The organism is Lacinutrix sp. MedPE-SW, from assembly GCF_001874145.1.
Classification (GTDB): Bacteria; Bacteroidota; Bacteroidia; order Flavobacteriales; family Flavobacteriaceae; genus Lacinutrix.
Map to the genome: position 1 here is coordinate 57,672 of NZ_MPCX01000002.1, position 57,671 is coordinate 115,342.

47 protein-coding genes and 1 tRNA gene (2 of these 48 cut by a window edge) are annotated in these 57,671 nt (G+C 29.8%); 28 read left to right on the top strand and 20 right to left on the bottom strand.

What is annotated here, in order from left to right; genetic code table 11:
- A protein-coding gene (gene dusB / locus BM549_RS02490; protein ID WP_290468819.1) for a tRNA dihydrouridine synthase DusB crosses the window boundary here: on the bottom strand, positions 1 to 947 show its 5' portion. Its footprint begins 49 nt before the window's first position; only the first 947 of its 996 coding nucleotides appear in the window; it begins with the start codon at positions 945 to 947; its stop codon lies beyond the left edge, outside the window.
- A 68-nt stretch (positions 948 to 1,015) separates the two neighbouring features.
- Between dusB and BM549_RS02495 the strand changes: the two genes are divergently transcribed.
- Positions 1,016 to 1,516 (top strand): hypothetical protein, encoded by a 501-nt coding sequence (locus BM549_RS02495; protein ID WP_290468820.1) that lies wholly within the window; start codon positions 1,016 to 1,018, stop codon positions 1,514 to 1,516.
- Between the two features lie 28 nt (positions 1,517 to 1,544).
- On the opposite strand, the gene BM549_RS02500 is transcribed toward BM549_RS02495, so the two are convergent.
- Positions 1,545 to 3,935, bottom strand: a complete 2,391-nt coding sequence (locus BM549_RS02500; RefSeq protein ID WP_290468821.1) for an outer membrane beta-barrel family protein — start codon at positions 3,933 to 3,935, stop codon at positions 1,545 to 1,547.
- Between the two features lie 159 nt (positions 3,936 to 4,094).
- On the opposite strand from BM549_RS02500, the gene lepA reads away from it, so the two are divergent.
- Entirely contained in the window at positions 4,095 to 5,891 is a 1,797-nt protein-coding gene (gene lepA / locus BM549_RS02505; protein ID WP_290468822.1) for a translation elongation factor 4, read from the top strand.
- Between the two features lie 95 nt (positions 5,892 to 5,986).
- Here the strand turns inward: lepA and BM549_RS02510 are convergent, their stop codons facing one another.
- Complete coding sequence (locus BM549_RS02510) at positions 5,987 to 7,831, bottom strand: sodium:proton antiporter (protein ID WP_290468823.1); 1,845 nt, start codon at positions 7,829 to 7,831, stop codon at positions 5,987 to 5,989.
- A gap of 699 nt (positions 7,832 to 8,530) precedes the next feature.
- Here BM549_RS02510 and BM549_RS02515 point away from each other — a divergent pair.
- The 4 genes from BM549_RS02515 to gltX all read left to right on the top strand — a co-directional run bounded on the left by BM549_RS02515 (position 8,531) and on the right by gltX (position 14,582).
- Positions 8,531 to 9,400 carry an MBL fold metallo-hydrolase gene (locus tag BM549_RS02515; RefSeq protein WP_290468824.1) on the top strand — a complete coding sequence of 290 codons (870 nt, stop codon included), beginning with the start codon at positions 8,531 to 8,533 and terminating at the stop codon, positions 9,398 to 9,400.
- 19 nt (positions 9,401 to 9,419) lie between these two features.
- Positions 9,420 to 11,039: a S8 family peptidase gene (locus BM549_RS02520; RefSeq protein WP_290468825.1), complete on the top strand. Its 1,620-nt coding sequence runs from the start codon at positions 9,420 to 9,422 to the stop codon at positions 11,037 to 11,039.
- Positions 11,040 to 11,105: 66 nt separating this feature from the next.
- Positions 11,106 to 12,956 carry a M1 family metallopeptidase gene (locus BM549_RS02525; RefSeq protein ID WP_290468826.1) on the top strand — a complete coding sequence of 617 codons (1,851 nt, stop codon included), beginning with the start codon at positions 11,106 to 11,108 and terminating at the stop codon, positions 12,954 to 12,956.
- A 117-nt stretch (positions 12,957 to 13,073) separates the two neighbouring features.
- On the top strand, positions 13,074 to 14,582 hold the full coding sequence (gene gltX / locus BM549_RS02530) for a glutamate--tRNA ligase (protein ID WP_290468827.1): 1,509 nt from the start codon (positions 13,074 to 13,076) through the stop codon (positions 14,580 to 14,582).
- Between the two features lie 71 nt (positions 14,583 to 14,653).
- Here gltX and BM549_RS02535 read toward each other — a convergent pair whose 3' ends face one another.
- A complete protein-coding gene (locus tag BM549_RS02535; protein ID WP_290468828.1) occupies positions 14,654 to 16,483 on the bottom strand; it encodes a T9SS type A sorting domain-containing protein in 1,830 nt (609 codons plus the stop codon).
- Between the two features lie 64 nt (positions 16,484 to 16,547).
- On the bottom strand, positions 16,548 to 17,231 hold the full coding sequence (locus BM549_RS02540) for a hypothetical protein (RefSeq protein WP_290468829.1): 684 nt from the start codon (positions 17,229 to 17,231) through the stop codon (positions 16,548 to 16,550).
- A gap of 74 nt (positions 17,232 to 17,305) precedes the next feature.
- Here BM549_RS02540 and BM549_RS02545 point away from each other — a divergent pair, with 74 nt between their 5' ends.
- Positions 17,306 to 18,235, top strand: coding sequence for an SPFH domain-containing protein (locus BM549_RS02545; protein WP_013869617.1), 930 nt, complete (start codon positions 17,306 to 17,308; stop codon positions 18,233 to 18,235).
- A gap of 55 nt (positions 18,236 to 18,290) precedes the next feature.
- Here the strand turns inward: BM549_RS02545 and BM549_RS02550 are convergent, their stop codons facing one another.
- The 3 genes from BM549_RS02550 to BM549_RS02560 all read right to left on the bottom strand — a co-directional run bounded on the left by BM549_RS02550 (position 18,291) and on the right by BM549_RS02560 (position 21,805).
- Complete coding sequence (locus BM549_RS02550) at positions 18,291 to 18,491, bottom strand: hypothetical protein (protein ID WP_013869618.1); 201 nt, start codon at positions 18,489 to 18,491, stop codon at positions 18,291 to 18,293.
- A gap of 78 nt (positions 18,492 to 18,569) precedes the next feature.
- Entirely contained in the window at positions 18,570 to 19,727 is a 1,158-nt protein-coding gene (locus tag BM549_RS02555; RefSeq protein ID WP_290468830.1) for a GNAT family N-acetyltransferase, read from the bottom strand.
- A gap of 74 nt (positions 19,728 to 19,801) precedes the next feature.
- Positions 19,802 to 21,805, bottom strand: coding sequence for a glutamine--tRNA ligase/YqeY domain fusion protein (locus BM549_RS02560; RefSeq protein WP_290468831.1), 2,004 nt, complete (start codon positions 21,803 to 21,805; stop codon positions 19,802 to 19,804).
- A 137-nt stretch (positions 21,806 to 21,942) separates the two neighbouring features.
- On the opposite strand from BM549_RS02560, the gene BM549_RS02565 reads away from it, so the two are divergent.
- The 3 genes from BM549_RS02565 (at position 21,943) to BM549_RS02575 (ending at position 22,726) form a co-directional block, all read left to right on the top strand.
- A complete protein-coding gene (locus BM549_RS02565) occupies positions 21,943 to 22,143 on the top strand; it encodes a zinc ribbon domain-containing protein (protein WP_290468832.1) in 201 nt (66 codons plus the stop codon).
- A 66-nt stretch (positions 22,144 to 22,209) separates the two neighbouring features.
- On the top strand, positions 22,210 to 22,581 hold the full coding sequence (gene folB, locus BM549_RS02570) for a dihydroneopterin aldolase (RefSeq protein ID WP_290468833.1): 372 nt from the start codon (positions 22,210 to 22,212) through the stop codon (positions 22,579 to 22,581).
- Positions 22,582 to 22,655: 74 nt separating this feature from the next.
- Positions 22,656 to 22,726 (top strand) — tRNA-Cys (locus BM549_RS02575).
- Between the two features lie 172 nt (positions 22,727 to 22,898).
- Here the strand turns inward: BM549_RS02575 and BM549_RS02580 are convergent.
- The 5 genes from BM549_RS02580 to rnr form a co-directional block, all read right to left on the bottom strand.
- Positions 22,899 to 23,249, bottom strand: a complete 351-nt coding sequence (locus BM549_RS02580; RefSeq protein WP_290468834.1) for a ribose-5-phosphate isomerase — start codon at positions 23,247 to 23,249, stop codon at positions 22,899 to 22,901.
- 6 nt (positions 23,250 to 23,255) lie between these two features.
- Complete coding sequence (locus BM549_RS02585; RefSeq protein ID WP_013869625.1) at positions 23,256 to 23,936, bottom strand: LysE family transporter; 681 nt, start codon at positions 23,934 to 23,936, stop codon at positions 23,256 to 23,258.
- A 132-nt stretch (positions 23,937 to 24,068) separates the two neighbouring features.
- Entirely contained in the window at positions 24,069 to 24,746 is a 678-nt protein-coding gene (locus BM549_RS02590) for a head GIN domain-containing protein (protein ID WP_290468835.1), read from the bottom strand.
- 58 nt (positions 24,747 to 24,804) lie between these two features.
- Positions 24,805 to 25,107: a heavy metal-binding domain-containing protein gene (locus BM549_RS02595; RefSeq protein WP_013869627.1), complete on the bottom strand. Its 303-nt coding sequence runs from the start codon at positions 25,105 to 25,107 to the stop codon at positions 24,805 to 24,807.
- Between the two features lie 47 nt (positions 25,108 to 25,154).
- On the bottom strand, positions 25,155 to 27,359 hold the full coding sequence (rnr, locus tag BM549_RS02600) for a ribonuclease R (RefSeq protein ID WP_290468836.1): 2,205 nt from the start codon (positions 27,357 to 27,359) through the stop codon (positions 25,155 to 25,157).
- 822 nt (positions 27,360 to 28,181) lie between these two features.
- On the opposite strand from rnr, the gene rpiB reads away from it, so the two are divergent.
- Genes rpiB through BM549_RS02615 form a run of 3 tightly spaced genes read left to right on the top strand, consistent with a single transcriptional unit; the run spans position 28,182 to position 29,978 of the window.
- Complete coding sequence (gene rpiB / locus BM549_RS02605; protein ID WP_290468837.1) at positions 28,182 to 28,610, top strand: ribose 5-phosphate isomerase B; 429 nt, start codon at positions 28,182 to 28,184, stop codon at positions 28,608 to 28,610.
- The gene (locus tag BM549_RS02610) at positions 28,611 to 29,528 is read left to right on the top strand and encodes a cation diffusion facilitator family transporter (protein WP_290468838.1); all 918 of its coding nucleotides are present in this window, start codon (positions 28,611 to 28,613) and stop codon (positions 29,526 to 29,528) included.
- Between the two features lie 3 nt (positions 29,529 to 29,531).
- On the top strand, positions 29,532 to 29,978 hold the full coding sequence (locus BM549_RS02615) for a GNAT family N-acetyltransferase (RefSeq protein ID WP_290468839.1): 447 nt from the start codon (positions 29,532 to 29,534) through the stop codon (positions 29,976 to 29,978).
- On the opposite strand, the gene BM549_RS02620 is transcribed toward BM549_RS02615, so the two are convergent.
- Genes BM549_RS02620 through BM549_RS02635 form a run of 4 tightly spaced genes read right to left on the bottom strand, consistent with a single transcriptional unit; the run spans position 29,975 to position 33,674 of the window.
- On the bottom strand, positions 29,975 to 30,841 hold the full coding sequence (locus tag BM549_RS02620) for an OmpA family protein (RefSeq protein WP_290468840.1): 867 nt from the start codon (positions 30,839 to 30,841) through the stop codon (positions 29,975 to 29,977). The genes BM549_RS02615 and BM549_RS02620 overlap by 4 nt on opposite strands.
- Positions 30,842 to 30,844: 3 nt before the next feature.
- Positions 30,845 to 32,491, bottom strand: a complete 1,647-nt coding sequence (locus BM549_RS02625; protein WP_290469023.1) for a S41 family peptidase — start codon at positions 32,489 to 32,491, stop codon at positions 30,845 to 30,847.
- Positions 32,491 to 32,862, bottom strand: coding sequence for a ribonuclease P protein component (rnpA, locus tag BM549_RS02630; RefSeq protein ID WP_290468841.1), 372 nt, complete (start codon positions 32,860 to 32,862; stop codon positions 32,491 to 32,493). The genes BM549_RS02625 and rnpA overlap by 1 nt, the downstream gene beginning before the upstream one ends.
- Positions 32,862 to 33,674 carry a LexA family transcriptional regulator gene (locus tag BM549_RS02635; RefSeq protein ID WP_013869635.1) on the bottom strand — a complete coding sequence of 271 codons (813 nt, stop codon included), beginning with the start codon at positions 33,672 to 33,674 and terminating at the stop codon, positions 32,862 to 32,864. Before BM549_RS02635 ends, rnpA begins: the two co-directional genes overlap by 1 nt.
- A gap of 198 nt (positions 33,675 to 33,872) precedes the next feature.
- On the opposite strand from BM549_RS02635, the gene BM549_RS02640 reads away from it, so the two are divergent.
- The 6 genes from BM549_RS02640 to BM549_RS02665 all read left to right on the top strand — a co-directional run bounded on the left by BM549_RS02640 (position 33,873) and on the right by BM549_RS02665 (position 43,573).
- A complete protein-coding gene (locus BM549_RS02640) occupies positions 33,873 to 37,436 on the top strand; it encodes a DUF4175 family protein (RefSeq protein WP_290468842.1) in 3,564 nt (1,187 codons plus the stop codon).
- A complete protein-coding gene (gene ybeY, locus BM549_RS02645; RefSeq protein ID WP_290468843.1) occupies positions 37,429 to 37,839 on the top strand; it encodes an rRNA maturation RNase YbeY in 411 nt (136 codons plus the stop codon). Before BM549_RS02640 ends, ybeY begins: the two co-directional genes overlap by 8 nt.
- Positions 37,840 to 38,047: 208 nt before the next feature.
- Entirely contained in the window at positions 38,048 to 39,919 is a 1,872-nt protein-coding gene (gene mnmG / locus BM549_RS02650) for a tRNA uridine-5-carboxymethylaminomethyl(34) synthesis enzyme MnmG (protein ID WP_290468844.1), read from the top strand.
- Positions 39,920 to 39,993: 74 nt separating this feature from the next.
- Complete coding sequence (locus tag BM549_RS02655; RefSeq protein WP_290468845.1) at positions 39,994 to 40,848, top strand: class I SAM-dependent methyltransferase; 855 nt, start codon at positions 39,994 to 39,996, stop codon at positions 40,846 to 40,848.
- Between the two features lie 228 nt (positions 40,849 to 41,076).
- Positions 41,077 to 41,589 (top strand): OmpH family outer membrane protein, encoded by a 513-nt coding sequence (locus BM549_RS02660; protein ID WP_290468846.1) that lies wholly within the window; start codon positions 41,077 to 41,079, stop codon positions 41,587 to 41,589.
- A 148-nt stretch (positions 41,590 to 41,737) separates the two neighbouring features.
- Positions 41,738 to 43,573, top strand: coding sequence for a hypothetical protein (locus BM549_RS02665; RefSeq protein WP_290468847.1), 1,836 nt, complete (start codon positions 41,738 to 41,740; stop codon positions 43,571 to 43,573).
- Here BM549_RS02665 and BM549_RS02670 read toward each other — a convergent pair whose 3' ends face one another.
- On the bottom strand, positions 43,574 to 44,494 hold the full coding sequence (locus BM549_RS02670; RefSeq protein ID WP_290468848.1) for a diacylglycerol kinase family protein: 921 nt from the start codon (positions 44,492 to 44,494) through the stop codon (positions 43,574 to 43,576).
- Positions 44,494 to 45,648, bottom strand: coding sequence for a DNA polymerase III subunit delta' (locus BM549_RS02675; RefSeq protein WP_290468849.1), 1,155 nt, complete (start codon positions 45,646 to 45,648; stop codon positions 44,494 to 44,496). The genes BM549_RS02670 and BM549_RS02675 overlap by 1 nt, the downstream gene beginning before the upstream one ends.
- Positions 45,649 to 45,856: 208 nt before the next feature.
- On the opposite strand from BM549_RS02675, the gene BM549_RS02680 reads away from it, so the two are divergent.
- From BM549_RS02680 to BM549_RS02695, 4 genes are all read left to right on the top strand, one after another.
- Positions 45,857 to 47,419 (top strand): hypothetical protein, encoded by a 1,563-nt coding sequence (locus BM549_RS02680; RefSeq protein ID WP_290468850.1) that lies wholly within the window; start codon positions 45,857 to 45,859, stop codon positions 47,417 to 47,419.
- A gap of 11 nt (positions 47,420 to 47,430) precedes the next feature.
- Complete coding sequence (gene pgk, locus BM549_RS02685) at positions 47,431 to 48,618, top strand: phosphoglycerate kinase (protein ID WP_290468851.1); 1,188 nt, start codon at positions 47,431 to 47,433, stop codon at positions 48,616 to 48,618.
- Positions 48,619 to 48,681: 63 nt separating this feature from the next.
- Positions 48,682 to 50,271, top strand: a complete 1,590-nt coding sequence (locus BM549_RS02690) for a lytic transglycosylase domain-containing protein (RefSeq protein WP_290468852.1) — start codon at positions 48,682 to 48,684, stop codon at positions 50,269 to 50,271.
- 22 nt (positions 50,272 to 50,293) lie between these two features.
- Positions 50,294 to 51,274, top strand: a complete 981-nt coding sequence (locus BM549_RS02695; RefSeq protein WP_290468853.1) for a DUF4837 family protein — start codon at positions 50,294 to 50,296, stop codon at positions 51,272 to 51,274.
- A 75-nt stretch (positions 51,275 to 51,349) separates the two neighbouring features.
- On the opposite strand, the gene BM549_RS02700 is transcribed toward BM549_RS02695, so the two are convergent.
- Positions 51,350 to 51,532: a twin-arginine translocase TatA/TatE family subunit gene (locus BM549_RS02700; protein ID WP_290468854.1), complete on the bottom strand. Its 183-nt coding sequence runs from the start codon at positions 51,530 to 51,532 to the stop codon at positions 51,350 to 51,352.
- A 127-nt stretch (positions 51,533 to 51,659) separates the two neighbouring features.
- On the opposite strand from BM549_RS02700, the gene BM549_RS02705 reads away from it, so the two are divergent.
- The 5 genes in view from BM549_RS02705 to BM549_RS02725 are tightly spaced (at most 28 nt apart) and all read left to right on the top strand, a layout consistent with a single transcriptional unit that may run on beyond the window.
- Positions 51,660 to 52,532, top strand: coding sequence for a M23 family metallopeptidase (locus BM549_RS02705; RefSeq protein WP_290468855.1), 873 nt, complete (start codon positions 51,660 to 51,662; stop codon positions 52,530 to 52,532).
- The gene (locus tag BM549_RS02710; protein ID WP_290468856.1) at positions 52,533 to 54,032 is read left to right on the top strand and encodes a GH3 auxin-responsive promoter family protein; all 1,500 of its coding nucleotides are present in this window, start codon (positions 52,533 to 52,535) and stop codon (positions 54,030 to 54,032) included. It begins immediately after the preceding gene.
- 28 nt (positions 54,033 to 54,060) lie between these two features.
- Positions 54,061 to 55,746 carry a hypothetical protein gene (locus tag BM549_RS02715; RefSeq protein WP_290468857.1) on the top strand — a complete coding sequence of 562 codons (1,686 nt, stop codon included), beginning with the start codon at positions 54,061 to 54,063 and terminating at the stop codon, positions 55,744 to 55,746.
- A 9-nt stretch (positions 55,747 to 55,755) separates the two neighbouring features.
- The gene (locus BM549_RS02720) at positions 55,756 to 56,811 is read left to right on the top strand and encodes a hypothetical protein (protein WP_290468858.1); all 1,056 of its coding nucleotides are present in this window, start codon (positions 55,756 to 55,758) and stop codon (positions 56,809 to 56,811) included.
- 25 nt (positions 56,812 to 56,836) lie between these two features.
- On the top strand, positions 56,837 to 57,671 hold the 5' portion of the coding sequence (locus tag BM549_RS02725) for a hypothetical protein (RefSeq protein WP_290468859.1). It continues 233 nt past the right edge of the window; 835 of the gene's 1,068 nt are visible here — the first part of the coding sequence; its start codon is at positions 56,837 to 56,839; its stop codon lies beyond the right edge, outside the window.

The window sequence follows — 57,671 nt, forward strand, 5'->3', positions numbered from 1 at the left end:
GCAGCAAATACGTCTTTAGAGTCGTCACTTGTTACCATTTTCATGCGATATTCTTTAAAATGCGGAATACCTTTAAAATAGTTAGTATAATGTCTTCTCGTTTCAAAAACGCCCAGCACTTCGCCTTTCCAATCTATAGACATTTGTAAATGTCTTCTAGCTGCTTCTACGCGTTCCTGCATAGTAATTGGTCTATAATGTTCTCCTGTTTCAAAAAAGTGTTTTACTTGCTTAAAAAACCAAGGGTTTCCAATTGTAGCTCTACCTATCATGCAACCATCTAAACCATAATCGTCACGCATTTCCATAGCACGTTCTGGAGAAGTAACATCTCCATTGCCAAATACAGGAATATGCATTCTCGGGTTATTTTTTACTTGAGCAATAGGTTTCCAATCGGCTTCACCTTTATACATTTGTGCTCTGGTTCTACCGTGAATAGCAATAGCTTTACAGCCAACATCTTGCAACCTTTCGGCAACCTCAACAATTTTTATAGAATCATGATCCCAACCTAATCGTGTTTTTACTGTAATTGGAATATTTGTTCGTTTAACCATTTCGGCAGTAAGTTGCTCCATTAAACAGATATCTTTTAAAATACCAGCACCGGCGCCTTTACTTACAACTTTTTTTACTGGACAACCAAAATTAATATCTATAATATCTGGTTTAGATGCAGAAACAATATCTATAGTTTCTAGCATACTGTCCATATTGGCTCCAAAAATTTGGATACCAACTGGTCTTTCTTTTTCGTAAATATCAAGTTTCATAACGCTTTTAGCAGCATTACGTATTAAACCTTCACTACTTACAAACTCGGTATAAACAACGTCTGCACCTTGTTCTTTGCATAATGCTCGAAATGGTGGATCGCTTACATCTTCCATAGGTGCTAAAAGCAATGGAAAATCAGGTAGTTCTATGTTGTCTATTTTTACCAAAATGATTTCTTTTTTGCAAAATTAATGTTTTTTGGGTAATTATAAATGAATGCTATAAATTAGTGACTATGAAAAAAATTATAGTACTCTCGTTTATTATTTTTTGTAGTTGTGCTTCAAAAAAAAACACATCCAACTTAAAAACCATTAGTAACAACCATTTTGAAATTACTTACCCTAAAAGTTGGGTGAAATTTGGAGCTATGGGATATGTATATTTAACTCCAAAAACATTAAGAAAAGCAAATCCAGAAGATGAATTAAATAACATATCTGTAAGTAGAAATGTATTAAATGTCGAAAAATTTATAGGTCTAGAAAACACTTTAAAAGAACACGCAAATACGCTAAGAAGAAACGAAAGCAATAAAGAATCTAAAATTATAAAAATGGAAGAAAATTCAAAGTTTGTTTATAAAATTGAATCTTTAGTGGAATATAAATCTGAAAAAAACAAATATAAGAGGTTAGAGTTTTTCTATATTAAAAATAACAGACTCGATTTTATTCGTTTTCAAATGAAGTACATTATTTTGGTATGTATTATAATGATGCGCTTAAAATTATAAACTCTTTTGTGCCAAAATAATAATAACTTTAATCTCTATTCTGTATTCTATTTCGCTCTTTATTATAACTATTTTTTTCGTTAGAACTTAATGTGCTATTTCCAAATTTATAACTAAAGCCAAGTTTTATATAACGGTTATCTAAGTTTGTAAATTGAGAATTTCGTTGATTAAAATAGTTTGTAACAGTATTATAATCTGCCTTATTAAATAAATCTGAAGCTATTAAAGACACCGTTCCTTTTTTATTCCAAATGGTTTTTGAAATTGCAATATCTGAAAAAAGTTGCCCTTTAGAAATTAAAAGTCCTTGTAGGTTTTTACTAGAATATGTTAGAGAAAATGATGTTGATAAGCTGTTGTCTTTTAAAAAGCTAATATCTCCTATTAAATAGGTGTAATTAGACCATTGGTCTAATTCTATCGCTTGATCTAATATTTGTGTTTTTTCTAAGGTATTATACACTTCTGTTCCAAAATAAAGCGATAATTTATCGAAAACAGTAAAATAGCTTTCATAACTAAAACCTAAGGCTGTTGTTTTTCCAATATTTGTTGGTGTATAAGTAATTATATTAGTCTCGTTATTTTGAATTGGTAACTCGTTAATATTATCTTCTGTACTTGTTAAAGTGATATAAATTTGGTGTCTGTCATTTATTATTGTACCAACATCCCATTTATTAATGAAAGAAGGTTGTAAGTTTGGATTACCAGAAACAATAACATTATCATTTAAGAAAAACTGAAAAGGATTTAAAGATTGATAACTTGGTCTAGAAATTGACCTTTTATATTTTGCATACAATACTGTAGACTCTGTTGTTTGGTGATTTACTATAATAGTTGGAAACAATTTTAAATAATCTTGCGTGTGTATGTTACCTAAAGATTTTCCTTCAAGGTTGGTTTGCTCTAAACGTAAACTTGTTGTTAAACTAAAATCACCAATAACTTTATCTAAACTAGCATAGGTAGCAAAAACATTTTCAGAATAATCAAAAATATTAGCACTATTTAATTCTGTTTGGTTATTTAAAGCATCTATTCGGGTTATATTACTTCCTGTGTTAACAAATGACCCTTTAATACCTAAAGATAAAGAAGTGTCATCATTAAAAGGAATGTAATAATCTGCTTTAGCCGAAACAATATCAATATCTTGATTTGAATCTGTATTAAAACCTGTTGCATAATCAAAATCACCATTACTTGTATAATATTGACTATTTACATTTTGCTCTCTAGAATATTCGTAATTTGTATAGTGAGCATTAATAGAGAGCTTACTATTATTATTAAAAGTACTAACATAATCTGCATCAAAACCTAAGTTGTGCTTATCGTCTCTAGATAACGTATTAGCGTTAAAACTTGATAATAGATTAGAGCTATCATCTGTAATTCTAGTTAGGTTTTGAGTTCTATATTTAAAATATGGTGTTAAAGAAATATTTGAAGATAAACTAAAGGTATTATTTTCATTTATAAAATAATCCAAATTAATATTAGCTGTATGTTTTTCAGACCAAGTGTTTCTATTTAATTTAGAATCCCATAACTCATCAAGGTTATTTTCTTCGTCTAGATAATTTATCTCACCATCATTAAACCTATTTATTTTATTTTTTGAATAACTATAATTAGCAGATAAGCTTATTGATTTGTTTTTAAAAAAATTAGAAATACCTCCATTATAACTAGGAAAAACACCTTGTTTATAACCACCAAATACACGACCTCTATATCCAGTAATTAAATTTTTATCCATTATAATATTTAACACAGTTCCGCTAGATGCATCATATTTTGCTCCTGGAGTCGTAATAGCCTCTATAGATTTCACACTATTTGCTGGAGAACTTTCTAAAAGTTGAATAATTTCTGTACCAGATAAATTTACTTTTTTATCGTTAATATAAATTGTAGGTGAAGAGCGTTTAATACTAATACTTTCACCAGAAACTAAAACAGAAGGTGTATTACGTAAGACATCTAACAAATTACCTTCGGTTAGTGCTGTGTTTTGAACATCAAATATTAAACGATCTGGCTGAACTTTAACTGATGGCTTTTTGTAGTTAACTGTAATCTCATCAAGCGACTCTGAAGAGGTTTTTAAAACTATTGTTCCAACATTTAAATCTTTATCTACATTAATTTTTTTGCTATAACTATCGTAACCAATAAATGAAAATTTCAATATATAATTATCCGGTTTTACTGCTTCAATAACAAAATTACCAGACTCATTAGTGGTCGATCCAGTTATAATTTTAACCTCATCTATTGTAGAAATAATACTGTTAACATAAGGTATTGGTTCATTGTTTTCATCAACAACATTTCCGGTTATATTAAATTCTTGAGCAGTAGCAATAGTAGTAAAAAAGAAAAATATGTAAAAAAACCCTTTCATTTGTTAATTATAAGAGTGCCAAGATAATAATAGTTTTTTACTTTTTAGTACGGTAAAAACCGTAAATCTCAACACTTTGTATTCCTAATAAAAACTTAAAAATCGCTAATATTTGCACTATATTTGCACTCTCTTTCATTTTTAAGAGTATTTTAGACTATGAAGAATATTAGAAATTTTTGCATTATTGCACATATTGACCACGGTAAAAGTACACTTGCAGATCGTTTGCTTGATGTTACTGGATCTGTAACAGCGCGTGAACAACAAGCACAACTTTTAGATAGTATGGATTTAGAACGCGAACGTGGTATTACCATTAAGTCGCATGCCATACAAATGGATTATATTTTTGAGGGTGAACAATATGTTTTAAACCTTATTGATACACCTGGGCACGTAGATTTCTCATACGAAGTTTCTAGATCTATTGCTGCTTGTGAAGGTGCTTTATTAATTGTAGATGCAGCTCAAAGTATTCAAGCACAAACTATATCTAATCTCTATTTAGCGCTAGAAAATGATTTAGAAATTATTCCAGTACTTAATAAAGTCGATTTACCAAGTGCTAATCCTGAAGAAGTAACAGATGATATTGTAGACCTTTTAGGTTGTGATCCAGAAGAAGTTATTCATGCCAGTGGAAAAACTGGTTTTGGTGTAGAAAATATTTTAAAAGCAATTATTGAGCGTATTCCAGCTCCAAAAGGTGATCCAGAAGCGCCTTTACAAGCCTTAATTTTTGATTCGGTTTACAATACTTTTAGAGGTATAGAAACGTACTTTAGAGTGTTTAATGGTGAAATTAAAAAAGGACAAAAAATTAAATTCGTAGCAACAGATAAAGAATATTTTGCAGACGAAGTTGGTACTCTAAAACTTAATCAAGTTGCAAAACAAAGTGTAAAAACTGGAGATGTTGGATACTTAATAACAGGTATTAAAGCGGCTAAAGAAGTAAAAGTAGGAGATACTATTACAGACTTTGCAAACCCAACTACAAATGTAATTGAAGGTTTTGAAGATGTAAAACCAATGGTTTTTGCTGGTATTTATCCAGTAGACACAGAAGATTATGAAGAGTTAAGAAACTCTATGGAAAAGCTACAATTAAATGATGCTTCATTGGTTTTCCAGCCAGAAAGCTCTGCGGCTTTAGGTTTTGGTTTCCGTTGTGGGTTTTTAGGTATGTTACACATGGAAATTATACAAGAACGTTTAGAGCGTGAGTTTGACATGACAGTTATTACTACGGTACCTAACGTATCATACTACGCATACACAAATAAAGAACCAGATGTGCCTTTAATTGTAAACAATCCTAGTGATTTACCAGAAACTACTATGATTAATAGGGTTGAAGAGCCTTATATTAAAGCAACAATAATCACAAAGTCAGATTTTGTAGGTAATGTAATGAGCCTGTGTATAGAAAAACGTGGTATGATTACTAATCAAACCTATTTAACACCAGAACGTGTTGAACTAACTTTCGATATGCCTTTAGCAGAAATTGTTTTCGATTTTTACGATAGATTAAAAACTGTTTCTAAAGGTTATGCTTCTTTCGATTATTCTCCAATAGGTATGAAAACATCAAAATTAGTACGTTTAGATGTGTTACTAAATGCACAACCAGTAGATGCGCTTTCTGCATTAATTCACGCAGATAATGCACACACTATTGGTAAAAAAATGACAGAAAAATTGAAGGAATTAATTCCACGTCAGCAATTCGATATTCCAATTCAAGCTGCTATTGGTGCAAAAATTATTGCTCGTGAAACTGTAAAAGCACTACGTAAAGATGTAACAGCAAAATGTTATGGTGGTGATATTTCACGTAAACGTAAACTGTTAGAAAAGCAGAAAAAAGGTAAAAAGCGTATGCGCCAAGTTGGTAATGTAGAAATACCTCAACAAGCGTTTATGGCTGTTTTAAAACTTAACGACTAGTAGTTTAATACATATTAAAAAAGCACTTTCTAAAAGTTAGAAAGTGCTTTTTTTATTGACTAAAAATTTTAGCCAAAAACTAAAAGTTTATTGTTTTAATTTGCTTCTACAACTTCAACATCAAAAGGTTTTCCTAAGTATACCAATTGAGAACCTTCATCAAATTTTTCTATATCTTTATTATACGATGAGATAATACTTAATTCGCCATCTCCATTTTTAATAAATAATGGGATTATTTCTTTATCGTTATTAGAAATCTCAATTAAACTATCGTAATGTTCTTTATCCTTCAATTCAATTTCTTGAATACTTGGGTATTTTCTGGTTACATTACTAAGTGTATTATAATCATCTGTATGACTAAAAAGCCCTTCTTTTGGGTTGTTTGACACATCTTTCATTTCATCTGTAGTCACTAACCTAAAAGACCCATTTTCACCAAATTGCTTACTAAATTTATTTATTGCATACTTATTTATATCTGAGCTTCCTGTTAATGCCATTAAATAGCCAACATCATTTAATTCTATGTTATCTAATAATGTGTCTGAATAAATGTTTGTAGAAATAGCTTCCAATCCTAAATCTTTAGCTTTAGCAATATTGCTTTGATTACTATCTATTAAAACAACATGTCTTCCGTTAGACTCTAAATAGTGGCCAAGTAATCGAGACACTTTAGAGGCTCCTACAATTAAAATACCATTAGATTGTGTTAAAAATACGCCTACAATTTTAGCAAATAATCTAGCGGTAGTAGCATTTAATAAAACAGTTCCTAGAACAATCATAAAAACTAACGGTGTAATATATTCTGCACCAACAACGCCTTCTTTTGCTAATTTTAAACCAAATAATGAAGCAATACCTGCTGCTACAATACCTCGAGGTCCAACCCAACTTATAAAAAGCTTTTCGTTAAATTTTAAACTAGAACCATAAGTGCTTAAAAATACACCTAATGGTCTAACAACAAATACAATTATAGCAAATAGTGCAACCGTTTTCCAGCTGTAAATTAAATACAACTCTTCCATATTAATATTTGCTGCCAATAATATAAATAAGATAGAAATTAATAATACACTTAAAGACTCTTTAAAATATAGAATATCTTTAAGGTGTGGTGATTTAGAGTTACCTAAAACCATTCCCATAACAACTACTGCTAATAACCCAGACTCGTGTGCAAATACATCAGACAATACAAAAACACCAAGGACAGTAGCAAGTGTAAACACATTCATTAAATAATGTGGTACTAATTTTTTATTTAAAATATAATTAAGCCCATGCGCAAAGGTGAAACCAAAAGTAGCACCAAAAAGTACAATTTTACCAAACTCTATAAATGCAGTTTTTGTAAATTCTCCACCAGCATCAACGCTAATAAATTCAAAAACCAAAACGGCAACTAAAGCACCTATTGGGTCTATTAAAATACCTTCCCATTTTAGTACTGCCGAGACGTCTTTTTTTAACGGGATATTTCTTAAAATTGGTGTTATAACAGTAGGACCAGTAACAATTATTAAAGCAGAAAATAAATAAGCAATTTTCCAGCTCAAATTAAAAATATAATGTGCTGCAACTGCTGCAGCAAAAAAGGTTACTATAGATCCTATAGAAATTAATTTGGTAATTACAGGACCAACATTTTTTATTTCTCCCATTTTTAAGGTCAATCCACCTTCAAAAAGAATAATACTTATGGCAAGAGATACAAAGTAAAAGAGACTTTGTCCAGGAAATAAACCTTCATCACCATTCCATATAGGTTCTATCCACTTTGTGCCATCTTCGCTTAAAAACTCTGCTGCAATTGGTCCAACTAAAAGCCCTATAAGTATAAGTGGTAAAATAGCTGGGATTTTAAATTTCCAAGCAACCCATTGTGCCAATATTCCTAAAATAATTATTCCTCCTAATTCTACCATATTATAATCTGTTGGTTTTTTAAAAATGTTAAAGTTAAATATAATAAAACAATTTTATGGTCAATTAACATTACTACAACGTTTGTAAGGTTATTTTAAAACAATATCTTCATTGTTTTAGAATAAAAACCCTAAGTGACTCATAAACCATTTAAAACAATTGGCATTTGCGTAGCCTTTACTTCAAACCTTAAAGCAAATTTATACGAAGCCACGTGATTAGCAGTGTTTTTTGAGGCTAAACTAATTTTAATTCATATTGGAATTGAATTTGAAGACAAAATAAAAACCTTAGAAATTATTCTAAATACGCTTAGAAAATACATTAAAACTACGAGGCAATTTTTAAAGCTTCAACAGAACAAAATAAATCTTTTAATAAATTGAAACCACCAAAAGAGAAAAGCTTTTTACTTATTATGTAGGTTCAAAATTAAACTCTGAAAAAATTAAGCAAATTGAAACAACAATAAAGGTTAATGTTAATAAAACACTTAGAAAAACACAAATTGTAAATGAAAGACTAATAAACCTTGAGCGGACAAGAATAGACAACATCATTGATAATATACCAAAAGCCTTTACTAAAATATTGTAATAAAAGCACTTTACGATTTTGGAAAACGCTTGCAAAAAGTGGTTTCTTAATAAAAACTTAACGTTTACCTTCAATCCTTACATTTTTCATAATTTGCAGCTATGAAATTATATCCTATAAACGCAGGTAATTTTAAACTCGATGGTGGCGCAATGTTTGGCGTTGTACCTAAGTCTTTATGGACAAGAACCAATCCTGCAGACTCCAATAACATGATAGATATTGCTGCGCGATGCCTATTAATTGAAGATGGTAATCGTCTAATATTAATAGACACAGGAATGGGTAACAAACAAAGTGAAAAGTTTTTTGGTTACTATCATCTTTGGGGAAACGATTCTATAGATAAATCTTTAGCAAAATATGGATTTCATCGTGATGATATTACAGATGTTTTTATGACTCATCTACATTTTGATCACTGTGGAGGTTCTATACAATACAATAAAGACAGAACACTTTTAGAACCTGCTTTTAAAAACGCACATTTTTGGAGTAATCAAAATCATTGGCAGTGGGCAACACAACCTAATCGCAGAGAAGTCGCATCGTTTTTAAAAGAAAATATTCTACCAATGGAAGAAAGCGGGCATTTAAAGTTCACTAAAATCCCAGAAAATCAAGAAGATATTTTAAAAAAATCGGCATTAGGATTCGATATTTTTTTTGCTAATGGACATACCGAAAAACAAATGATTCCAATGATTAATTACAAAGGAAAAACCATTTGTTTTATGGCAGATTTATTACCAACAGTTGGTCATTTACCAATACCATTTGTAATGGGTTACGATACTAGACCATTACTTACATTAGATGAAAAAGAAAAATTCCTCAATTTAGCGGCAGATAATAATTATTACTTATTTTTGGAACACGATGCACATAACGAACTTATTACTGTGCAACACACAGATAAAGGTGTGCGATTAAAAGAAACTTTCACAAGCAACGATATTTTTAACCTATAACAAACTAAATAATTTAAAAATGAAACTAATAAATAAAACTGTTTTATTCTCAGTATTTTCTGCAGCTATACTTTCTAGTTGTGGTGGTGGCGCACCAATTATTTCAACGCCAATTGAAAACATAGATACAACACCAATTAAAGAAGCGCCTTTAACAGAAGCCGAAGCTCAAAATTGGGGACACTTAGACCTAGTAAAAGATACTATTCCTGGTATGAGTGTAGATAAAGCTTACGCTGAAATTATAAAAGGTAACAAAGGACAAAAAATAATAGTAGCAGTTATAGATTCTGGTATTGATATTGAACACGAAGATTTAGATGGTGTACTTTGGACTAATAAAGGAGAAATTGCAGGAAATGGAATTGATGATGACAAAAACGGATATGTAGACGATATTCATGGCTGGAACTTTTTAGGAGATGCATACGATGAGCAATTAGAATACATTCGTTTAGTAGCTAGTGGTAACACAACAGCTCCTAGATACGATGAAGCTAAAGCTAAATACGATGCAGACTACAATAGTGCTCTTGCAGGAAAGGAACGTTACGAAGGTATTTACAATAGAGTAAATACTGCTCACCAAACACTTAAAACCCACTTTAAAAAAGATAATTATACTGCTAAAGAAGTAAACGCATTAGAAATTACAGATGCAGAGTCAGATTTAGGTAAAGCTGTAGAAACTGCTAAATTTATGTACGCTAATGGAATGTCTTCTTTACAAGATGGCTTAAAACAAATTAAAGCTGGAGTAGATTATTTTTCAGATCAAGTAAACTTTAATCTAAACAAAGATTTTAAAGGAAGAACTACAGGAGATAATCCAGACGATTTTAATGACAAACCAGGTTATGGTAACGCTAATGTAATGCCAGTAAAAAAATCTGAAAGTCATGGAACTCACGTTGCTGGAATTATTGCTGCAGAGCGTAACAATGGTTTAGGAGCAAATGGTGTTGCTAATAATGTTGAAATTATGAGTATTCGTGCAGTACCTAATGGTGATGAGTACGATAAAGATGTTGCAAAAGCGATACGCTATGCTGTAGATAATGGTGCAAAAGTAATTAATGGAAGTTTTGGTAAAAGCTTTTCTCCTCATGCTGATTGGGTAAGAGATGCTATTAAATATGCAAGTGATAATAATGTAATATTTGTTCACGCAGCAGGAAACTCAAGTGAAGATGTAGATACAGCTCCTAACTTTCCAGATGATAATGTAAATTACGTAGAAGTTGGTAACACATACATACGTGTTGGTGCATTAGCGCCTAGCTACGGTACAAAAATGGTAGCTAATTTTTCTAACTATGGTAAGAAAAATGTAGATGTTTTTGCTCCAGGTGCAAAAATATACTCTACTACACCAGAAAATGAGTACGATACTAAAGGTGGTACATCTATGGCTGCTCCTGCAGTTGCTGGTGTTGCTGCGTTAGTTTGGTCTCAATATCCAAAATTAACAGCTGCACAAGTAAAACAAATTATTTTAGATTCTGGATTAGCAGTAAATACTAAGGTAATTGTTGGTGGTAACGGTGAAGATATTAGAGATTTTAGTAGTTTAACAAAATCTGGTAAAATGGTTAATGCCTACAATGCATTAATTATGGCAGCTCAGTTGTCTAAGTAATTATACAAACCAAAAAAGCCTCAGTGATTTAAAATTACTGAGGCTTTTTTCTTTAAAATAAATAATATGAAAAAAAGTTTTTTTTTAAGTGTTGCAACTTCTTTATTTTTAATGGGTTGTGGTACTACAAAAAGTGTTTCTAACACTGCATCCACATCTCAAAACAGTCCAATGGCTGTAACTGCATCTTCAGCAAAATCTACCTATTGGCAACAACATGTAGACTATAAAATGGAGATTGACATGGATGTTAATAATTACCAATATCAAGGTAAACAAACACTAGTATACACAAATAACTCTCCAGATGTATTAAATAAAGTATTCTACCATTTATACTTTAATGCTTTTCAACCAGGAAGTGAAATGGACGCCAGATTACAGTCTATTAAAGATCCAGACGGAAGAATGATGGAAGAAGTAAATGGAGAAAAAGTAAGTAGAATAAGCAGTTTAAAACCTAACGAAATTGGTTACATAAAAGTTAATACTCTTAAGCAAAATGGAAAAAATGTAAAACATGAAACCGTTGGAACAATTTTAGAAGTTACACTAAACAATCCAATTCAACCAGGAGAAAGTGTAACATTCGATATGGATTTTAACGCACAAGTACCTGTACAAATTCGTCGTTCTGGTAGAAATAATAAAGAAGGTGTTGCATTATCAATGACGCAATGGTACCCAAAACTATCTGAGTATGATTTTGAAGGTTGGCATGCCTACCCATATATAGGAAGAGAATTTCATGGTGTTTGGGGAGATTTTGATTTAAAATTAACTATAGATAAAGATTATGTTGTTGGTGGTACGGGATACCTTCAGCCAAATCCTAAAATAAAAGGAAACAAAAAAACGCTTCACTTTAAAGCTCCAAATGTTCATGATTTTACTTGGGCAGCAGATCCAGACTATATTCATGATACAATGCAAGTCCCTAATGGACCAATGCTTCATTTTTACTATAAAAAAGATTTACCTGCAGAAAACTTACAATTCTGGAAAGATCTTCAGCCTAAAACAGTAGAAATGATGCAATATTTTAGTGAGCATATTGGTAAATATCCTTACGAGCAATACTCTGTTATTCAAGGTGGTGATGGCGGTATGGAATATGCTATGTGTACTTTAATAACAGGTAAACGTAAATTTGGTAGCTTAATGGGTGTAACCGCGCATGAGTTAGCACATACTTGGTTTCAGTTTTTATTAGCTACTAACGAAGGGAAACACGAATGGATGGACGAAGGTTTTACTAGTTACATAAGTGATCATGCAATGGATTATATAAACAAAAAAAATGCAGATAATCCTGCTGCAAGTGCATATAGAGGTTATACTTATTTAGCAACAAAAGAAGGCTTAGAAAAACCACAAACAACACATGCAGATCGTTACGAAACTAACACTGCTTATGGCATTACAGCTTATAATAAAGGTTCGGTTTTCTTATCTCAATTAGGTTATGTTATTGGAGAAAATAATTTAAAACAAACTTTAAAACAGTATTTTAACGATTGGGCTTTTAAACACCCAACACCAAACGATTTTATTCGCGTTGCCGAAAAAGTTTCTGGTTTAGAATTAGAATGGTATTTAACAGACTGGACACAAACAACTAACACAATAGATTATGGTGTAAAATCTGTAAACGGAAACACAGTAACATTAGAACGTATTGGTTTAATGCCAATGCCTATAGACCTTGAAGTAACTTATATAGATGGAAGTACAGAGGCTATTTACATTCCATTAGCCAGTATGCGTGGAGAAAAGCCAACAACAGCTACAACAATAAAAGATTGGGCCTGGGCATACCCAACCTATACTTTTGAAACCAAAAAAGCTGTAAAAACTATACAAATAGATCCAAAAAATCTAATGGCAGATATAGATAAAACTAACAATAAAAACTAAAGTATAGTTTTATAATACATTTAAACGGTGGCCTTGTGCTACCGTTTTTTTTATACTACAATTTATTTTGGGCTTCCCACTACTCTGCTCTATCTTTGCAGTCTTAAACTTAAAAAAATGTCAAAACAAGTTCGTGTGCGTTTTGCACCAAGTCCAACAGGACCTTTACATATAGGTGGTGTTCGTACTGCCCTATTTAATTATCTATTTGCTAAAAAACATAACGGTACTTTTGTACTTAGAATAGAAGATACAGACCAAAACCGTTATGTAGAAGGTGCTGAACAATATATAATAGATGCTTTAAATTGGTGTAATATTCCTTTTGATGAAGGACCAGGTAAAAACGAAAAATTTGGACCTTACAGACAAAGCGAACGCAAGCATTTATATAAAGATTATGCCGAGCAACTTATAGCATCTGGTAATGCATATTATGCTTTTGATACAGCCGATAGTTTAGATGCACACCGTAAAGATCACGAAGCTAATGGTAAAACATTTATTTACAACTGGCATAACCGTTTAAAATTAGATAATTCTTTAGCACTTTCTCAAGAAGAAGTACAAGCAAAATTAGATAATGGTGATGATTATGTTATTCGTTTTAAGTCGCCTCAAGACCAAACATTACATTTAAAAGATATTATTCGTGGAGATATAAAAATTGATACTAATATTTTAGATGATAAAGTATTATTTAAAAGTGATGGTATGCCAACCTACCATTTAGCAAATATTGTAGACGACCATTTAATGGAAATCTCTCATGTTATTCGTGGTGAAGAATGGTTACCATCTTTAGCATTACACATGCAATTATATACTGCTTTTGGTTGGGATGCACCAGAGTTTGCACATTTACCTTTAATTTTAAAACCTACTGGTAAAGGAAAATTAAGTAAACGTGATGGAGATAAATTAGGCTTTCCAGTGTTTCCTTTAGAGTATACATCGCCAAATGGTGACATTTCTAAAGGTTATAAAGAAGAAGGATATTTTGCAGATGCTGTTATTAATTTCCTGTCCTTTTTAGGTTGGAATCCAGGTACAGAACAAGAAATTTTTAGTTTAGAAGAGCTTATTGAAGCTTTCGATTTAAGTCGTGTAAATAAAGCAGGAGCGCGTTTTGATCCAGATAAAACAAAATGGTTTAACCACCATTACATGCAAGAACAAAATAATGATGAGTTAGCCGAAGCTTTTAAAAATAATCATGAAGCATTAAAAGATATCGATGTTAATTACATTGCTATGGTTGTTAACTTAGTTAAAGAACGTGCAACGTTTGTAAACGATTTTTGGGACTTAAGTAGCTTCTTCTTTGTAGCGCCAGAAAACTTTGATGAAAAAGCATCTAAAAAAGCTTTTAAAGAAGAAACCAAAGAACTTATGACAACGCTTGTTTCAATTATATCTAATATTGAATATTTTGAGGTAGAAACACTTCAAAAAGAAATAAAAGGTTGGATTACTAAAAATGAAATTGGTTTTGGTAAAATAATGATGCCTTTACGTTTAGCTCTTGTTGGAGCTTTAAAAGGACCAGACGTTTTTGATATTATGTATATGATTGGAAAAGCTGAAACTGTAAAACGTATTGAAAAGGTCATTTCGGTTTTATAAAAAAATAGATTAAATAGATTAAAAAAAGCGAGCCATCTGGCTCGCTTTTTATGTATAAAATAACTTACAAATTACTCTTTAATAAATTTCAACACAGCACCTACTCCATTAAATTTAATAAAGTATGTACCTGTTGCTAAGCTCGAAACATCTATTGAATTTGTTGTACTATTAACAGATTGGGTTTTTACTTTTTGTCCTAACATATTATAGATGGTCGCAACCTGTTCCTCTTTAAGGTTTTTAAAAGATATTAAACCATTTGTTGGGTTTGGATATATTGCAACCGTATTTAAATTAAACTCATCTACACTTAAATTACAGTTGTAAGCTGGCATATTATAGCCTTGAGCAGTAAACCTATTTGTCATGGCTTGAATATCTGCACAAGTATAACCATGAGCTGTTCCCATATCTATAGCAGCTTGTCTTACTGCTATTGCAGCGTTTTGTTGGTTTGTACCACTATTTGTCATGGCTAAACCTTCTAAAAAAGCTTTGTCTGTTTTTTCACGACCTATATCTTCCCAAATTTCCATTAAAGTTGTTGCCCACATTTGTCCATCTGTATGAATTTGACCAATTAAACCACTTGGATATTGTGCACCATAATTAGTTACTCTACCATTCCAGCAAGTATTATGGCCATCCCAACCAAAAACATAATAGTAAGACGCGTCTGTAGTATTCCATTGCCCTAAACTTCTTTTATAAGAGTTTGCCCAATAATCTCCACAACCTTCACTTAATCCATTTACTTGAGATAATCCACCGTTTGTTAACCAATCGTGCAAACCATGACCTAATTCGTGTAAAACCACATCTGCATCTTCTGCATCATCTACACAACCTTCTCCAAAAGACAAACTACCAGAACCACCTAAATAATGTGAATTATCGCTTCCGTTTAATCCAGAAGGATCTACTTTTACACCAGTAGTATATTGGTATGGCATTAAATTAATACCCAATGTTTCATTTATGTAACGCATACTTTTATCTATGTGGTAATAAACATTTACAGCTTCAAAGCCGTCTTGTTGTCTATTAAAATTAAATACACTTGAGGCTTGATTAAATAAGCCTTTACTTGGCGATTCGAAATCTACAACCTCAGCATAAGGTCCTTCTAAATAATATTGGCCACCTGTTTGTGTAATATCTAATAAAGTTACATTTGTTCTAGCCGCATCTAACGCTGCATTAGTCGCATCATTATTATCTACATATTGGCCACCATAAACATTATTTGTTGCTGTTAAAGGATCGGTTTCAAAAACAAAACCACTTCCATTTACTAACATCATCATGTTACTACTTTTTGCTTTTGGTTCTTCCTTTTTCTTGTTCTTGTCTTTATGGTTTAATGCTTTATTTTCAACATTAATAACTGTTCCTGTTTCTGCGTTTACAATTATTTCCCAACTACCAATGGGTGTTTGTTTAGGTTCTAATCTAACAATATATGCTAGTATTGTAGTTTCTCTTTTATTGTAGATAAATAGTTCTTCCTTTTTAAAAGCAATTTCTCCTGCATTAATTTCATTTTTGGCTATCTCGAAAGCTTCGTTTTGGGTGATTTGTGGTATTGTATTTATTGTTTCTACACTAGCATCGTAAGTACTAGCGTAATAAGTAACGACATTGTTATTTGAGACATGAATAGTAATTTCTGCATCAAAAACCTGAACACCATTTTGCATTTGGTAATATCTAAATGTCTCGCCAGATAGTCCAACTTTACTAAATAACATTTCCAATGTGTGAGCATCTTGTATTTGTAATATCTCACGATTTTGGATTAACCAATTTGTTGCTACAGTCTGTTTACTGTTTTGGGCTATTGCAAATTGAGAAGTTGCAAAACAAAATGCAATTATAAAAAGTAGATTGTGTTTCATAGTATTGGTATTTAGTAAACTAGCTAAAACCCAAATGTACAAATTACAATCTATTTATTTATTATTAAAACGTTACTTGCGCGGTTAAAACTACCATGGATTGATTTCCTTTAAAGTTAGTACGATTAAGCTCGTTAAAAGCCTCGTCGTTTAATTTATTTAAAGTATTTAAAAAACCGTAAATATATTGGGCTTTTAATTTAAAGTGACTAAATCCTGCACTTAAACCTACTGCTCCATTTACATTAAATCTAGAAATTGGGGTAATATCTTGTGCGGTTACAGTTTCAAAATTATTTATTAAATAATTCTCTTGATTTTCATCTTTTAATTCTAAATCTGCATTGTATTGTAACATTGGTCCAAGATCAAAAGTTACATAGCTTTCTATTAATTTAACGTGTAATAAAAAAGAAAGTTGTGCAGTAAGTAGCTTGTATTCTATATCTTCAGTCGTATTAAAAACGTTAGATTGTCTACCTTCAACACTAAAATTATTTTCTGCTAATTGCATACTGTAACTAACACCATACCATTTGTGAGGTAGCATTACAGAAGCTGTTAAACCTGCGGCCCAACCATTTCCTTTTTTTGTATTAAAGTTATCTGTTATAATATCATATTGAGTTAAGCCACCAGAAATACCTATACCGTTTTTTATATCGTAATTTCTTTTTTGCGAATAAGAAAGTGTAACAAAACCTATAGTAAATACTACTAATATAATGTGTTGAATATTTTTAATCATAAATTTGGGTATAAAAGCACAAATATAACCTAAATTAGTAATCATTAACTAACCATAAAAAACAGTTATCTATCATGGGACAATTTATTCTTATTCCGATTATATTTTTCGGACTTATTATTTTAATATCTGCTTTCTTCGTAGTAAAGCAACAAACCGCTGTTATTGTAGAGCGCTTTGGTAAATTTCATAGCATACGTCAATCTGGCTTACATTTAAAAATACCTTTAGTAGACCGTATTGCAGGACGTTTAAGTTTAAAAATACAACAATTAGATGTTATTATAGAGACAAAAACGTTAGATGATGTGTTTGTACGTTTAAAAGTTTCTGTACAGTATAAAGTAATAAAAGACAAAGTGTATGATGCGTTTTATAAACTAGATTACCCACATGATCAAATAACATCTTATGTATTTGATGTTGTACGTGCCGAAGTACCAAAAATGAAATTAGACGATGTTTTTGTTAGAAAAGATGATATTGCCTTAGCTGTAAAAGCAGAATTAAATGATGCTATGATGGATTACGGATTTGATATTATTAAAACCTTAGTTACAGATATCGATCCAGATGCACAGGTAAAAGCTGCCATGAACCGCATTAACGCATCTGAACGTGAAAAAACTGCTGCACAATATGAAGGTGATGCTGCACGTATTTTAATTGTAGAAAAAGCAAAAGCCGAAGCAGAAAGTAAACGTTTACAAGGTCAAGGTATTGCAGACCAACGTCGAGAAATTGCTCGTGGTCTTGAAGAAAGTGTAGAGGTTTTAAATAAAGTTGGTATTAATTCTCAAGAAGCATCTGCTTTAATTGTTGTGACACAGCATTACGATACTTTACAATCTATAGGTCAAGAAACAAACAGTAATTTAATTTTACTACCTAATTCACCACAAGCGGGAAGTAATATGTTAAACGATATGGTTGCTAGTTTTACTGCTAGTAATCAAATTGGAGAAGCTATGAAAAATGCAAAAAAGAAAAAGGAATTAGAATAACAAATTACTCTCAAATAAATAAAAAAGCCTCTAAAAATTAGAGGCTTTTTTTATGCTATTTTTTATAACGTTCTTTAAGTTCTACTAGCGTATTTCTATAATTCTCTAAAGACTCTTTGTCTAAAGTTGCTTCATCGCCATGAGGTAATGTGTCTCTGGTTTCTTTTAGATATTTTTGTAGTTCTGGATAATTTTCCTCAATATCTCTAGTAATTTGACTAATTTCTGTTAAAATTTGTTGTGCTTCTTTATCCATAATTTCTTGGTTTTACTCTAAAATTAATAGTAAAATTGAAGAAATTAAAATTTTTGATGCTAATTGATTGTTAAAAACCTACTTAAAAGGATGACGCTCAACCCAATCTCGTGCAGGATTTAAGTACTTAACAATAAATCTTAATAGCATATTTGAAGGAAACGTATTAGTATGTTTCATATAAACATCCATAGCTTTTGCTTTTGCTCCTATAGAACTTTTTATTTCCATTGCAGTACGTGCGTATATAATAGTATTAAAATTATTTTCTATACCAAAAACAGCCATATCATAAAGCATATTAAGATATATTTGATGCTTTTTCTGTAAACTATTATTATAGCCTAAAAAGTAAGTTTCTAGTTTTCTTTCGTTTATTATTAGACTAAAAAAACCTACTAATTCTTGATTTATAAAATAGCCAAAAACTTTAAAATTATCTTTTAGAGCTGTTTTTAAATCTATAAAATGACAAGAGTTTAATATAAATGAATTTACCCTAGCATTATCTGAAACATTCTTATAAAGCTGAAATATTTGTGGTTTTAATTTAATAAGTTCGTTTAAATCAAGCTCTTTTTTTTCAATTACCTTTCCTTTTTTTAATGCCGATTTATAACGGTCACGATATTTTTTATTTAAAGCACTACTATAATCCTGTTTTGTTTTCCACACTTCTGGAATTGTAAAAACCATATTGGGTTGTACTTGCACTTTATATAGTTTTTCTCTTTTAAAAATATGCCCATATTTGTGTATAGCATCAGCTTTAAAATAATCTTTAAAAGCTATAATTCTAACGTTTTTTTTATTTGTGTTTTTTATTTGTTGTGCAATGCTTTTTAAAGCTTTAAAAACTTCATTTAAAAATTGAGTATACTCAATTTCATGTCTATTAAAATACAAACCATGTTGTCCTGTATGCATTATATTACCTACAATTAAAGCATTACCTCTTACTATTTTTGAAATTACTTGTTTAGATTTTCTAATTAAATAGTTATCGTTTGTATTTCTAAAAATATCATCAAGATACATTTCTACACGTTGAACAATAGCTATTGCTACAAGTTTTTCAGCTTTAAAGACACCAATATAATATGGCGTAACATTATTTGGGCATGAATTTTCTAAGGCTTTAAGAAACTGTTGTTTTAAAAAAATATCATTATGATTTAAACAATCCCAAGATTTTGGGAGCGCGTTTGATGTATGATAAATTTTATAAGTAATCAATGTTTGTAAAAAAAGAAAAAGACTGAAACTATTATAATTTCAGCCTTTGTAAAGTTATGTTTTTAATTGGTTAATTACAAGGCTTTTGCCTCTGTTACTAACAATTGATTTTTATCGTCTAAAGCTTTAGTGATAAATGCATTTATAGCTTCGTTTTTTTCTAATCCATTTTTTAATAAAACACCTAAACTAATCATGGTAATTATTCGCGTTCCACTTTTTTTAACCGATGTGCCAAATAATGGTTCTAGATCTTCGTAAGTGATGCTTTTTGCTAATTCTTGAATCTCTGCTTTCGCTTTTGCTTGCTTATCTTCTGGCATACGATCGTACTTTTTACCATAAGATTTTATTTGCTCTATAGCTGGACGGTTATTTTGTTGTGGTTGTTTTTGTTGGTTGTTATTACTTGCTTTAGGTTTTGCTTTTGCCCAAGAGTCGCGTAATCCAACCGTTTTATTAAAAACTAAATTATTTGCAGTAGAATCGTTATCTACATTAAAATAACCTAAACGTTGAAACTGGAATTGTTCACCAACTTTAGCATTAGCTAAACTTGGTTCTACAAATGCTTCTATAACTTTTAAAGAGTTTGGGTTTATAAACTCCATAAAATCTTTTTCTGCATGGCTATCTGGCGCTTCGTTTGTAAATAATCTATCATATTCTCTAACTTCTGCTTTTAAAGCATGTTTTATAGATACCCAATGTAATGTTCCTTTTACTTTCTTTTCGGTATCTGTAGAATACGTACAATTTATTTGTATAACATTACCATTTGCATCCTTTTCTACATTTTCTGCCTTAATAATGTATGCATTTTTAAGTCTTACTTCTCCTCCTAATTTTAACCTAAAAAACTTGTTTCCAGCTTCTTCTTTAAAATCTTCTTTTTCAATGTATAATTCACGAGAAAATGGTACTTTTCTAAATCCTGCAGTTTTATCTTCCTGGTTATTTTCGGCTTCAAGCCATTCTTCTTTATCTTCAGGATAGTTTGTAATTACAACTTTTACAGGATCTAAAACAGCCATTACTCTATCGGCTTTTTTATTTAAATCTTCACGAATACAAAATTCTAAAAGTGATACATCTATAACATTTTCACGCTTTGCAACACCAACAGTTTCTACAAATTTTCTAATAGATTGTGGTGTATAACCGCGACGACGCAAACCAGAAATAGTTGGCATTCTTGGGTCATCCCAACCGTTTACAATACCTTCTTCTACTAATTTAAGTAACTTACGTTTACTCATAATTGTGTAGCTTAAGTTTAAACGTGCGAATTCTCGCTGTTTAGGCTGCATTGGGTACTTGTCTTTAGCAAAGTTATATACTTGCTCCTTAAACCAATTATAAAGCTCTCTATGCGGTTTAAATTCTAGTGAGCATAATGAATGTGATATTTGCTCTATGTAATCACTTTCACCGTGTGTCCAGTCGTACATTGGGTATATACACCAATTACTACCGGTACGGTGATGATCTTTTTTTAAAACACGATACATAATAGGATCTCGCATAAGCATATTAGGATGCTGCATGTCTATTTTTGCACGTAAAATATGCTCTCCTTCTTTGCAATCTCCAGCTTTCATTTTTGCAAAAAGTTCAAGATTTTCGTCTACAGTTCTATTTCTAAAAGGACCATCTACTCCTGGTTGTGTTGGTGTTCCTTTTTGTTCTGCCATGGCTTCACTAGATTGAGAATCTACGTAAGCTTTACCGCCTTTTATTAGTAAAATTGCCCAATCGTAAAGTTCTTGAAAATAGTCTGATGAGTAACACTCTTCTGCCCATTTATAGCCTAACCAAGATACATCTTCTTTAATAGCGTCTACATATTCCTGCTCTTCTTTAGCAGGATTTGTATCGTCAAAACGTAAGTTAACAGGTGCATTATATCTTTCTCCTAAACCAAAACTAATACCAATGGCTTTAGTGTGCCCAATGTGTAAATAGCCATTAGGTTCTGGCGGAAAACGAAAACGTAACTTATTTTTTTCTAATCCGTTTGCTAAATCTTCTTCTATAATATGCTCTAAAAAATTGAGCGATTTTGTTTCTGTAGACATACTTGTATTCTTGATTTTAATTGATTATTTGCTATTAAATCAACTTAAAAATAGTTTGTAAAATTAATGAAAATACGTAACAAAATAACCGTTTATTATACATATACTTTATAACATTAATTAAAACAATAAAACTTATGAGTTATAGCTGCCCAAAATGTAATAATACTACATACGAAACAGGACAAATGCGTGCTACTGGCGGTACATTATCTAAAATTTTTGATGTACAAAACAAAAAATTTACATCTGTAACTTGCAAAAATTGTACTTATACAGAGTTTTATAAAACTAAAACTAGTGCAATAAGTAATGTTTTTGATTTTTTTACAAGCTAAAATAGCTTTGAAAATTTATTTTAAAAATAATAGCTAAACTGAAAAAACTCGCATTACATTTGCGCTATGGGAATAATTAAAGTTGAAAACATACGTGTTTATGCACATCATGGTTGTTTAAAAGAAGAAACAGCAATAGGTAGTGATTATCGTGTAGATTTAAAGGTAAAAGCCGATTTACAAAAAAGTGCAAGTTCTGATGCTTTAAAAGATACTGTAGATTATGTACTTTTAAATAAAATTGTAGTTGAAGAAATGGCTACGCCAAGTGCACTTTTAGAACATGTTGCTAAGCGTATTTTAGATAGAATTTTTGCTGAAGATAAGCTAGTTACTGTTGTAACTGTTGCAGTAAGCAAAATAAATCCTCCAATTGGTGGTGATGTTGAGATGGTTACCATAGAAATAACCGAAAAAAGAAAAACAGGAAGTAAATAGTGTAAAAAGGGAATTATTTTTATATTTGCCTTCTCGTTATAATTAATGAGTCTCCTATTTTTTTAGGAAATTAGGGTGTCGTGGCCGAGTGGCTAGGCAGTGGTCTGCAACACCATCTACAGCGGTTCGAATCCGCTCGACACCTCGAAAAAAGCGTTACTTTTTAGTAGCGCTTTTTTTATTTTAAATTTTAAAAAAATTTATAGTAAGAGGTTTATAGCGGTTCTAATTCTGCTTAACACCTAAAAACAAGCATTACTCTTTTATTAGCGCTTCTCTTATTTTATTATTTAATTTAGTGACAGCTTATTTAAGCTTTAATTAAACCAAACAGCGTAACGCTTTTTACGTAACTGTAAAGCTAATGCTTTTTCCATTTTTAATGCTTCGGCTCTTGTTGCTAATGGTTTTATATGGTTATATAAACTTGGCCTTAAGTAAGACCCATATTTTTCTACAATGTTTGAAGATAACTTATAGCCTTTTGCATTTCTATATCCTGTTTTATGCTGTAGAAAACGCTCTTTTGGTGTCTTGCTTGTCATACCTACATATAAACATTCTAAAACGCCGTTAAATTGTGGATTTGCAGCTCTAAACTTAGCGTTTTCTGTAAATACCTTTTTACGTAATTCTATAACGTAAATATGGTATTGTGTTTTAGACATGTGTATTTAATTGGTTTGGTGTTCTATTTTATCAATTATTTGCTGCGGATTTAATTGATCTTTTGGTAAAAAGCCTTTTACTATTAATACAGTACCACAAACTACTAAAATTAAACCTAATAATCGCTTTATTTTTATAATTCTAGTTGGTGTTAGCTTACTTTTAAGTTGCTTGGCAAGTAGTATTTTTATAACATCGGTTACAAAGTAAGCACCAATCATGGCACCAAAAAATATAAAAAACCTATTGGTATCTCCATCTAAATTTGGTCCAACAACTATTATTATTCCTAACCAGAAAACTAAAACACCAATATTTATAAAGTTTAGAAAAAAGCCTTTTGCAAAAAGTGCTAAGTAATTTGTTTTAGGAGAGGCAATTTCGGCAGTGGTTTCTAATCCTTTTTTAGATTTTTTAAAGTAGATTATAAAACCGTATATGGTTAATATTGTACCACCAAAAACATATAATCCAGGATGGTTGCTTAAGTTTTCTAATAATTGAAAACTAGAAAAATAGGCAACAGCAATAAATAAAGCATCTGCTACTATTACACCTAAATCGAAGGCTACTGCTGCACGAAAACCTTTTAAAACACTGGTTTCTAACAATACAAAAAAAACAGGACCAATCATGAAAGCTAAAAAAAAGCCTAGTGGTATCGCTGCCTGAATGTCTTCTATCATATAGTATATTGTGTTTAATACAAAAGTAAAGAAATTATACTATTAAAGTAAAATAAAAGGTTTAAGCATTTTAATAAAAAAAAGCTTTAGCGCGGTTACTAAAGCTTTTTTAAAATATTATTTAAAGTGGTTTTAGTTGTTATGTACTTTAATTCTACCACCAAAAGTTTGTTTTTTATTTACAGTATTTGGGTTACCATAAATATCTATATCACCACCAGCAGTAATTCTAGCGTCTACAAATTCACTTGCGTTAACTTCTGCTTCTCCAGCAGCTCTAACTTTTACATTGGTGTTTTTAGTTAAAAATGTTCTGCCGTTATAAATACCACCTGTATTTAAGGTAATATCTTGATTTTTTGCTTTTCCTTTAGTTTCTACAATGCCTCCAGATACGGCTCTAACTTCTAGTTTTTTTACATCTAAACCTATTTTTAAAACAGCACCTTCTTGAGCTCTTAATTCTATATTGTCTTGAACAATGAGTTCGTTTCCTATAATTTTTGCTCCTTCATTACCATCAATTACATCTAAATTTTTATAGTGTACTGCTACAAAAGTTTTAGTACCATCAAAAATACGTTCAAATTTCATTTTCACTTTTAATGTTCCGTTTTTACTTATAACTTCTACATCTTGAGCATCTTCACCAGAAATAATAACTTTATTTTCGTTTGCTTTTACTAAGCTAATATGTATTAAATCGAAGACTTTAACGGTTGTAAAATCGTCAACTTTTTGTTCTATTGGGTTTTGAGAAAATAAAGAAATTGATATAAAAAATAAGAATACTGTTGCTAATTTTTTCATTGTAAATAGTGTTTCTTTAAAGAGTACTAAAAAATAAAAGTGTTACAGTTTTACAAATTTATTTTTCTGGAACTACATGTACTGCGGTTCCTATGGCATTTACAAAAAAAGAAGTACCGTTTACTGTTTCTAAATCTATTGATATGCCAACTACTGCATTTGCATTTAGATTTTTAGCATTTTCTTTTAATTTTTGAAAAGCGATTTCATTGGCTTCATCTAAAACATCATTTGTAATGGCTTTACTTTTTTCTACTTTAAAAGAGAATTTTGTTTTATACTCAAAACTACTGCCGGCTACAATGCCTTTATAATCTATTATTTTGAAACCTTCAATAGAGTTTGTTGTTGTTAAAATCATTAGTTATATAGTTTTTAATTGATTGTTATAACCATGAATTATAAAGTTTAAGCTTCAGTTTTAGCTTTTCCTATTAATTCAAAATCTAGGTGACGTTTTACTAAATCGGCTTGTTTTACTTTTACAATAACCTCGTCTCCAAGTTGATACATTATTTTTGTTTCGCGACCTATTAATGCAAATTGGTCTTGATCAAACTCATAATAATCGCCTTTTATATCTCTGGTTCTTACCATGCCTTCACATTTATTTGAAATAATTTCTACATAAATTCCCCAATCTGTTACGCCAGAAATTACACCTCTAAATTCTTCATCTTGATGGTCTTGCATGAAACGAATTTGCATGTATTTTATAGAATCTCTTTCGGCTTTTGTTGCTAGATATTCCATAGTACTAGAATGTTTACATTTTTCTTCGTAAACTTCTTCATTTGCCGATTTTTCTCCATCTAAATACCTTTGTAATAAACGGTGTGCCATGACATCTGGATAACGACGTATTGGCGAAGTGAAATGGCTATAATAGTCGAAAGCTAAACCATAATGTCCAATATTATGTGTTGTATACTCTGCTTTAGACATGGTTCTAATGGCTAAAGTATCTACTAAATTTTGCTCTTTTTTACCTTGTACATCAACCAATAATTTATTTAATGATTGCGATACATTGCCTTTATTAAAGTTTAATTTATGACCAAATTTTGCGACAACACCTTGTAATGCTGCTAGTTTACTTTCGTCTGGTTCATCGTGTACACGATATACAAATGTTTTTTCTGGTTTTTGTTTTCCAACAAATTCTGAAACTTTTCTATTTGCTAATAACATAAATTCTTCAATTAATTTATTAGCATCTTTACTGGTTTTAAAAAATACACCTACTGGATTTGCATCTTCGTCTAAATTAAATTTTACTTCAACTTTATCAAAAGAAATAGCTCCAGAACGCATACGTTTACTACGCATAATTTTTGCAAGTTCGTCCATTTTTAAAACAGCATCTGCAATGGCTTGATCTGTTTTATATTCTTTTCCTGTTAAAGAGACTTTGGCTAGAATGGTATTGTTTTTATTTTCTATAATGGCTTGTGCTTCTTCGTAAGCAAAACGCGCATCAGAGTAAGTTACTGTTCTACCAAACCACTCGTTTTTAATTTGTGCTTTATTATCTAATTCAAAAACAGCTGAGAATGTATATTTTTCTTCATGCGGACGTAATGAACATGCACCATTACTTAAAATTTCTGGTAACATTGGTACAACTCTATCTACTAAATAAACAGAGGTTGCACGCTCGTAAGCTTCATCGTCTAAAACGGTTCCTTCTTGTAAATAATGTGAAACGTCTGCAATATGTATTCCTATTTCGTAATTTCCGTTTTCTAAAACTGTAAAAGATAAAGCATCATCAAAATCTTTAGCATCTTTAGGGTCTATGGTAAAGGTTAAATCTTTACGCATATCTCGACGCTTTTTAATTTCTTCAGGTTGTATTTTTAAGTCTATATTATTTGCATAATCTTCAACTTCTTTAGGAAAATCGTATGGTAAACCATAATCTGCTAAAATGGCGTGAATTTCGGTATTATGTTCTCCAGCTTTACCTAAAACTTTTAAAACTTTTCCGTTAGGAGAATCGGCTTTTTCTGGCCAATCTTCTAGTGTTACTAATACTTTATCACCATCTTCGGCTTTTAATGTTTTGTTGATAGGTACAAAAATGTCTTTGTTCATTTTATTACCATCAACCACTACAAAAGCATAGTTATTTTTTGGGTGTATTTGTATTATACCAACGTAATCTGTTTTCGCACGCTCAATAATATTTGTTATTTCACCTTCAAGTTTACCGCGTTTCCTTCTTTTGTAAACATATAATTCTACTTCATCGCCGTTTAGCGCTTTGTTTACATTATTTGAAGCTATGTATATATCTTCATCAAAATCATCGCAAATAACGTATCCAGATCCTCTTGAAGAGGCATCAAAAATTCCTGTATGATATTCTGTATTGTTTATAATTTGAAATTTACCGCGATCTATCTCCTTTATTTCTTCTTTAGCTTTAAGTTGTGCTAATTTTTTTATTATCTGGTTACGGCTACTAGCATCGTTAACGCCTAGTTTAGCAGCAATTTGTTTATAATTAAAGGTTTTATTTCTATCTTTTTTTAAAATACTTAGAATTGTATTTGTTAGGTTGGAAATCTTGTTATGACTTGGTTTCCTTTTCTTTTTATTTTTTGTCATTTAATTTGTAATCTATTGAATTTCTAAGTTACGAAGTAAAAGTTTGAAATTCGGTTATTTTTTAACTTAATAGCGAGGAGTGAAGTAATTAAGTTTATACAAAGCTACGTTTTTATTATTAAATGTATGTGTCTTTAAGTTTAAGTTAACTAAAACAGTTATGCACATTTATATTATATACTATTATTCTTTCTTTTAAAATTTAAAAAAAAAATACTGATTATTATTGCTTGTTAATAGCGGTATAACTTTTTTATTATTTTGTTTGGTATGTTACTTTTCTGTTTCTACTAACAGGTTATAAACAATATAAAGTGTTGGTTTTTATTATATTTATATATTCTATTAACAACTGTTTATAACCAATGTTGACAGCTTATTTTTAATAAGTATTTTTATTTTTTGTGTTGGTATATGAAAATTTAATAGTGATAAATAAGCCAAAAATAATTGCTAACTTTTTTGGTAGTGTAGTTTTAATTCTTGTTTTAAAAATTTATTTAATAATCCTAATAAAAGTTTTCAAAAACTATGAGTAGATATTAACAAGTAGTTATAATTAATTTACCTAGTTGTTAACATCGTATAAATATTTTAAAAAAAACAGATTAATTTTATGTGTAAAGTAGCTTATTAAGTACAGTAAAAATAGGAGCTAAGCTATATTTTTAAATGGGCTAAATTTTAATTTTTTAAATGTAGTTTATTTGAATAAGTTAGTACTTATTACTTATTAATAGTTGCGAGCAATTATTAACTTTACACCTTTAATAAACAAACAACTATTTTTTCGCTTACGCGGAAATAAAAACTACTACTATAATGACTATATCAATTGGAAATGACCACGCTGGAACAGATTATAAATTTGAAATTGTAAAACATCTTGAAAATAAAGGATATACAGTTATAAACCATGGTACCGATACTTTAGAAAGTGTTGATTATCCAGATTTTGTACATCCTGTTGCTAAAGATGTAGAATATAATAAAGCCACATTTGGTATTTTAATATGTGGTAGTGCAAATGGTGTTGCAATGACTGCTAATAAGCATACCCATATTAGAGCAGGAATTTGTTGGACTAAAGAAATTACAGAGCTAACAAGACAACACAATAATGCTAACGTTATTTGTATTCCTGCACGTTATACTGCAGTACAACAAGCTATAGCGATGGTAGATACCTTTTTAGAAACTAAATTTGAAGGCGGAAGACACCAAAACCGTGTTGATAAAATACCTTGCTAATTGGCAAATGCTAGTTTACATAATCACTCCCACAACCATAACGACTTAAAAGGCCGTAACCTTTTAATATCTATTTTTTTAAATATTTTAATTACTGCTGCACAGGTTGTTGGTGGATTATTATCTGGAAGTTTAGCTTTATTAAGTGATGCTTTACATAATTTTAGCGATGTTATTTCATTAATAATTAGTTATATAGCTAATAAATTATCTAAAAAAGAGGCATCATTACAAAGAACATTTGGATATAAACGTGCAGAAATTTTAGCGGCTTTTATTAATGCTTCTACCTTAATTATTGTTGCAGTATTATTAATTATTGAAGCTGTAAAACGATTTCAAAATCCAGAAAATATAGAAAGTAAACTAGTAATATGGCTTTCTATAATAGCAATATTAGGTAATGGTTTTAGTGTTTTATTATTAAAAAAAGATAGTAATTATAATATGAATATGCGTAGTGCATATTTACATTTATTAACAGATTTAATGGCAAGTATTGCTGTTTTAATTGGTGGTTTATTAATGTATTATTACCAGTTTTTTTGGGTTGATAGTGCACTTACTTTTATAATTGCTTTATACTTAATCTGGATGGGTTTCGATTTGCTAAAAAGTTCTACAAAAGTACTTATGCTTTTTACTCCAGATACTATTCCTGTTGAAGAGATTGTAAAAGAAATTAATACCTTTAAAAGTATTAAAAATGTACACCATATTCATGTATGGCAATTAAATGAAGATGAAACACATTTTGAAGCTCATGTAGATTTTGAGCAAAATATTACATTAACCGAATTTGATGTTATTCTTTCTAAAATAGAAAAACTATTATTCGAAAAATTTAAAATAAATCATGTTAATATCCAGCCAGAATTTGGGAAAGATGATATAAAGGATGTGATTGTACAAGATTAGAGTATGTTAAAAATAAAAGTAAAAAAATTTAGTGAATTAAACATAGAAGAATTGTACCAATTATTACAACTACGTAGTGAAGTTTTTGTTGTAGAACAAGATTGTGTATATCAAGATATAGATGGTAAAGATAAAAACGCTTTACATGTAATAGGTTATAAACAAAATAGAGTAGTGGCTTATACTCGTATTTTTAAGCCTGGCGATTATTTTAATTTTGCTAGTATTGGTAGAGTAGTAGTTGCTAAAAACGAAAGACAATTTAAATATGGTTACGATATAATGAATGCTTCTATAAAAGCTATTGAAACTAATTATAACACTACAGAAATTAAAATATCTGCACAGTGTTATTTAAAGCGTTTTTATAATAATTTACAATTTTTTGAAGTAGGAGATGAGTACTTAGAAGATGGTATACCACATATTGGTATGCTTAGAAAAGTTTAATTTTCTTTACCCACATAGGTTACTAAAATTTCTACACGTCTATCGTATTTTGGGTCACCACCAAGTGGAAATTTTCTACGCATTCCAACATATTTCATTCGTTTTTTATCTACGCCTTTTCTAGCAAGATAATCGTAAATATATTTTGCTCTAGATACAGATAAGTTTCGTTTTTTCGTTTTTTTATCTACAGCATCTCTACTGTTTTGTGTACAGCATACATGACCTTGAATAGTGAAATATAAATTATCTTTTTCTACTAGTATTTTGGCTAATGCTTCTAGTGTTTTTTTAGAATCTGATGTTACGTAACTGTAACTGGTTTTAAAATAAATTTTATCTAATCTTATTTTATCTCCTTTTTTTACACTGCCAGATTTTATGTCTTCAGTTGTTTTTTCTTTATTATCGTCTGTATTTACAACTATAGTTTCTTTTTCTTTTTTAGTAGTTTTTTTAGGTGGTAATTGCTCGTTTACTATAATTTCTACTTTACGGTTTAGGCCACGAATTTGGTGTACTTCTTCTTCATTTAAAACTTTTAAAAGTATTTCGCCTTTGCCGTTTACATTGGTTATTAAATTGGGATCTACACCATATCCAGAAAATAACTCTTTTATAGTATTTGCTCTGTTTTGAGATAGCTCTAAATTATATTCGTTTGTACCACGATCGTCTGTAAAACCATAAATTGAAACTTTATCTATTTTTACAGAATCTAAGCTTGATATAAACAGTAATAATCTATTTTCTTCAGTTAATGGTACGTTATACTCATCGGTATCAAAATAAACATCGTGTGTGTAAGTATTTTGAGCAAAAATACTTGTTGAAATAATAAATAATAGAAGAAATGACTTCATAATTTAGTTAAGGTATTTTCTATATTTTGAAGGATTATTAAGTATTTCGGTAGCTTTTTTAATTTCTGCATTATGTATTTTGTAATAATCATATAGACCTTCTCTATACACATAACGCTTAATAATCTCGTCGCTTAATAGACTCATTAATTGCGATTTATTTTCATCTATTGCTTTTAATTTTGAATTATTTAAATTTTCAATTAAAGCATTGTAATCTCTTTTTATATCTTCATCTAAATTTTCGGTTTTAGCAATTTCTGCAGCTTTAGCGAAAGATTTTTCGGTTTCGGTTTCAAAAGAAAAACCTGTTTTCTTTAAATAGTTTTTAAAGTTTTCAAAATCTGAATCTGTAAATTTCCATTTGTTAATATCTTCAATATTTTGATGAGAGTAATAATATTTTGTAGCATAATCAAACACACTTTGGTTGTTTAATATAGCTGTTGTTATAGCAGAATTTTTAGAATATTCTAAAGCTTCGTCTGGTACAACGCCACCACCATCAAATACTTTTCTTCCATTTCTGGTTTTAAAGGCGTTATAGTCTTTTTGTTTTACTCTTACTGCATTTCCTTTTTCGTCTTTATTCCAGTAATCTAATGCTTGTATACAGCGCCCAGAAGGTGTATAGTATCTAGATATAGTAACTTTTAATTGTGTACCATAGGTTAGTTTTTTTGGGCGTTGTACTAAGCCTTTACCAAAACTTCTTGCTCCTACAATTACACCTCGATCTAAATCTTGTATAGTTCCAGATACAATTTCACTGGCCGATGCACTACGACCATTTATTAGCACAACAACAGGAATTTCTGTATCTATTGGATCTCTTTTTGTATAATATGTACGGTTGTATTTTTTTACTTTAGATTTTGTAGTTACTACTAATTGACCTTTTGGTACAAATAAGTTAACAACATTTACGGCTTCGCTTAATAAACCTCCAGGATTACTGCGTAAGTCTAAAATTATACTTTTTGCGCCTTGTGCTTTTAAGTCTTTTAAAGCATAACCAGTTTGTTGTGAGGCTTTTTCGTTGAATTTTTTTAATACAATATAACCTGTAGTTTCATTAACCATTGAAAAATGTGGTACTGCATCAATTTCTATTTCACTTCTTTTTAATGTAGTTGTTTTAGTTTTACCTTGTCTAACGTATGTAATTGTAGTGGATGAGTTTGGTGTACCTTTTAATAAATTTCCTGCATCGTCTTTATAATCTATAACAGTTTGTCCATCTACTTTAATTATTTCATCTCCTGCTTTTAATCCCGCTTTATCTGCTGGATAACCTTTATAAGGTTCTATAACTAATAGTTTATCTTTAAGTGTTTTTATTCTTGCACCAATACCAGTGTAATCTCCTGTACGCTTTATACGTTCTGCTTCAACATCTTGCTCATTATAAAATTGTGTATAAGGATCTAATTCATTTAGCATATTTTTAATGGCATTATCCATTAAATCTGCAGGATTAGTTTCATCTACATAATTCATATTTAACTCTTTAAAAAGCGTAGTAAATATTTCTATTTGCTTAGCAATTTCAAAAAAGTTATTGTTTGCTGTTTTAAAAGCTGTTCCTGTAAATAGTATAGCAATAGCAAATATTGGTATTAATATTTTGCGTTTTAAAATGGTCTTCATCATTCTTTTACTTTAGAATTTTGGTCATTAAATTTAGTAAAAAGCGTTTTAACTTTAGAGTTAATAAGGTTAAAATCTGGCATTTCCTTATTATTATATAATATCATAAACGAAAAACCTTCTATGTTGTTGTTTTTTAAAAATGGTTTGTTTAGCCTATAGGCTTCACGTAATAAGCGTTTAATTCTTATTCTATCTACGGCAAGTTTAAAATTTCTTTTACTTACAGATACGCCTACTTTATTTGTTTTTTCGTTTTTTAAATAAACCAAACGCAAAGGCCATGCCGAAACACTTTTTCCTTTAAGGAAAAGGGCTTCAATCTCTTTTTTACTTTTTAGTTTTTCGGTTTTATTATAAGTAAGCTTCATTAATTTTTATTAGCTTTATTAGTAACCGAAGTTTTTAATTCGTGTAATTGATTTTCTAAATCTTCTAAACGATTGTGAATATCTACTGGTTCTTGCATTTGTTTAGAGGCATACATGGTTACGTACCAAACCTCCATTATTTCTTCTGTATTTATATTATAATCTGGGTAATTTCCGTCTTTATTATCACTTTTTAAAACCAGTTTATTATCCTGTTTTATTTGTTTTAATATGCGTTTTAAAACTATACCATCATTTTTACTAACTATAACATAAACGTGACCATCTTTAATATCGTTTAGGTTTTCTACGTATTTACCAAAAACCAAATCACCATCATAAAAAGTACGTAACATAGAGTTACCTTGAACTTCAAAACATCTAAAAGTCCCGTTTGTAAGTTGTGGCATGTAGAACGAAGGTAATTTTTCTATATACTCTGTATCGCCATAGCCATCAAGATATCCGGCTCTTGCTTTTACAGGAACATATATTACATTTTCTTGGTCGTTATTATTAACCGCTATAACTTGTGGTACTCCAGTATATGTTTGAATTTTTGGTGTTTCACTTTTTAGCATAGTATGACTTTTACCAAATAAATAATCTGGATTTATGTCAAACTCGTCTATAATTGCTTTAAGCACATCGTACCCAGGTTTTGTTTTTTTACGTGAACCATCATTTTGCGGTCTGCCGTTAACAATACTATCTATAGTAGTTCCTGTAACACCTATGCGTTTTGAAAAAGCATAATTATTAAGATTAAAATGGTTAATTATAGCTGTTATTTTTTCAGCAATGTCAATCATAAAAATACTTTTGTAGAAAATAATAAGCTAATATATAAATTTAATTAACAATCAAACATTTGTTTTAATAAGAATAGCTTGAAATTAAACACCTTAGCTATTAATCATTATTAACATTTTGCAGTTAACTATAAATAAAATAAAACTGTATTTTAGTGAGTTATAAACGATAAGTAACAATTTATACCATTTTAAACTTTGAATAATTTTAAAACCATACAATCTAAACTCGAACAGTTTATTAGAAAATATTATACTAACGAGCTTATTAAAGGTGCTATTTTATTTTTTAGTATTGGTTTATTATACTTTTTAATAACACTTTTAATAGAACATTTTTTATGGTTAAACTCTACAGCTAGAACCATTTTATTTTGGTTATTTATTGCTGTAGAATTTGGTTTGTTTGTTAAATTTATAGTGCTACCATTAGCTAAATTATTTAAATTACAACAAGGCATTAACTATGAAAAAGCTTCAACTTTAATTGGTAATCATTTTCCAGAAGTAAGTGATAAATTACTTAATGTTTTACAGTTAAATGCGTCACAGTCTAATTCCGAATTACTTCTAGCCAGTATAAACCAAAAATCACAGGAGCTTACACCAATACCTTTTAAACTTGCTATAAATTTTAAAAAGAATATTAAATATTTAAAATATGCAGCTATACCAATAGCCATAATTGCTTTAGTAGCTATTTCTGGAAAATTAAACTGGTTTAGTGATAGCTACGAGCGCGTTGTAAATTATAAAACAGCTTACGAACCGCCAGCACCATTTCAATTTTTTGTTTTAAACTATAATCTTCAGGCAGTAGAAAATAAAAGTTTTAGATTAATTGTAAAAACCGCTGGAGACATGACTCCAGAAAATGCGCAAATTACTTATAATAACGAAACATACTTTTTACAACAACGTGGTCCAGGAGCTTTTGAGTATGTTTTCGAACAACCAAAAAACAATATAACTTTTAATTTACTAGCAAATAACGTAAACTCTAAACCCTATACTTTAAATGTAGCTCAAGTGCCATCACTATTAAGTTTTGATATGGTTTTAGACTATCCTTCCTATACAAAAAAGAAAGACGAAACTTTAAAAAGTACAGGTAATGCTGTTGTACCAATGGGTACAAATATTACATGGAAATTAAAAACCAAAGCAACAGAAGAAGTAAAGCTATACGCTAAAGACACTACCATTTTTACAAAAGAAAATAATGATAGTTTTTATACAACAAAACGCGTATATAATACATTAGATTATAACATAAGTACCAGCAACACTAAATTACAAGATTACGAGAATTTAGCTTTTAATATTCAGGTAGTTAGAGATCAATATCCAGAATTAAAAATCCAGAGTAAAGTAGACTCTCTCGACTTACAAACACTATACTTTTTTGGTCAAGCTACAGATGATTATGGTTTAAAAAAATTACAATTAGTATATTATCCTAGCGGAAAAGAAAACAATAAAAAGATTAAAAATATACCAATTTCTGGAAGTAATTATACCGAGTTTATTACTGCATTTCCTAATGCCTTAGAAATAACCGAAGGTATAAGCTACGATTTGTATTTTGAAGTAATAGATAACGATGCTGTAGCAAAAAATAAAAGCACAAAAAGTAATGTATTTACTTATAGAAAAAGAACACAAAATGAAGAAGAGCAAAAACAATTACAAGAGCAAAACGAAACCATTCAAGATTTAAACAAATCATTAGATAAGTTTGATGAGCAACAAAAAGAATTAGAAGAACTATCTAAAACACAAAAAGAAAAATCTCAATTAAATTTTAACGATAAAAAGAAATTTGAAAGTTTTATTAAACGCCAACAGCAGCAAGAAAAAATGATGGAAAAGTTTAATAAAAAACTTCAAGATAATTTAGAAGATTTTCAAAAAGAAAACAAAGATAAAGATCAATTTAAAGAAGATTTAAAAAAGCGTTTAAAACAAAACGAAGAACAACTTAAAAAAGATGAAAAATTACTCGAAGAACTTGAAAAGTTACGAGAGAAAATGAGTAAAGAAGAATTTTCAGAGAAAATAGACAAATTAGCCAAGCAAGCAAAAAGTCAAAAAAGAAGCTTAGAACAAATGTTAGAGCTTACCAAAAGATATTACATTTTTAAAAAAATGGAAAAAATTGGTAATGAGTTAGACAAGCTTGCTAAAAAACAAGACAGCTTAGCAAATAAAAAACCACAAGAAAACACTAAAGAAAAACAAGATGCTTTAAATAAAGAATTCGAAGATATTTTAAAAGATTTAGAAGCAATTGAAAAAGAAAACAAACAATTAAAGCAACCTTTAAAACTTCCTAGAAACGAAAATAAAGAAGAAAACGTAAAAGAGGATCAAGAAAAAGCATCTGATGAATTAAAGAAAAAAGAAGAAAGTCAATCTCAAGAAGAAAAACAATCACAAAATAGTAAAGCACAAAAAAAGCAAAAATCTGCAGCTCAAAAAATGAAACAAATGAGTATGCAAATGCAATCACAAATGCAACAATCTGGTCAAGAAGCTATGCAAGAAGACATAGAAATGTTGCGTCAAATTCTAGATAATTTAGTTTTATTTTCTTTTGATGAAGAAGCGTTAATGAATAAATTTGAAAGTATAGAAGTTAACCACAATGAGTATGCTACTTATTTAAAAAAACAAAAAAACTTACGTACACATTTTGAACATGTAGACGATAGTTTATTTGCATTATCCTTACGTCAACCCAAAATATCTGAAGACGTAAATAAAGAAATTTCCAATGTTTATTTTAGTATAGATAAAGCATTAGCACAATTAGCCGAAAATAATTTATATCAAGGTACAGCCGCACAACAATATACAGTTACCTCTGCAAATAATTTAGCTAATATGTTAAGCGATACCTTAGATAATTTACAAAATGCTATGGCTATGCCATCTCCAGGATCTGGTTCTGGAGAAGGCGGAATGCCACTTCCAGATATAATCATGAGTCAACAAGAACTTAATGAAATGATGAAAAAAGGAATGCAAAAAGGACAAGATGGTGAGCCACAAAGTGGAGAAGGTAATAAACCAGGAGAAAAGCCTGGAGAAAAACCAGGGCAAGGAAAAAAACCAGGTGAACAAGGAGAAAATGGAGAAGAAGGAGAAAATGGAAGTAAAGGAGATAAAGGCGGAAAAGGTGGAGAAAATGGAGATAGTGGAGCCAATGGTAATAATGGTAATTCTGGAAAAGGTAGTAAAGAAGGTAAAAATGGAAAAGATGGAGAAAATGGTGATGGAAACGGAAACGGAAAAAACGGAAAAAACGAAGGTTTAAATGGATTTAGTGAAGATGTAAATGGAGAATTATTTAAAATTTACCAACAACAACAGCAATTACGTCAAGCTTTAGAAGATAAATTATTACAAGATAAAATTAGCGGAAAAGGAGAAAGTGCACAAGCAAAGCAACTTGTAAAACAAATGGAAGATGTAGAAGATAATTTAATAAATAAAGGGTTTACAAATGAAACTTTAAATAAAATGATGAATATTCAACATCAATTATTAAAACTAGAAAAAGCAACATTACAACAAGGGCAAGATAATAAGCGTAAATCTCAAACTAATAAAAAAGAATTTAGCAATACTACAAGTAACCAAATACCAACAGCAAAAGAATATTTTAATACAACCGAAATATTGAATAAGCAAGCACTACCTTTGCAACCAGTTTACAAACAAAAAGTACAAGACTATTTTAAGCAAAATAATGATTAGTTTTAATTACGAAAATAACTTTAAGCTTCCTAATGAAGCAAAAATTAGCACATGGATTTCTTCTGTAATTTTACAAGAAAACTGTGTTGAAGAAGAAATAAATTATGTTTTTTGTGATGATGAATATCTTCATAAATTAAATGTAGAATTTTTAAATCACGACACTTTAACAGACATTATTAGCTTTGATTATTCAGTAGGAAAAAACCTACAAGGAGATATATTTATTTCAACGGAAAGAGTAGAGGATAACGCGAAAGATTTTAATGTTTCTTTTGAAACAGAATTACAGCGTGTACTCGTTCATGGTATTTTACACTATTGTGGTTATAAAGATAAATCTGATAGTGAAGCAAAACTAATGCGAGAAAAAGAAAACTTCTACCTTAATCTGCTTAAATAGAATTAACTAATTCGTTGTATATTTGCAAACTGAATTTTTTTAAAAGCAATTTGTTCCACGTGGAACAGTATGTTCAATATTGAATAAATTTGTTTTTTATGTGAAATGTTTTTAAATGTTTCACGTGGAACATGTAAAATAATTAATAAAAATCATTTAATCTATTAACTATATTGTAGATTAAATTTAATATAAAGTATTTAAAATTATGTTTAACGAAGTATACGATGTTATAGTAGTTGGAGCAGGACATGCAGGAAGTGAAGCTGCTGCTGCTGCTGCAAATATGGGTTCTAAAACATTGCTTATAACAATGAATTTACAAAACATTGCGCAAATGTCTTGTAATCCTGCTATGGGCGGAATTGCTAAAGGACAAATAGTTCGCGAGATTGATGCGCTTGGTGGATACTCTGGTATTGTAAGTGATACTTCTGCTATACAATTTAAAATGCTTAATAAATCTAAAGGTCCTGCAATGTGGTCACCAAGAGTACAAAGTGACCGTATGCGTTTTGCAGAAGATTGGAGATTGCTTTTAGAGCAAACTCAAAATCTTGATTTTTATCAAGAAATGGTATCTGGCTTGGTGGTTGAAAATGGTAAGGTTGTAGGTGTAAAAACCTCTTTAGGAATCACAGTAAAAGCTAAATCTGTAGTATTAACTAATGGTACTTTTTTAAATGGTTTAATACATATTGGAGATAAAAATTTTGGTGGAGGTAGAGCAGGAGAAAGAGCAGCTACAGGAATTACAGAACAACTTATAGAGTTAGGTTTTGAATCTGGTAGAATGAAAACAGGAACACCACCAAGAGTAGATGGTCGTTCTCTAGATTATTCTAAAATGATTGAACAACCTGGAGATTTAAATCCAGAAAAGTTTTCTTATTTAGATACTACAAAACCATTAGAGAATCAGCGTTCTTGTTTTATGACTTATACAAGCGAAAAAGTTCACGATTTATTACGTGAAGGTTTCGATCGCTCACCAATGTTTAATGGTAGAATTAAAAGTTTAGGACCAAGATATTGTCCTTCGATAGAAGATAAAATTAACCGTTTTGCAGATAAAGATAGACATCAATTGTTTGTAGAACCAGAAGGTTGGAATACTGTAGAAATGTATATAAATGGATTTTCAACTTCATTGCCAGAAGATGTTCAATTTAATGCATTACGATCTGTAGCAGGATTTGAGAATGTAAAATTCTTTAGACCTGGTTATGCGATAGAGTACGATTATTTTCCACCAACGCAATTAAAACATACTCTAGAAACTAAGTTAGTTGATGGTTTATATTTTGCAGGTCAAATTAATGGTACTACTGGTTATGAAGAAGCAGCTTCTCAAGGGTTAATGGCTGGTATAAATGCAGCTTTAAAAGTGCAAGAAAAAGATTCTTTTATATTACAACGTAATGAAGCTTATATAGGTGTTCTTATAGACGATTTAATTACTAAAGGTACAGAAGAACCTTATAGAATGTTTACTTCACGTGCAGAATATAGAACGCTTTTAAGGCAAGATAATGCAGATATTAGATTAACACCAAGAGGTTACGCTTTAGGTTTAGCTAGTGAAAAACGTTTAAAAAGAATGGAGGAGAAGCTTAATGCTTCAAATCAATTTGTACAGTTTTTTAAAGACACTAGTGTAACGGCTAATGATGCTAATGTGGTTTTAGAATCTAAAAATTCTGCATCAGTTAAACAGCAAGGTAAGATGTTTAAATTGTTTGCAAGGCCAAATATTGATATGGATGATATGCGTAAATTTGAAAAAGTTGAAACATATATTCAAGAAAATAATCTTGACAGAGAAGTTTTAGAACAAGCAGAAATTCAAGTTAAATATGCTGGTTATATTTCTAAAGAAAAAAACAATGCTGATAAATTAAACCGACTTGAGAATATTAAAATACCACCTAATTTTAATTACTCACAGTTAAAATCTATGAGTTTAGAAGCAAGAGAAAAATTAAATAAAATTCAACCAGTTACTATTTCTCAAGCATCAAGAATTAGTGGTGTATCACCTGCAGATATTTCTGTGCTTTTAGTTTTTATGGGAAGATAAATTTAAGTGTTCCACGTGGAACGTGTTTTAAATTTTAAATAAATTAAAGCGTAAAATCAATTCAATTTTAACTTGTGCAAAATTCAAAAAAAATAAACTTTAAAGTAAAAGATTATTCTGTTTCTGGAGAAACATTTACTTTAATACACAATAATGAATTCGATTATTTAGAAACCGTACCTAAACCGTCTTTAAACAAACTACCTGAATATTATAAAAGCGAAGATTATATTTCTCACACAAATGCTAAACGAAATTTGTTTGAAAATGTATACCATCAAGTAAGAGCATATTCCTTAAAGAAAAAAGTAAAACTTATAAACTCATTTAATACTGAGAGCAAAAATATTTTAGATTTTGGTTGTGGTACAGGTGCTTTTTTAAATGAAGCACAAAATCAAGGTTGGAATATTACAGGAATAGAACCAGATGAAAAAGCAAGAATTCTAGCCAATACTCAAACTAATAATGCTGTTTTACCTAGTCAAGATTTTAATACTTTACCAGAAAAAAGTTTTGATGTTATTACACTTTGGCATGTATTAGAACATATACCAGATTTACAAGAAAAAATATCTCAATTAAAAAAACTATTAAAAGAAAATGGTACTTTAATTATTGCTGTACCTAATTATAATAGTTTTGATGCAAAACACTATAAATCGTTTTGGGCTGCTTTTGATGTTCCTAGACATTTATGGCATTTTTCAAAAAAATCTATAACTACACTTTTTGCTAGAGAAAAAATGAAAGTTGTAAAAATAAAACCAATGCTATTTGATGCATTTTATGTAAGCTTACTTTCAGAAAAATATAAAACATCAAAAATGAATCCTATTAAATCTTTTTATACAGGATTGCTTTCAAATTTTAAAGCTATACGCTCTGGAGAGTATTCTTCTCTAATTTATGTAATAAAAAACATGTAAAATCTATTTTAGATTATTCTTTTGTGTTTTTATTAGCTGTTATGTAAATATACCTAAGGATTTTGTAAAAGTGTCTTAAAACGGCTTATTTGAAGCTGTTTTTTATAAAAGTCATCTATTTATTCTATAGTTTCTATAAATTTTCTATATACTGTGTTTTTTACCATAAAAAATATAAATGCTACATATTTCTTTTTTCTACATTTGCTCTAAATCAAAATTTAAAAAATGAAAAAATTAGTTTTAGTATTTGTAGCAATAATATTTTTATCTGCTTGTGAGCAACAAAAAATTGGATATGTTGATAACGGAAAAGTTATTAATGAAATTCAAGAGAAAAAAGATATAGAATCTAAATACACACTTTTAGATGAATCTTTCAAAAAAAGAGCAGATAGTATTGGAAATGTTTATAGAACAGAATTTCAAGCATTGCAAACTAAATATGCAAGAGCTTCTCAACAAAAGCAGCAAGAGATGATGATGCCTTTGCAAGCTAAAGCACAAAAATTTCAACAGGAAATGCAAAACGAACAAACGCAAATGCAAACTGCTTATCAAACAGAAATTGATTCTGTAATTTCAAAAATGAAACTGTATGTTAAAGATTATGCTAAAAACAACGGTTATAACTACATTTTTGGTACTAATGAGTCTGTAGGAACAGTATTATATGGAGATGAAGGATCAGATATTTCTCAAAATATTATTGATGGATTAAACGATAGTTATAAAAAATAATAACTTTTAAAACATTTTTAAAAAGACGCTAAGCATTTTCTTAGCGTCTTTTTTTATTTATCTAATTAATTACTTATCAATGCATTTGAAATAAATACCTATATTTATATTCGAAATAATTTACCGCTATTAATTATTCTAATTTATTATGAAAAACCACTTTCTGGTACTTTTCATAGCTATTATCATTGTTGGAACACTTACAGCTCAAGAAGCTGTGCCGTTTAAAACCGAAAACGAGTTCTATATTTATGGTGACGCAGTTGTGATTGGTAACAACATCCTTAGCAAGCATGCTAACGAACCGTTTAATGATTTAAACTTTGTTAATGACGATATCGATATGAAATATGTTGATATTGATAATGATGAAACTACATTTAGTTCCAGTGCTGCACAATTAAATATTCCTTCTAACCATACAAAAATTAAGTATGCCGCTTTATATTGGAGTGCTACCTATAGTTATGAACAAGGCTACAGGCAAGAATCTACAGGCCAGTTTTTATTTCAAGGTAAACGTGCTATAGACCGTAAACACATAAATAAAGTAAAATTTAAACTGCCTAATCAAGCATATAAAAATATTTCTGGAAAAGTAATATTTGATGGTGCAGATAACAGTAATTTTACCCTTAATTCGCCTTATGTATGTATGGCAGATGTTACAAAACTTTTAAAATCTGCAAAGCAAGTAAATGGAAATTATACAATAGCGAACATAAAGGCTACAAAAGGCTTTATTTCTGGAGGTAGTGCTGCAGGATGGCTACTTTATGTGGTTTATGAAGCGCCTACTAAAAACCCAAAATACATAACAACATATAATGGTTTTGCACCGGTTAGCGGAAAACCTGTAAAGCTTAATTTCTCAAATTTTAAAGCGCTTGAAAAAGGAGATATAAACACTTCTATTACTTTAGCAGCATTAGAAGGAGATACAGCAATTACTGAAGATGAATGTATAATTGTAAATCCGCAACTAAAAAAAGTGGCGTTTTTAACAACAAAAAATAGACCACGAGATAATGTTTTTAATAGTAAAATAACAGTAGATGACACTGTATTTACAAACAGAACACCTAATAGTGAAAATACATTAGGGTTTGATATTATAACAAAAAACATATCTAATGCAAATAAACCTGTAATAGATAATAATACTACAGAAATTGAATTGGCATTAAATACAGAATCTGATAGATTTTATTTGTTTTTTACAGCATTTCAAACCGAAATTACTAAAGCAAACTACGAAGAAAATAAGGTCGAAGAATTAGTACAAAATAATGGAGAAAAAACAAAAAAAATTACTCAAATAAAAAACACACAAAATGCTGAAAAAGAAGATTTTAAGTTAAAAAAAAATAAAGATGTAACTATAATTAATAAAGAAAAAATTAAATTAAAAAAACCAGCTATCTTTACTTCTAAAACAAATCCAGAAAACCAAATATTAAATTCTACTAAAACTTATAAGCCAAATAGGGAAGACAAACCTTTACCTATATGGTTGCAGAAAAAAGATAATATTACACAAACACCAATAAACGATAATATTTACAGACCTAAATCTATTGATTTTCAAGAACTTAAACCTGATAATTCCTTAGTTTTAAATAGAGAAAATTACGAAAAGGTATTAACTCCAGAAGATTATGTTTATGAAACCCAGTCTTTTAAAAGAATATTAAATCAAGATGCAACCTATATTCAAGGTTTAGATAAAGGTTATTATATTATTGCCTCTTTAAATAGTGATTTAGATGAGTCTATAGCTTACCAAAATGAATTAAAAGAAAAAGGAGTAAACTCAAAAATGTTTAAAGATATTCCTAATAATAAGTACTATTTATATCTTTTTAATTCTGAAAATTTTTACGATGTTTTTATGCTTAGAAAAGCTTTTATAAAAAGTCCTTTTTTAGAAAATGTGTGGATTCTTAATATAAATATAGATTCTAAAATTATTAAAAAACTATAGTTAGCAATAGAAATTAAATACGTTTTTTTCAATTGAAATATAAATGTTTTCTGCTTTAAAAACCTCACCATCTGCTTGAATAAAAAGGTTTTTAGTATTAGGTATGTCTATTAAAATAGATTCACTTTTAAACATTTTAATTTTTTTTACTTTATGTAAATTACCTGTATATAGTTTACTAATGTGTTTTATAATTTCCCATTTACTAACATTTTCAATTATAGATATATCAAACAAACCATCTTTAGGGTCTGGTGAATTTGTAAGTTTCATTTTTCCTCCTGAGTATTCACATAATCCTATTAATGTCATTAGAGATTTAGACACTATTGTTTTATTAGGTGTTACCACCTTAATGTTAAAGTTTTTAAATTTAAACATACCTAATAAAGCAGAAATTATATAAGAAAAAGCTCCAAAACGCTTTAGTTTTTGTGTGCTTTTTGCTACAAAAGCATCAAAACCTATTCCTGCAATATTTACAAAAAATTCAGGTGCGTTTTTAGTATTTAAAAACGTTATTTTACCAATATCTTGTGTTAGTATATGGTTTCTTTTAATAGTTGAAATGGCAAGACTAATTTTGGTTGGTATATTATAATGTTTTGCCCAATCATTACCTGTACCAATAGGTATAATTCCAACCTTAATAAGGTTAGGACTTATAATTTTTTGTTTCATAATAGCATTTACCACTTGATGTAAAGTGCCATCGCCACCAATAGAAATAAATTTTGTAAAACCTTTTTTTATAGCATTTTCAATTATTGTATTATTCTGGTTAGTTATTTCGGTTAAACTAAATTCAAAATTAAAACCTTGCTCTTTTAGTTGGTTTTGTATACTTGGCCACTGTTTTAAAGCTTTACCGCTTCCTGCCTCTGGATTAATAATTACAAACCATGATTTTAAATCTGGCATTATAAAGATTTTTTATGCAATAACCGTGTTAATTTAATAGACAAATCGGTTAAAATAATTTTAGAATTTCCATTACGTTCTATGTGATAAATTGCGTCTTGTAGCTCGTTTGAAATGTCTAAAATATTATTGTTATGTACAAAAGGAGCGAAGTTTTCTAGTTTAAATTTTTCGGTTTTAATATCCATATAAACTAAAGACTCAGCATTATAATTTAATAATAAAGCTTGCCTAAAAAAGTCTAAACAAAAATTTAAAAATTGTTTTTGTGTTTCTCTGCCTGTTTTTGCAATTTCTTCACTCCATTTAATTAAATCGTGAATAGCAGCTTTATTACCTTTTGCTTTAAATGCTGATCGTACCCAAAGTATAAACCAAGTTTCAAATTGTAAGTCTTCACTATCTTGATATACTAAATCACAGGCTTTATTGTAATTCCCATTCGCTTGATGTGCTAACTTTATTGCTTCAGCTTCGTTTAAACTAAAGTTTTTTATAAGTGCATTTTTTATATCTACTTCGGCTAATGGTGGAAAATGTAAAATTTGGCAACGCGATCTTATAGTATTTATAATACTTTCTTCGTCTTCGGTAACTAGAATAAAAACGGTTTTACTTGGTGGTTCTTCAATTAATTTAAGAAGTTTATTTGCGGCTTGAGTGTTCATTTTCTCTGCCATCCAAATAAGCATTACCTTATAACCACCTTCGTAAGATTTTAAAGTAAGAGACTTTACAATATCATGAGCTTCGTCTACACCAATTTGACCTTGTTTATTATCAACACCAAGTAATTTATACCAGTCAAACAAATTACCATAAGGTTGTTTGGTTAATAGGTCACGCCATTCTTCTAAAAAATGATTAGAAACTGGGTGCCTTTTAACCTTATCGTTTGTGGTTACAGGAAATGCAAAATGCAAATCGGGATGAGAAAAGTTTTTAAACTTTAAATTACAAGAATCATTACCATTATTGTTTTCTGCGTTACTATTACTGCATAAAATGTATTGAGCATATGCAATAGCCATTGGCAACGTTCCGCTACCTTCTGGACCTACAAAAAGTTGAGCATGAGGAATCCGCCCATAATCTGCACTCTTTGTAAGGTGGTTTTTTATATGTTGTTGTCCTATTATATCACTAAAAAGCATAAAGCAAATATAGTTTATACGGGTTATATTTTAATTAACTCAATAGAAAATAAAGAATCATATAATAAATTATTTATCTTGTTTAATTAATTGTTATCGTTTAGCTCTTATTTTATACATATTATCGTTTATTGGTATAACACAATTTGTATATCTTTGGTTCTATTACGTAATACGCTAAATTTGCGCTATACTAACCCAAATAATAATGAAACAGTTTTTTACACTTTGTTTTTGTCTAATAGTACAAAACATCGTTTTTTCACAAGATCAAATAGCCGTTAAAGATACGTTATCTTATGATGGTGCAAATTTTAAATCTGTAAATGAATATTACATTTATGGAGATTCTAAAGTTATTGGTAATACTATTTTAAGTAACCATAAAACAAAAGCTTATAACGATTTAAGTAGCTCTAACGACAATATTAAAATGAAATATATTGATATTGACGATGATAAAACTACATTTAGCTCAAGTGCAGCTAAGTTAACGCTTCCAGAAAATCTTAAAAAAGTAACATATGCAGGATTGTATTGGTCTGCAACCTATAGTTTAGAAGAAGGAAAGCGTAGAAAAGTAAAAGATAGTTACGAATATAAAGGTGATTTTAGGCTACAAACAGCAATAGATTCTATTCTATTTAAAACTCCAAACGGTGAATACGAACCTATTGAAGGAGAAATTATTTACGACGGTGCATCAAACCCAACACATGCAATAAACTCTCCATATGTTTGTTATGCAGAAGTAACAGATATTGTAAAAAATGCACAAGAACAAAATGGATTTTATACAGTAGCTAATATTAAAGCGTCTCAAGGTTATATATCTGGAGGAAGTGCCGGAGGATGGATGCTTTATGTAATTTACCAATCGCCAACAGACAACCCTAAATATATCTCTACTTACAATGGTTTTGGTCTAGTTAACAATCTACCTGTAGATATTAATTTTAAAAATTTTAAGTCTATAGATCAAGGTGCTGTAAAAACCTCATTAACAGTATCTGCGTTAGAAGGAGATAAAACATTATTGCAAGACGAGTGTGCTATTATAACAAGAACAGGAAAATTTCAATCTCTAAGTAATGGCGTAAGATTTCAACAAAACTTTTTTAATAGTAGTATTACAAATAATAGTTTAGTAAATACAGATAGAATTCCAGCTAGTAAAAACACATTGGGTTTTGATATTGCAGAACTACAAATACCTAATTATTATAACGAGATTATAGATAATAATACTAGCGAAACGACCTTGAGATTAAAAACAAAGTCAGATAGGTTTTATTTGTTTTTTGCTGCATTTCAAACCGAAATAAGTCAGGATTTCTTCAATGAAATTATAGAAGATAAACAACCAGTAAGTAATGTTTCTCAAGTAGAACCAGAAGTAATTAGAACAACCGAAAAAGAGGTTCAAAAAACAAAACCAAAGTATGTGTGGAAACCACCAGGAAAATTAGGGTTTAATTCTAGATCATATAGACGTACCATTTCAAAACCATCTACAATAATTTCAGACGTCGAATCTGGATATTATGTAATTACTAATGTGTTTTCTAGTGAACAAAGAGCCAGAAAATGGGAAAGTTATTTAATAAAACGAGGCTACACACCAATAACATTTAAAAACCCAAAAAACAATTGGGATTATGTAGCAATAATGCAAACAGAAGACTCTAAAAAAGCATTTACAAAACAACAAGAAATGAGGCAAGAGTATCGATTTAGAGACACTTGGATTTTAAAAGTAAACTTAGATTAATAGTATAGATTATGAAAACAATTGAAAATTTCAATTTTAAAAATAAAAAAGCACTAATAAGAGTAGATTTTAATGTGCCTTTAGATAGTGATTTTAATGTAACAGATGCTACAAGAATTTCTGCAGCAAAACAAACTATTATTAAAATTCTTGAAGATGGTGGAAGTTGCATTTTAATGTCGCATTTAGGAAGGCCAAAAGGAATTCAAGAGGAATTCTCACTAAAACATATTGTTAATAAGGTTGAAGATATAATTGGAGTAGAAACAAAATTTGTTTCAACATCTACCGGTGAAGCAGCAGAACAGGCAGCTAGTAATTTAAAACCAGGAGAGATTTTAATTCTAGAAAATTTAAGGTTTAACGCTGAAGAAACTAAAGGAGATAAAGATTTTGCTCAAGCACTTGCTAAGCTTGGTGATATTTATGTAAATGATGCTTTTGGTACAGCACATAGAGCGCACGCATCTACAACAGTAGTTGCAGAGTTTTTTCCAGAAAACAAATGCTTTGGTAGCTTATTAGCACAAGAAATTAAAAGTATAGATAAAGTTTTAAAAACAGGAGAAAAGCCTGTATTAGCAATTTTAGGAGGCGCAAAAGTATCTTCTAAAATAACTATTATAGAAAATATTTTAGATGCCGTAGACCACTTAATAATTGGTGGCGGTATGGCTTTTACTTTTGTTAAAGCACAAGGAGGAAGTATAGGAAACTCGCTTGTAGAAGACGATAAAATGGAGTTAGCATTAAGCATTTTAAAACAAGCTGAAGCTAAAAATGTAACCATTCATTTACCTACAGACTCTGTAATAGCAGACGATTTTAATAACAATGCAAACACAAAAATTTGCGATATTAAAAACATTCCAGATGGTTGGATGGGATTAGATGCCGGACCAGAATCTAGAAAGCAATTTCATGAGGTTGTAATGCAATGTAAAACCATTTTATGGAATGGACCATTAGGTGTTTTTGAAATGGAAAACTTTGCAAACGCAACAATAGCTTTAGGTAACTCTATAGCCGAAGCTACAGAACATGGAGCATTTTCTTTAGTTGGAGGAGGAGACTCTGTAGCTGCAGTAAAACAATTTGGTTTCGAGAAAAAAGTAAGTTATGTAAGTACTGGTGGTGGTGCAATGTTAGAAAGTTTAGAAGGAAAAACTTTACCAGGAATCGCTGCAATACTAGAATAATAAATCGTGTTTAAATACCATACAGTAGTATTAAACGTTAGTTTTAAACACAAGTTTTTTTAAATGAAAATTTATTATCAATATTCAATATTATTTGTATTATTCTCTTTTTTAAATGTGAGTAATGCTCAGGATTCTACACAATTAAATAAAAAAAGATTGTCAGAATCTCAATTAGTAGCAGGAGAAAAATATGTAATAGACACCATTATAGATGGCAAAGCATTATTTAAGCAATCTATAGAACCTGTTGAACCTGTTGACTTAACAAAAGAGTTACAAGATCACGAGTTAGCATCAGAGATTGATAAAAAATGGATGGAAGAACTTTATAGTACGTCCTTATTCGATACTATTTATCGTGAAGTAACAAACCTTAAATACGAAGCTGTATATTACCCAGAACTTACAACAGATACTTTAAAAGCAAGATTAGAGAGGTTAAATGCAAGAACACCATTTAATGTAGAATACAATCCGCAATTAGAAAATTTAATAAAACGTTGGCTAAAAACTAGACATCAATCTATGGAGCGATTAATGGGTTTAAGCAAGTATTACTTTCCAATGTTTGAGCGGGAACTAGATAACTATAACATTCCTTTAGAGATGAAATATCTCTCAATAGTAGAGTCTGCACTAAAACCAAGAGCAAAATCTAGAGTTGGCGCAACAGGATTGTGGCAATTTATGTTTGCAACCGGGAAGCAATATGGTTTAGATGTTAGTAGTTATGTAGACGAGCGTAGCGACCCAATAAAATCTACAGAATCTGCTGCAAAATACTTAGCAAAATTATATGAGATTTTTGGAGATTGGGATTTAGCGTTAGCAGCATATAACTCTGGTCCAGGCAATGTAAGCAAAGCAATAAGACGTTCTGGCGGTTATAAAAATTATTGGAATATTCGTTCTAATTTACCACGTGAAACAGCAGGTTATGTTCCTGCGTTTTTAGCAACAATGTATATTTTTGAATACGCAAAAGAACACGGTTTTATACAGCATAAACCAAAGTTTAATTATGTAGAGACAGATACTATAAGAGTAAAGCAAATGATTACTCTAGATCAAGTATCAGAGTTTACAGGTGTAAATATTGAAACACTTCAGTTTTTAAATCCATCATATAAATTAGATATCATTCCATATATAAAAGGAAAAAATTATACATTAAGACTACCTAGAACTATAGTTGGTGCTTTTGTAAATAATGAAGCACAAATGTATGCTTTTGCAAAAGCTGAATTCGATAAACGAGAAAAACCACTACCTCAATTAGTACAATCAGACACCAAAACTAGATATCGCGTTAAGCAAGGAGATTATTTAGGTAAAATAGCAAGAAAGTTTGGAGTAAGAGTGAGTCAAATAAAACGATGGAATGGTTTAAGAAGTAATAATTTAAAAATAGGACAAAGGTTAACTATTTTTCCAAGAAACCCATCAGCAGTAACCAAAAAAGCAGTAAAAGCAAACACTTCAAACCTTTCAAATTATACAGGAAAAACATACAAAGTAAAAAGTGGCGACTCTTTATGGAGTATTTCTCAAAAATTTCCAGGAATTTCTGTTGAAAATATTAAAGAATGGAACGATATTAGTGGTACTAAATTAAAACCAGGTATGACCTTGAAAATTTCAAAAGGTTAATTCCAAAAAAACAAAAAATATTATGCGAAAAATTTTGATGTTGGCCTTAGTTTTAATGTCTGTATTATCATGCGACAACAAAAAAGGTGTTAGAATTTTACCAGAGTCTGCAGGACCAATTAATAACATTGCTATTGTAATAGACAATGAATATTGGGCAAATACGACAGGAGAAACTTTAAGAAACATTTTAGCAGCGCCAATAGATGGCTTGCCTCAACAAGAACCATTATTTTCTTTAAGACAAATACCACCAGAAGTTTTTACTGGCTTTGCAAAAGAAAATAGGAACGTTTTAAAAATAGAGCAAGGCGAAGCAGATTTTAAAATAACAAGAGATGTATATGCTAGACCTCAAAAAGTTATTGTAGTAAGCGGAAAGGATATTGCAGAAATTAAATCGCAAATCAATGATAATGCAGATAAAATTATTGCAGGATTTAAAGCCGAAGATATTAGAGAAAAGCAACGCCAATCTAGAAAATCGTTGTATAATGCAACAGAAATTGAAGAGAATTTACGTTTAAAAATAGAATTTCCTTCGCCATATAAAATAAGTAACACAATAGCTAAACCAGAAGATAAATTTTATTGGATTAAAAAAGATATTCCTACCGGTTATACAAACGTATTGTTGTATGAATTACCATTAAATGCCATTAAAAAGGAAGATAGCTTAATCACGCAAATTATAAAAATTAGAGACTCTATTGGCCAAAAGTATATTGGAGGACCAACAGATGGTAGCTTCATGTCTACAGAAAAAGCCTATGCACCACACTTGTACGAAACAATTTTAGATAATAAACCAACAATAGAAGTAAAAGGTATTTGGGATGTTGCTGGAGCATTTATGTCTGGACCTTTTATAACCTATTTTATAGAAGATAAAATTAACAATAGATATATTGTTGCAGAAGGTTTTGCTTACGCACCATCGGTATCAAAAAGAGATCAAGTTTTTGAGTTAGAATCAATTATCAAATCAATTAAACTCAACTAAAGTTTAAAGTAGATAGATATATAACATAAAAAAACCATCACATTGTGATGGTTTTTTTATGTTATAATTAGTAATTTACTTTTTTTCTTCTGCTTTATTTTCGTCCTCTTTGCTAGCGTCTTTAAATTCTTTTATACCGCTACCAAGACCTTTCATTAATTCTGGAATTTTTTTACCTCCAAAAAGTAATAAAATAGCCAAAACAATTAATCCTATTTGCCATGGGCCAGGTGCTAAAAATATGCTTAATGATATCATAATTATTCTATTTAGGTTGCAAAGTTAATAATTAAACTTTAATAATAACGTTTTAAACTTAACTTTAGCATATTGTAAAACAGCTAAAGTTATATTTTTATTTACATTTGTTTTAATATAAATTTCAATGGCAAAAAAAACAAAAAAGACAAAAAAGATCTCTAAAAAATTACTACACAAGTATCGTTTAGTAATTTTAAACGAAGATACCTTTGAAGAGAAATTAGCCTTTAAATTAACAAGGCTTAATGTCTTTGTTCTATTGTCTTTATCAACCTTTTTTCTAATAATATTCACAATATTATTAATTGCTTTTACGCCTTTACGTGAATATATACCAGGTTATTCATCAACAGCACTTAAAAAGAAAGCTGTAGAATTAAATTTTAAAACAGACTCTTTACAACAAGTCATAACACTTAACGAAAAGTATTATGCTTCAATAAAACAGGTTTTAAAAGGAGAAGTAAATACAGTAGAATTTAATAGAGATTCAATAATAGAAGCAGCGAGTTTAGACCCAAGTGAAATTGATTTGTCTCCATCTCAAGCAGATTCTATATTAAGAGCTAAAGTTGATAAAGAAGATAAATACAATTTGTTTGAAACAGCAAAATCAAGAACAAACTTTGTATTATTTCCTCCTGTAAATGGAGAAATAAGCGAGCCTTATAATGCAGAAGAAAAACATTATGCAGTAGATATTGTAGTAGCAAAGGATACTCCTGTAAAAGCAGCTGCAGATGGTACTGTTATATTTTCAGAATGGACTTCAGAAACTGGTTTTGTTATCATAATAGAACATAGTTACGGTTTAATATCAGTTTATAAGCACAATGAAACCTTAACAAAAAATCAAGGCGAATTAGTAAAATCTGGAGAAGTAATAGCTACAGCCGGTAATACAGGTGAATTAACTACAGGACCACATTTACATTTCGAGTTATGGAGTGATGGCTATCCGGTAAATCCAACAAATTTTATAGATTTCAAAAAATAAATGTCAATAAAATCTTTTTTAGCAAAACCTTTTGCAGCAATCGTATATAAATCTGTTTCTAAATGGGCAAATAACCCAATTAAGACACAAGATAAAGTATTTCAAAATTTAATAACTAAAGCAGCAAACACACAATTTGGTAAAGATCACGATTTTATAAGTATAAATAACCATCACGATTTTGTAAAACGTGTTCCAATTAGAGACTATGAAGCTTTAAAACCCTATGTAGAAAAAGTAGTTGCTGGCGAAGAAAATGTTTTATGGAGCGGCAAACCTCTATACTTTGCAAAAACCTCTGGTACAACTTCTGGAGCTAAATACATACCAATAACAGCAGAAAGCATGCCTAATCATGTAAATGCTGCAAGAAACGCCATACTACTTTATATTCATGAAACAGGAAACTCTAAGTTTGTAGATGGTAAAATGATATTTTTACAAGGTAGCCCAATTTTAAAAGAAAAAAATGGAATACAATTAGGGAGACTTTCTGGCATTGTTGCACACTTTGTGCCAAAATACCTTCAAAAAAACAGATTACCATCGTGGGAAACCAATTGTATTGAAGATTGGGAAACTAAAGTTGATGCGATAGTTAAAGAAACATTACCAGAAAATATGACCATAATTTCTGGCATACCATCTTGGGTACAAATGTATTTTGAAAAATTACAACAAAAAACAGGAAAACAAGTAGGTGATATTTTTAAAAACTTCAATCTATTTATATTTGGAGGCGTAAATTACGAACCCTATCGTGCAAAATTTGAAAACCTAATAGGCAGAAAAGTTGATAGTATAGAACTGTATCCTGCAAGTGAAGGTTTTTTTGCTTTTCAAGATAAACAGAATGAAAAAGGCATGCTATTACAACTAAACTCTGGTATGTTTTATGAGTTTGTATTAGCCGAAGAGTTTTTTGAAGAAAACCCAAAACGCATAACCATAAAAGATGTAGAATTAGGAAAAAATTATGTCATGATAATTTCTACAAATGCAGGATTATGGGCTTATAATGTAGGAGACACAGTAATGTTTACAAGTTTAAAGCCATATCGTGTAATTGTATCTGGCCGTATTAAACATTTTATATCTGCTTTTGGAGAACACGTTATAGGAAAAGAAGTAGAACAAGCTTTAAAAATAGCTACACAAAACGCTAATATTAGTATAAATGAGTTTACAGTAGCACCAGAAATAAACCCTAAATCTGGATTACCATTTCATGAATGGTTTATAGAGTTTGAAAAAACACCTGAAAATATACAAGAATTAGCACAAAAAATAGATGCTGCAATGCAGCAGCAAAACAGCTATTATTTAGATTTAATTAACGGCAAAGTTTTACAGCCTTTAAAAATAACAATAGTACCAAAAAATGGTTTTAAAAATTATATGAAATCTATTGGAAAGCTAGGTGGACAAAACAAAATTCCACGTTTAGCTAACAATCGTAAAATTGCAGATACTTTAAAAAGCCAAATTATTAGTAAATAATAGTATCTTTGACCGTTAAATAGCGCAAATGAGTAAGATAAAAAAACACGAAAGAACTAGAGCCCAAGAAAGTTCTAACGCCATTGAAAGAATGTATATAACCATGAGGCATTTATTCAATCGTGGGTTTTATAAACCTATGGGTATATCTGGCGAAACGCTTAGAGAAGCACTATTAGTATTAAGACCAGAAATTTATGGTTCTATTGCAGATGAAAAAGCAGAATTAGAAGGACTTTTATACGTAATAGATAGATTACCTATAGGTATAGAGCAATGTAGATTTATTAACCTAACAAGTGACGAAGGTTATGCAGATTCTCATTTCGAACCAATAATACCACCAAAAAGGAGACGTAATTGCTACCGTATAGACGAGGAGCAAATGAATATTGAAATCACTCGTGGTCGAAGTGAAATTTACGATATTCTAACACACCTAACCTTTTTGTTTGTAGAATCTCATAAAATTGCTAAACGTATAATTATAGACGAAAAAGGAGCAACAACTAGAGATTGGATAAAACTAGAAAATGCAGTTTTAAGTAAAAAGAAACTTACAAAACAAGAAAGAGAAATTGCTATTACGCATACTGCAAATATTTTAGGGCGAACATTTAAAGAACTGTCTGATGTTTTTCCTGTTTTTGCAACCAAAAAACACCCAGAAAGATTACTAGAAATAGTATATTGGTTAGGTAAATTAGCAGTAGATGAGGTTGTAAATAACAACAAACGCACAATCACATTTAGTCCAGTACTTCGCGAGAGATTAGGACACCATATTCACGGTGAGCGTTGGGCAAACACTATAAAAGAAACGCTTGATAAACATAATTTATTATCAAGACCAATACATATTATAAGTGCAAATTTACACAGTGTAATGAATACACTTTATGCACCACAAGCGTTAAAAAGTAAAAAAGATATTTTTGAGGTTTATGAAGATTTAAGTAGCTCAGAGAATGAAACCTTACGTAATAAAGTAACTCAAAAAGCCTTACAACAAGGCATGATTTATATAAAAGACAGTTCTGGAACAAACATAAATGTTCAAATTTTTGATACCGCTAAACTAAATTTAAATTTAACAGATTTAGGTATTAAAGAGGTTAGCGATAATAAAGAAAAACCAGTGCTTTTTGTAATGGATTATGCTTTTGGAGAGCAAGCATACGAAACCATAGATGAGCTTTTAAAACCTTATGGCGAAAAAGATAATAAAACCCATTTAAATATAGAATCTATATCTATTATGGGTAAAGCTGGAATTTTAGAAGGAGGAAAAGGAGATATTATGATTCCGTCTGCTCATATTTTTGAAGGCACAGCAGATAATTATCCGTTTAAAAATGAGCTAACAAAAGAAGATTTAGACAACCAAGGTGTTACAGTATTTGAAGGGAGTATGATTACCGTCCTGGGAACATCACTTCAAAACAAAGACATTTTAAAATTCTTTTATAATTCAACATGGAATGTTATTGGCCTTGAAATGGAAGGAGCGCATTACCAAAAAGCAATTCAAGCAGCTTCTAAAGTTAGAGGAAGTATAAATCCAGATGTTAAGGTAAGATACGCATATTATGCAAGTGATAATCCATTAGAAACAGGAAGTACACTAGCCTCGGGAGGTTTAGGAACCTCTGGCGTAAAACCTACATATTTAATTACAAGAAAAATTTTACAACAAATATTTAATAATCAGTAATTTTTAAAAATGAATCAAGAACAACCATCAAACAAAAACACAAATGAAGAAGTAGATTTAATTGTGTTTTTTAATTTAATTGGTAATGCTTTAAATAAATTATTAAATTTTGTAAAATCAATTTTTATAGGTCTTTACCGTTTATTTATATTTACAATAAGAGAAATATTTCTAAATATAAAAATAATCGCTGCAGTTACTATTATGGCTATAATAATAGGTTATGTATTAGATTCTCAAAAACAAAAAGTATATTACTCTGAAATGTTTGTAGCGCCTAAATTTCAGTCTAAATATGAACTTATTAATAATATTAGTTATTACAATTCTTTAATTAGAGTACGTGATGTTGAAGAGTTATCAAATCAATTTAATATAAATGAAGAAGAAGCTAAATCATTAGTGAATTTTGAAATTGAAATTGGTCCAGAATCTAAAAATGAACAATTAGAAAGTTTTAATGGTTTTTTAAAGACTTTAGATAGCACTACAAAAACCAAAATTACATTTGAAGATTACCTTGATAATAGAAATATTTATACAGCAAATATATTTTTATTAAGAGCACGTTCTTTAAATTATAAAATTTTCAAAAAATTAGAGCAAGGGCTTTCAAAATCAATAAGTAATGAATTTTCAGATATAGAAAAGAAAAAAAGAGACTCTGTTCTAATGCTAGAAAAAGAAAATTTAGAACAATCTTTGGTTGAGGTTAGAAAATTAAAAGATGCCTATTTAGATGTTTTACAAAAAGAATCTGAAAAAAATGTAGTGTCATCAAATTTAGGAAGTTCTTTAGGCCTTCAGGTAGAAAAAACAGAAACTAAGGAAGACCAATTATTAACTAGAGAGATAGAAATTTTAAATAAATTAAACGCTATTAAAAAAGAACTTGTTGTTAACGATGAGGTTTTTGAAAAAATATCATCATTTAAAGAAAAAGGATTACTTGAAGATGTTTGGTATAAAAATTATAAAATAATCTTACCTCTTTTGGCGTTATTTCTATTAACCCTATTAGGATCTTTTATTAAGTTTTATAAACATGTAATAAACTATAAATAGATTTAAAAAAACTTAGAATATTATTATGAGCGAAATCAACAAGCATGAGCCAAAATCTAAAAACGAAGAGGTTGATTTAATTGTTTTTTTTAATTTAATCGGGAAAGCTTTAAATAAAGTTTTCGTTTTTATAGCATCATTATTAAAAGCTATATTTTCTGTAATTATTGGTATTATAAAGGTAATTATTGCAAGCTGGAAAATTATATTAGCTATACTAATTATTGCAGGAGTATTGGGTTATGCTCTTGAAAAAACAAAACCTATCACCTATAGCTCAGAGATGCTGGTCGAGCCTTATTTTGATTCAAAATACCAATTAGTAACTAATATTAATTATTTTAATGCTTTAATCGCTTCGGGCGATACACAGGCGCTAAATGCTATATTTAGTTCAGATACTTCAGATTTAGATATTAGAGATATAAAAGGGTTTAAAATTGAACCAGGTCCAGAAACAGAAAATGATAGAATTTTACAATATCAAAATTTTTCAAGACGATTAGACTCTGTAAGAAAAGAAGAAATTAATTTTGAAGAATATATAGAGAATAGAAGCATATACTCAGGACGTTTATTTTTAATTACCGCCTATTCAAGTAAAAGAGACATCTTTAAAAATCTTGAAAAAGGTGTTCTATCTGCTTTCACAAATCAATATTCTGAAGAAGAGTTTTTCAAAAAAGAACAATTAAGAGAAATTCAAAGACAAAACTTATTAACCCAACTTCAAGAAATAGATAGTTTAAAAACCTTTTATCTTAGAGTAAGAGAAGACGAATCTAAAAAAACAAATAAACAGTTAAAGTTGGGAGACATTTCTTTATCTAGTGACAGTAAGTCTACCACTCGAGAATTTG

Coding starts and splice junctions, on each gene's coding strand:
- BM549_RS02675 (WP_290468849.1), bottom strand. CDS start 45,648: ATGCTTTTTAGTGATATAATAGGACAACAACATATAAAAAACCACCTT.
- BM549_RS02495 (WP_290468820.1), top strand. CDS start 1,016: ATGAAAAAAATTATAGTACTCTCGTTTATTATTTTTTGTAGTTGTGCT.
- BM549_RS02720 (WP_290468858.1), top strand. CDS start 55,756: ATGAATCAAGAACAACCATCAAACAAAAACACAAATGAAGAAGTAGAT.
- BM549_RS02715 (WP_290468857.1), top strand. CDS start 54,061: ATGAGTAAGATAAAAAAACACGAAAGAACTAGAGCCCAAGAAAGTTCT.
- BM549_RS02535 (WP_290468828.1), bottom strand. CDS start 16,483: ATGAAACACAATCTACTTTTTATAATTGCATTTTGTTTTGCAACTTCT.
- BM549_RS02550 (WP_013869618.1), bottom strand. CDS start 18,491: ATGGATAAAGAAGCACAACAAATTTTAACAGAAATTAGTCAAATTACT.
- folB (WP_290468833.1), top strand. CDS start 22,210: ATGGGAATAATTAAAGTTGAAAACATACGTGTTTATGCACATCATGGT.
- BM549_RS02595 (WP_013869627.1), bottom strand. CDS start 25,107: ATGATTTTAACAACAACAAACTCTATTGAAGGTTTCAAAATAATAGAT.
- BM549_RS02590 (WP_290468835.1), bottom strand. CDS start 24,746: ATGAAAAAATTAGCAACAGTATTCTTATTTTTTATATCAATTTCTTTA.
- BM549_RS02545 (WP_013869617.1), top strand. CDS start 17,306: ATGGGACAATTTATTCTTATTCCGATTATATTTTTCGGACTTATTATT.
- BM549_RS02635 (WP_013869635.1), bottom strand. CDS start 33,674: ATGATTGACATTGCTGAAAAAATAACAGCTATAATTAACCATTTTAAT.
- rnpA (WP_290468841.1), bottom strand. CDS start 32,862: ATGAAGCTTACTTATAATAAAACCGAAAAACTAAAAAGTAAAAAAGAG.
- BM549_RS02560 (WP_290468831.1), bottom strand. CDS start 21,805: ATGTCTACAGAAACAAAATCGCTCAATTTTTTAGAGCATATTATAGAA.
- BM549_RS02615 (WP_290468839.1), top strand. CDS start 29,532: ATGTTAAAAATAAAAGTAAAAAAATTTAGTGAATTAAACATAGAAGAA.
- BM549_RS02625 (WP_290469023.1), bottom strand. CDS start 32,491: ATGAAGACCATTTTAAAACGCAAAATATTAATACCAATATTTGCTATT.
- BM549_RS02700 (WP_290468854.1), bottom strand. CDS start 51,532: ATGATATCATTAAGCATATTTTTAGCACCTGGCCCATGGCAAATAGGA.
- BM549_RS02580 (WP_290468834.1), bottom strand. CDS start 23,249: ATGTCTAAAACACAATACCATATTTACGTTATAGAATTACGTAAAAAG.
- rpiB (WP_290468837.1), top strand. CDS start 28,182: ATGACTATATCAATTGGAAATGACCACGCTGGAACAGATTATAAATTT.
- BM549_RS02510 (WP_290468823.1), bottom strand. CDS start 7,831: ATGGTAGAATTAGGAGGAATAATTATTTTAGGAATATTGGCACAATGG.
- BM549_RS02665 (WP_290468847.1), top strand. CDS start 41,738: ATGAAAAACCACTTTCTGGTACTTTTCATAGCTATTATCATTGTTGGA.
- rnr (WP_290468836.1), bottom strand. CDS start 27,359: ATGACAAAAAATAAAAAGAAAAGGAAACCAAGTCATAACAAGATTTCC.
- BM549_RS02515 (WP_290468824.1), top strand. CDS start 8,531: ATGAAATTATATCCTATAAACGCAGGTAATTTTAAACTCGATGGTGGC.
- mnmG (WP_290468844.1), top strand. CDS start 38,048: ATGTTTAACGAAGTATACGATGTTATAGTAGTTGGAGCAGGACATGCA.
- BM549_RS02660 (WP_290468846.1), top strand. CDS start 41,077: ATGAAAAAATTAGTTTTAGTATTTGTAGCAATAATATTTTTATCTGCT.
- BM549_RS02690 (WP_290468852.1), top strand. CDS start 48,682: ATGAAAATTTATTATCAATATTCAATATTATTTGTATTATTCTCTTTT.
- pgk (WP_290468851.1), top strand. CDS start 47,431: ATGAAAACAATTGAAAATTTCAATTTTAAAAATAAAAAAGCACTAATA.
- BM549_RS02710 (WP_290468856.1), top strand. CDS start 52,533: ATGTCAATAAAATCTTTTTTAGCAAAACCTTTTGCAGCAATCGTATAT.
- BM549_RS02525 (WP_290468826.1), top strand. CDS start 11,106: ATGAAAAAAAGTTTTTTTTTAAGTGTTGCAACTTCTTTATTTTTAATG.
- BM549_RS02585 (WP_013869625.1), bottom strand. CDS start 23,936: ATGATAGAAGACATTCAGGCAGCGATACCACTAGGCTTTTTTTTAGCT.
- gltX (WP_290468827.1), top strand. CDS start 13,074: ATGTCAAAACAAGTTCGTGTGCGTTTTGCACCAAGTCCAACAGGACCT.
- BM549_RS02670 (WP_290468848.1), bottom strand. CDS start 44,494: ATGCCAGATTTAAAATCATGGTTTGTAATTATTAATCCAGAGGCAGGA.
- BM549_RS02705 (WP_290468855.1), top strand. CDS start 51,660: ATGGCAAAAAAAACAAAAAAGACAAAAAAGATCTCTAAAAAATTACTA.
- BM549_RS02540 (WP_290468829.1), bottom strand. CDS start 17,231: ATGATTAAAAATATTCAACACATTATATTAGTAGTATTTACTATAGGT.
- BM549_RS02620 (WP_290468840.1), bottom strand. CDS start 30,841: ATGAAGTCATTTCTTCTATTATTTATTATTTCAACAAGTATTTTTGCT.
- BM549_RS02520 (WP_290468825.1), top strand. CDS start 9,420: ATGAAACTAATAAATAAAACTGTTTTATTCTCAGTATTTTCTGCAGCT.
- ybeY (WP_290468843.1), top strand. CDS start 37,429: ATGATTAGTTTTAATTACGAAAATAACTTTAAGCTTCCTAATGAAGCA.
- lepA (WP_290468822.1), top strand. CDS start 4,095: ATGAAGAATATTAGAAATTTTTGCATTATTGCACATATTGACCACGGT.
- BM549_RS02680 (WP_290468850.1), top strand. CDS start 45,857: ATGAAACAGTTTTTTACACTTTGTTTTTGTCTAATAGTACAAAACATC.
- BM549_RS02695 (WP_290468853.1), top strand. CDS start 50,294: ATGCGAAAAATTTTGATGTTGGCCTTAGTTTTAATGTCTGTATTATCA.
- BM549_RS02565 (WP_290468832.1), top strand. CDS start 21,943: ATGAGTTATAGCTGCCCAAAATGTAATAATACTACATACGAAACAGGA.
- BM549_RS02500 (WP_290468821.1), bottom strand. CDS start 3,935: ATGAAAGGGTTTTTTTACATATTTTTCTTTTTTACTACTATTGCTACT.